49 protein-coding genes and 1 pseudogene (1 of these 50 only partly in view) are annotated in these 57,671 nt (G+C 57.0%); 34 read left to right on the top strand and 16 right to left on the bottom strand.

Annotated features, from left to right (window positions below):
- The 19 genes and pseudogenes from BK667_RS20040 to BK667_RS20120 form a co-directional block, all read left to right on the top strand.
- Positions 1-582 carry the end of a two-partner secretion domain-containing protein gene (locus BK667_RS20040; protein ID WP_123598662.1) on the top strand. 15,549 nt of this gene lie to the left of the window's left edge, so the window shows 582 of its 16,131 coding nt (coding positions 15,550-16,131); the start codon falls outside the window, past its left edge; its stop codon occupies positions 580-582.
- Between the two features lie 2 nt (positions 583-584).
- On the top strand, positions 585-992 hold the full coding sequence (locus BK667_RS20045; protein WP_123598663.1) for an Imm63 family immunity protein: 408 nt from the start codon (positions 585-587) through the stop codon (positions 990-992).
- Between the two features lie 11 nt (positions 993-1,003).
- Positions 1,004-1,372, top strand: a pseudogene (locus BK667_RS34010) (EndoU domain-containing protein); the annotation flags it as partial.
- A 5-nt stretch (positions 1,373-1,377) separates the two neighbouring features.
- A complete protein-coding gene (locus tag BK667_RS20055) occupies positions 1,378-1,632 on the top strand; it encodes a MafI family immunity protein (RefSeq protein WP_123598664.1) in 255 nt (84 codons plus the stop codon).
- Positions 1,633-1,813: 181 nt separating this feature from the next.
- Positions 1,814-1,960, top strand: coding sequence for a hypothetical protein (locus BK667_RS33305; RefSeq protein WP_185058253.1), 147 nt, complete (start codon positions 1,814-1,816; stop codon positions 1,958-1,960).
- Between the two features lie 10 nt (positions 1,961-1,970).
- Complete coding sequence (locus tag BK667_RS20060; protein ID WP_123598665.1) at positions 1,971-2,420, top strand: DUF2247 family protein; 450 nt, start codon at positions 1,971-1,973, stop codon at positions 2,418-2,420.
- A gap of 39 nt (positions 2,421-2,459) precedes the next feature.
- Positions 2,460-2,888, top strand: a complete 429-nt coding sequence (locus BK667_RS20065) for a CdiA family toxin C-terminal domain-containing protein (protein WP_123598666.1) — start codon at positions 2,460-2,462, stop codon at positions 2,886-2,888.
- 8 nt (positions 2,889-2,896) lie between these two features.
- Positions 2,897-3,259 carry a ribonuclease toxin immunity protein CdiI gene (cdiI, locus tag BK667_RS20070; protein ID WP_072435133.1) on the top strand — a complete coding sequence of 121 codons (363 nt, stop codon included), beginning with the start codon at positions 2,897-2,899 and terminating at the stop codon, positions 3,257-3,259.
- A 287-nt stretch (positions 3,260-3,546) separates the two neighbouring features.
- A complete protein-coding gene (locus BK667_RS33090; RefSeq protein ID WP_148060147.1) occupies positions 3,547-4,008 on the top strand; it encodes a hypothetical protein in 462 nt (153 codons plus the stop codon).
- A gap of 129 nt (positions 4,009-4,137) precedes the next feature.
- Positions 4,138-4,392: a hemagglutinin repeat-containing protein gene (locus BK667_RS20080; RefSeq protein WP_259698134.1), complete on the top strand. Its 255-nt coding sequence runs from the start codon at positions 4,138-4,140 to the stop codon at positions 4,390-4,392.
- Positions 4,393-4,412: 20 nt separating this feature from the next.
- Positions 4,413-5,039, top strand: coding sequence for a hypothetical protein (locus tag BK667_RS20085; protein WP_148060148.1), 627 nt, complete (start codon positions 4,413-4,415; stop codon positions 5,037-5,039).
- Between the two features lie 85 nt (positions 5,040-5,124).
- Positions 5,125-5,994, top strand: a complete 870-nt coding sequence (locus BK667_RS20090) for a deaminase domain-containing protein (protein WP_123598670.1) — start codon at positions 5,125-5,127, stop codon at positions 5,992-5,994.
- A 1-nt stretch (position 5,995) separates the two neighbouring features.
- Complete coding sequence (locus BK667_RS20095; protein WP_221179172.1) at positions 5,996-6,346, top strand: hypothetical protein; 351 nt, start codon at positions 5,996-5,998, stop codon at positions 6,344-6,346.
- 187 nt (positions 6,347-6,533) lie between these two features.
- Positions 6,534-7,010 carry a pentapeptide repeat-containing protein gene (locus BK667_RS20100; RefSeq protein ID WP_259698132.1) on the top strand — a complete coding sequence of 159 codons (477 nt, stop codon included), beginning with the start codon at positions 6,534-6,536 and terminating at the stop codon, positions 7,008-7,010.
- A 202-nt stretch (positions 7,011-7,212) separates the two neighbouring features.
- Positions 7,213-7,644 (top strand): hypothetical protein, encoded by a 432-nt coding sequence (locus BK667_RS20105; RefSeq protein WP_123598671.1) that lies wholly within the window; start codon positions 7,213-7,215, stop codon positions 7,642-7,644.
- Between the two features lie 290 nt (positions 7,645-7,934).
- Positions 7,935-8,183, top strand: a complete 249-nt coding sequence (locus BK667_RS20110; protein ID WP_123598672.1) for a hypothetical protein — start codon at positions 7,935-7,937, stop codon at positions 8,181-8,183.
- A 228-nt stretch (positions 8,184-8,411) separates the two neighbouring features.
- Positions 8,412-9,008 carry a hypothetical protein gene (locus BK667_RS20115; protein WP_259698133.1) on the top strand — a complete coding sequence of 199 codons (597 nt, stop codon included), beginning with the start codon at positions 8,412-8,414 and terminating at the stop codon, positions 9,006-9,008.
- Positions 9,009-9,154: 146 nt separating this feature from the next.
- Positions 9,155-9,265: a DUF6883 domain-containing protein gene (locus BK667_RS34015; RefSeq protein ID WP_375539180.1), complete on the top strand. Its 111-nt coding sequence runs from the start codon at positions 9,155-9,157 to the stop codon at positions 9,263-9,265.
- Positions 9,266-9,275: 10 nt separating this feature from the next.
- Positions 9,276-9,473, top strand: coding sequence for a DUF4926 domain-containing protein (locus BK667_RS20120; protein WP_123598673.1), 198 nt, complete (start codon positions 9,276-9,278; stop codon positions 9,471-9,473).
- Positions 9,474-9,600: 127 nt separating this feature from the next.
- On the opposite strand, the gene BK667_RS20125 is transcribed toward BK667_RS20120, so the two are convergent.
- A complete protein-coding gene (locus BK667_RS20125; protein ID WP_123406379.1) occupies positions 9,601-9,873 on the bottom strand; it encodes a hypothetical protein in 273 nt (90 codons plus the stop codon).
- 493 nt (positions 9,874-10,366) lie between these two features.
- Between BK667_RS20125 and BK667_RS20130 the strand changes: the two genes are divergently transcribed.
- On the top strand, positions 10,367-11,275 hold the full coding sequence (locus tag BK667_RS20130) for a LysR family transcriptional regulator (protein ID WP_123598674.1): 909 nt from the start codon (positions 10,367-10,369) through the stop codon (positions 11,273-11,275).
- A gap of 105 nt (positions 11,276-11,380) precedes the next feature.
- Here the strand turns inward: BK667_RS20130 and BK667_RS20135 are convergent, their stop codons facing one another.
- Positions 11,381-12,115, bottom strand: coding sequence for a DUF899 domain-containing protein (locus BK667_RS20135; protein WP_123515393.1), 735 nt, complete (start codon positions 12,113-12,115; stop codon positions 11,381-11,383).
- 175 nt (positions 12,116-12,290) lie between these two features.
- Here BK667_RS20135 and BK667_RS20140 point away from each other — a divergent pair, with 175 nt between their 5' ends.
- A complete protein-coding gene (locus BK667_RS20140) occupies positions 12,291-12,680 on the top strand; it encodes a transcriptional regulator (protein WP_123598675.1) in 390 nt (129 codons plus the stop codon).
- Between the two features lie 140 nt (positions 12,681-12,820).
- Here BK667_RS20140 and BK667_RS20150 read toward each other — a convergent pair whose 3' ends face one another.
- The 3 genes from BK667_RS20150 to BK667_RS20160 form a co-directional block, all read right to left on the bottom strand.
- Complete coding sequence (locus BK667_RS20150; protein WP_123598676.1) at positions 12,821-13,690, bottom strand: DUF6279 family lipoprotein; 870 nt, start codon at positions 13,688-13,690, stop codon at positions 12,821-12,823.
- 79 nt (positions 13,691-13,769) lie between these two features.
- On the bottom strand, positions 13,770-14,489 hold the full coding sequence (locus tag BK667_RS20155) for a TorF family putative porin (protein ID WP_123515373.1): 720 nt from the start codon (positions 14,487-14,489) through the stop codon (positions 13,770-13,772).
- A 208-nt stretch (positions 14,490-14,697) separates the two neighbouring features.
- Positions 14,698-14,886 (bottom strand): PFL_1563 family small protein, encoded by a 189-nt coding sequence (locus tag BK667_RS20160; protein ID WP_017337097.1) that lies wholly within the window; start codon positions 14,884-14,886, stop codon positions 14,698-14,700.
- 351 nt (positions 14,887-15,237) lie between these two features.
- On the opposite strand from BK667_RS20160, the gene BK667_RS20165 reads away from it, so the two are divergent.
- From BK667_RS20165 to BK667_RS20180, 4 genes are all read left to right on the top strand, one after another.
- The gene (locus BK667_RS20165) at positions 15,238-16,074 is read left to right on the top strand and encodes a CvfB family protein (protein WP_123406390.1); all 837 of its coding nucleotides are present in this window, start codon (positions 15,238-15,240) and stop codon (positions 16,072-16,074) included.
- Positions 16,075-16,120: 46 nt separating this feature from the next.
- Complete coding sequence (locus BK667_RS20170; RefSeq protein WP_123598677.1) at positions 16,121-16,513, top strand: DUF2177 family protein; 393 nt, start codon at positions 16,121-16,123, stop codon at positions 16,511-16,513.
- Positions 16,514-16,867: 354 nt separating this feature from the next.
- Positions 16,868-18,310, top strand: a complete 1,443-nt coding sequence (locus tag BK667_RS20175; protein ID WP_123598678.1) for an NCS1 family nucleobase:cation symporter-1 — start codon at positions 16,868-16,870, stop codon at positions 18,308-18,310.
- Between the two features lie 170 nt (positions 18,311-18,480).
- Entirely contained in the window at positions 18,481-19,413 is a 933-nt protein-coding gene (locus tag BK667_RS20180) for a DMT family transporter (RefSeq protein ID WP_123598679.1), read from the top strand.
- Here the strand turns inward: BK667_RS20180 and BK667_RS20185 are convergent.
- Positions 19,358-20,539, bottom strand: a complete 1,182-nt coding sequence (locus tag BK667_RS20185) for an MFS transporter (protein WP_123598680.1) — start codon at positions 20,537-20,539, stop codon at positions 19,358-19,360. The two genes, BK667_RS20180 and BK667_RS20185, sit on opposite strands and share 56 nt — an antisense overlap.
- 103 nt (positions 20,540-20,642) lie before the next feature.
- Here BK667_RS20185 and ptrR point away from each other — a divergent pair, with 103 nt between their 5' ends.
- Together ptrR and BK667_RS33620 are read left to right on the top strand one after the other, a co-directional pair.
- The gene (ptrR, locus tag BK667_RS20190; protein WP_123515366.1) at positions 20,643-21,536 is read left to right on the top strand and encodes a putrescine utilization regulator PtrR; all 894 of its coding nucleotides are present in this window, start codon (positions 20,643-20,645) and stop codon (positions 21,534-21,536) included.
- A gap of 138 nt (positions 21,537-21,674) precedes the next feature.
- Positions 21,675-21,803: a PA1414 family protein gene (locus BK667_RS33620; protein WP_003184145.1), complete on the top strand. Its 129-nt coding sequence runs from the start codon at positions 21,675-21,677 to the stop codon at positions 21,801-21,803.
- A 209-nt stretch (positions 21,804-22,012) separates the two neighbouring features.
- On the opposite strand, the gene BK667_RS20195 is transcribed toward BK667_RS33620, so the two are convergent.
- The 6 genes from BK667_RS20195 to speB form a co-directional block, all read right to left on the bottom strand.
- The gene (locus BK667_RS20195) at positions 22,013-22,264 is read right to left on the bottom strand and encodes a phosphopantetheine-containing protein (protein WP_054049151.1); all 252 of its coding nucleotides are present in this window, start codon (positions 22,262-22,264) and stop codon (positions 22,013-22,015) included.
- Positions 22,265-22,318: 54 nt separating this feature from the next.
- Positions 22,319-23,044 (bottom strand): MBL fold metallo-hydrolase, encoded by a 726-nt coding sequence (locus tag BK667_RS20200; RefSeq protein ID WP_123515364.1) that lies wholly within the window; start codon positions 23,042-23,044, stop codon positions 22,319-22,321.
- 85 nt (positions 23,045-23,129) lie between these two features.
- A complete protein-coding gene (locus tag BK667_RS20205; protein ID WP_123515362.1) occupies positions 23,130-24,509 on the bottom strand; it encodes a sodium:solute symporter family protein in 1,380 nt (459 codons plus the stop codon).
- A gap of 152 nt (positions 24,510-24,661) precedes the next feature.
- The gene (locus BK667_RS20210) at positions 24,662-26,179 is read right to left on the bottom strand and encodes a purine-cytosine permease family protein (RefSeq protein ID WP_123598681.1); all 1,518 of its coding nucleotides are present in this window, start codon (positions 26,177-26,179) and stop codon (positions 24,662-24,664) included.
- A 54-nt stretch (positions 26,180-26,233) separates the two neighbouring features.
- Entirely contained in the window at positions 26,234-26,641 is a 408-nt protein-coding gene (locus BK667_RS20215; protein WP_123598682.1) for a YybH family protein, read from the bottom strand.
- Between the two features lie 9 nt (positions 26,642-26,650).
- On the bottom strand, positions 26,651-27,601 hold the full coding sequence (gene speB / locus BK667_RS20220; protein WP_123515356.1) for an agmatinase: 951 nt from the start codon (positions 27,599-27,601) through the stop codon (positions 26,651-26,653).
- Positions 27,602-27,910: 309 nt separating this feature from the next.
- Here speB and BK667_RS20225 point away from each other — a divergent pair, with 309 nt between their 5' ends.
- Both BK667_RS20225 and BK667_RS20230 read left to right on the top strand, forming a co-directional pair.
- Positions 27,911-28,807, top strand: a complete 897-nt coding sequence (locus BK667_RS20225) for a LysR family transcriptional regulator (RefSeq protein ID WP_123598683.1) — start codon at positions 27,911-27,913, stop codon at positions 28,805-28,807.
- A 13-nt stretch (positions 28,808-28,820) separates the two neighbouring features.
- Positions 28,821-29,417, top strand: a complete 597-nt coding sequence (locus BK667_RS20230) for a tRNA-uridine aminocarboxypropyltransferase (protein WP_123598684.1) — start codon at positions 28,821-28,823, stop codon at positions 29,415-29,417.
- A 114-nt stretch (positions 29,418-29,531) separates the two neighbouring features.
- Here the strand turns inward: BK667_RS20230 and BK667_RS20235 are convergent, their stop codons facing one another.
- The 3 genes from BK667_RS20235 to BK667_RS20245 all read right to left on the bottom strand — a co-directional run bounded on the left by BK667_RS20235 (position 29,532) and on the right by BK667_RS20245 (position 34,582).
- Positions 29,532-30,899, bottom strand: a complete 1,368-nt coding sequence (locus tag BK667_RS20235; RefSeq protein WP_123515350.1) for an HlyD family type I secretion periplasmic adaptor subunit — start codon at positions 30,897-30,899, stop codon at positions 29,532-29,534.
- A 9-nt stretch (positions 30,900-30,908) separates the two neighbouring features.
- On the bottom strand, positions 30,909-33,068 hold the full coding sequence (locus BK667_RS20240) for a type I secretion system permease/ATPase (RefSeq protein WP_123598685.1): 2,160 nt from the start codon (positions 33,066-33,068) through the stop codon (positions 30,909-30,911).
- A gap of 155 nt (positions 33,069-33,223) precedes the next feature.
- Positions 33,224-34,582, bottom strand: a complete 1,359-nt coding sequence (locus BK667_RS20245) for a TolC family outer membrane protein (RefSeq protein ID WP_123509062.1) — start codon at positions 34,580-34,582, stop codon at positions 33,224-33,226.
- A 593-nt stretch (positions 34,583-35,175) separates the two neighbouring features.
- Between BK667_RS20245 and BK667_RS20250 the strand changes: the two genes are divergently transcribed.
- The 4 genes from BK667_RS20250 (at position 35,176) to BK667_RS20270 (ending at position 51,742) form a co-directional block, all read left to right on the top strand.
- A complete protein-coding gene (locus BK667_RS20250) occupies positions 35,176-44,517 on the top strand; it encodes a retention module-containing protein (RefSeq protein WP_123598686.1) in 9,342 nt (3,113 codons plus the stop codon).
- Between the two features lie 471 nt (positions 44,518-44,988).
- Entirely contained in the window at positions 44,989-46,926 is a 1,938-nt protein-coding gene (locus BK667_RS20260) for a hypothetical protein (RefSeq protein ID WP_123598687.1), read from the top strand.
- A 124-nt stretch (positions 46,927-47,050) separates the two neighbouring features.
- On the top strand, positions 47,051-49,009 hold the full coding sequence (locus tag BK667_RS20265) for a hypothetical protein (RefSeq protein WP_148060149.1): 1,959 nt from the start codon (positions 47,051-47,053) through the stop codon (positions 49,007-49,009).
- Between the two features lie 198 nt (positions 49,010-49,207).
- Complete coding sequence (locus BK667_RS20270) at positions 49,208-51,742, top strand: autotransporter outer membrane beta-barrel domain-containing protein (RefSeq protein WP_123598689.1); 2,535 nt, start codon at positions 49,208-49,210, stop codon at positions 51,740-51,742.
- 87 nt (positions 51,743-51,829) lie between these two features.
- Here the strand turns inward: BK667_RS20270 and BK667_RS20275 are convergent, their stop codons facing one another.
- Positions 51,830-55,609: an immunoglobulin-like domain-containing protein gene (locus tag BK667_RS20275; RefSeq protein ID WP_123598690.1), complete on the bottom strand. Its 3,780-nt coding sequence runs from the start codon at positions 55,607-55,609 to the stop codon at positions 51,830-51,832.
- A gap of 1,670 nt (positions 55,610-57,279) precedes the next feature.
- On the opposite strand from BK667_RS20275, the gene BK667_RS20290 reads away from it, so the two are divergent.
- Positions 57,280-57,648 (top strand): DUF6124 family protein, encoded by a 369-nt coding sequence (locus tag BK667_RS20290; RefSeq protein ID WP_123598692.1) that lies wholly within the window; start codon positions 57,280-57,282, stop codon positions 57,646-57,648.
- Positions 57,649-57,671 lie beyond the last annotated feature (23 nt).

Here is a 57,671-nt window from a genome sequence, read left to right on the forward strand (position 1 = left end):
GACACCCTGCACACGATGCAAGGTAACGGTGCTGACGTTGTCAGGGCTAACGAAGCGGCAGCGACGGCGGCGGGTATTGGGATTGGTTTGGCGATCGACGGAGGGTTGTCCTCGGTTGCTGGGAAAGGTATCGAAGACGTTGCCGGGGGTGCAAAAGGCAGCACTGCGAAGAGTCCAGGCTCAATTGGTGCTATAGCCGATAATGAAGCTGGAGGATTTTCTTACTACGATCAGTTTAAGAAAACCGACGGAGGGTGGGAATGGCCGAAAAACTTGGGATTCGCTGAAGATCCTGTTAAAAATACGTTACCAGTTGGCACCAAGCTGGACCGCTATGGTGGGCCCGATGGTTCATTTCTGTCACCCAAAGGCACTCCATTTGATCAAAGGGCATTAGCGCCCGGCTCAAAGGCTGGGGGGTACTACGAATATGAAGTACTTAAACCTTTGCCTGTAATTCAGGGAAAAATTGCCCCTGCATTCAATGAGCCAGGTGGCGGAACGCAAATTCTGCCAGCTCTTTCCGAGAGAGTTAACGTGCAATGGCTTATTGATAATCACTTTATAAAAGAGGTGCGGTAAAAATGGTTGCCTCTATTCATGAAATACAATCTATGGTTGACGAGCTTGGAAAAATAGTTGATGCACCAAAATCGTCGTTGATCGTCCTGTCTGCCCCCGCAGATGATGGGGCGCCTTATGTCGAACTTCACGACAATAGCTTTAGCTATGTGTCTTCTGAGCGAGGTTATGAAATATATAATAAATCGACCGGTTCCTTAGATGAATTACTTTATTGGATTATGAGCAGGGTCGTGCGGCAGATGGCTGTTAAGTATGAACTTGATAATAGAGCGGGTAATTGTGATACAAGAAGAGTTTATTTTTCTAGATTCGTACAACTGCTTGGTGAGATAAAGCCTGAGTGGGCGGAGCTAGCAAGGCAGGATGTTGATGAAATACTAAAGTCGTCTCCATACTTAGATAGTTAAATGGTGCAAAAGGTCTTGGAAAGGACTACGTTGACATTCTTTCTCCTGAAGCAAAGCAACATATTTTGTACGGCGATAAGCCAGGCAGCGGTGGGCATATGTGGCCAGGGCAGGAAGGGAAGACAGTCTTTCCTGAAAGTTGGTCAGGAGATAGGATTGTTGATGCGATTGGTGATATCACGACATCTCCGAGCACTAAGTGGTACGCGCAAACAGGGACCGGTGGGGCTTATACAGCTAAAGGAGATGCTGCTAAATGGGTTGCTTATGAAACTCGTGATGGTGTGCGAATGCGAGTTGTATACCAGCCGGCTACAGGAAAGGTTATTACTGCCTTTCCTGATGATGCTCCGATTCCACCCTACAAGCCAATTAAGTAGAATTTATGTTCGCAGACCGTATTATTAAGTTTGGAAGAAAGTTTGAAGGTCGATTAGAATCTGATCTTCTCCAAGGAGCCTTGGATTATGTTGCGTATAATGAAGAGAGCCTAGCCTTTGAGATTTTGTGCGATCATATTTGCGAATATGATATTTCTATCACGGACGAAGAATATAATGAGGCTGTTCAGCTGATTCTGGATATTGGACTTGATTTAGATGAAGGTCCATTTAAGCATTTGCTGGGATTGAAGAAATAAAAAATAGAAATTAGTTGGTGCAAAAGCAATTGATAACTCAGTCATAGGGAGTCCTAGAGTCGGGAGCGCAAATAAACTTCCTGATGGTCAGCATGGGTTTAATGACATAATTGATAACTATGCTGGTGATGCAGCAAAATTTGAGATACCAACCAAAGGTCCTGGTGGCGAGGTGGTTAGAGTGTCCGAGTTAAGACAAATTGAAGGCAGTAATAACGGAGTTGGTGGGGTTTTTGAATGGATTGTTGATGAAGGCAACGTGACTCATCGACGCTTTATCCCAAGTGGCCAAGTAACTGGTCTGCCCAACCAGATTCCGAAAAAATAAGGGGAAGGTGATGTCTCCATTTGGTGTATTGATTGGTTTGGGTTTGGCTTGTTGGTCAACCATTTTTTTGGGATTTAGGAAGAGCTGGATAAGGCGAGAAGATATTTTTGAATATGCCATTAATCAGCTTTTAGACGGTTGCGAAAGCGAACGCGTGGCTATCATTGCTGGAGGCGAATATTTAAGCGATGAAGAGCTTCTTGAGGTCATCTCAAAACAAATGGAGATGACGAATTGTGTTGCCGATATGGATAAGTGGCGTTTAGCGTTTCTACTTTGTCTAGACGCATCGAATGACAGTGACGAAAACAAAATAAACAGGCTTCAGGAGATCTATGCAGACTTCGATTATCCGGAAGATATGGCTTCATGCAGTATTTACTCTCAAGATGGTATTGACCCGCTTGTAGCCATGAACCAAATTGTGAAAAGACTAAAAGAGAGGTTTTTACTCCGGTAATTTGATGGTACAAAAGGGGCTGCAAGCTTCCCGGAAGGCATGAGCTTTAATCCGAACATCAAAAACCATCTGAGTAGTTTCGATGGATTGACCCAGAAAAGTGGGGTTAGCGGAACCCATAATCTTGATGCATTCTCTCAGGCCGCATCTTCAAATGGCATAAAGATATTGGATGAGACACCGACTTCTGTTAAGGGGATTACAAATATTGAATATCAGATACCGGCTTATGATCGAGCTGGAAATGTGATCGGCTATAAAGCGAAAGAGTTTAATAAGACTGTTTATGATCCGAAGGTCTTCTCTGATCAAAAGATCCTTGATCTTGGACAGCAGGCTGCGGCGAGTGGATACAGGGGTGCTTTGTCGAAGGGGGTGACTCAATATGATGCTACTGCCGGGGGCGTTAGCTTTAGGGTCTACCTTGACAAGGCTACAGGGGCAGTTACTAACTTTCACCCCCAGTGAGGATTGATATGAAAGAGCTATTTGGACAGCCATATACTGATTCAGACCCTTACTGGATAGTGAAGGGGTATTTTGATCGGATGTATCACGATGGTAATTTTATAAAATCTCTTGAGCTATTGGTGAAAAGGTGGGGCTTCAGTACGGATGGTGCGTACTGCAATTTTCCTGATTTAAATAGTTTTTTTGAGGAGGAACATTTTGAAGGTGTTGAGTTCGCTTATGGTTATCCGCCAAAAAATGAAGATACAGTCGTTGTAAGTGAAGAGATTTGCTCTAAATACATACGGCTAGCATGTGATAAGTATGTAAGTCTTCATCCGGAAGATACTGTAAAAGTGAGAGAGATTTTGGATCAGCTTTCTTTCTGATTTATTCTGAATAAATAGGCCCAGTACTGCCGAGACTATCGTTGATAGGATCATAACCCGTGTCGGGAATTTTTTGCCGACCCAGTCGGTAATCTGATCCTACGGGTGCATAAGCGTCACCACGAGTGACGTTGCGCGTGTAAGAAAAGGGGACGGATTTATTTGTTTTAAGAAAAGGGGACGGATTTATTTGTTTGGCTTAGGTCAGTCGGAAAATAAATCTGTCCCCTTGACCGTGAAACCCAATGGTGTGAGCATCTCTGATAAGTTAAATGGGATTTAATGGTTTGAAGATCGAAAATCCAGAGGGTGAATTATTGAATGTTCTCCATGATATCAGTCCTTTGGAATGGAGAAAGTACCAGCAACGCTATCCAACAGTTAGGGTGGGAAATAGTCTCGAACGTGAGGACCGTTCGGGATATCCTCCATATGTTGCGTTTAGATTTAAGAATGAGAATGATGAGGTCGTTAATAAATTAAGGCTGGTCTTGGAAAGTTATCTTGGGGCAATCGTGTGGAGACTCGTCCCGCACAAGCGCGAAGGGCTTCCTGGAATAAATTGGATGATAGGGCCTGCAAGAATGTGGGAAATTAGTGAGGCGGCGGAGAAGGAGAATATGACTAAAGGTCAGTATTTTTCCAAATATGAGCCATGGATTGGTCCTGTTGCATATGATGACCTGGCTGTTCTTGTTGAACATGTTCGCGACGCTTTTTCTGCACCTACTGTATTAATAAAAAATTAAGTTTGGAGGGAGAAGGCGGAAAAGGGGACAGATTTATTTATTTGGAAAAGCGGCGCTGATACCACGATCAATGCCGGGCGAGACATCAACCTCGTTTCCGCCGAACAGGTCATCAACGGCGAGCGCGGACTGCACCACAACGAAACCGTCACACAGTACGGCTCAACCGTCGATGCGGGCCAGAGTCTGACCGTCAACGCCGGTCGTGACATCACCGCAATCGCCAGTCAGATCGACGCCAAGCGCGATGTGAGCATGAGTGCGATTGGTGATTTGACGTTGGCTTCGGCAGCGGATGAACAGCATGCCTATAGTCGGAAAATAAATCTGTCCCCTTTTTTGCTATGGCTCAGGAAACTCACAGAATCGTGGTCCGCACTTTAATGATGAGTCTGGAAATCACTATGACTATTGATATTCAAGTTTTGAGCGTCGCTGATATATCAACTTCTAACAATGTACTTGACGTAGGTCAAGTGGACAGGGGGACGCTCTCGGCAGCAAGTTTTTTGGTTGTTGGAAAGTTAAAAGTTTCTTTGGTTGATACGTTGGGGTTTTTATTTGATCTGGTGAGTCTGAAAACTCAAAGATATGAAATTTGGTTGTTCTTAGGTAACTCTGCATGGCAGCCAGATACGCGAATAGTTCGTTATCACAAGTTGTGGGGCGCATTGAGGTTAAGAGGAGTCGAAATCCTAGGTGGCAGTGACTCACAAGAACTTGCTGTTGAGGGTGGTGGCGGAGTGAAGTTTTTCGGCGCTGTGCGTCTATCAAAATCATCTATTGTAAGTGCTATAAATGCTATTTCTGATGAGCGCTGCTCATATATCGTGGCATTGCCTGATGAGGCTGAAGTTAAAACTATTCTTGAGGTTGGTTGGTCCGGCGACATAGCTAAGGATGTTGATTTTCTTTATTATATTTGTGAAAAAAATAGTTTGATATTTAAAGCTGTTGGGGCGTTTGACGATTTTGAGCGGGGTTTTGTTTCTGTTGCTACGCCAAGTGTTATGAGACAGTTTTTGAGCTGAAAAACAAATGTACTTGAAAAGTTAGAAGGAGAAGAAAAGCAACGAAGAAAAGGAAGAAAAGCGGAAGGAAAGAGGACATATTTATTTGTTTGTCTTAGGACAGTCGAAAAATAAATCTGTCCCCTTTTTTTCCAATGTCAGTGATGAGGTTCGTGATCGTCTCTCGGGTAGGGTATTGGATGCTCAGGGTGGTTTCCGCTCGCCTGTTCTTGTAGAAGGGGAGGCGTTCAACCCGCGCTTTCTGCCTTGTGGCGACGCTTCGTGTGTTGCCAGTGGAGCCGGCATTGACCTGACGGACCCAGAAACTCAGCGCTGGATCAGCGCAGGGAATGCGAAGGCGGCAAAAGACGCCTTGGCAATCGGGTCGCTCGCGCCTTTGCCAATGGCGTGGGTTGGCAAAGTTTTGGGATCTGTTTTTGGGAAAGGGGTTGCGAGGGAGGTGATAGCCGAGGGAGGCTCGGGTATTGGTGCAAAAGGCTTGGTGCCGGCTGACACACAAACAGTATTGATTCAGCAGGTTGCAGACTTGCGTGCCACGCTGACAGGCAGTGCAAAAACAAGTGGTAATGTGGGCGTTGCTCAGATAGATATTTCGGGTATTCAGCCGACAATGGCAGCGTCCAGCCGTATCGGCACACCAAATGCCGAGCAGCAAGTGATGGGATTTGTTGGCGAGGTCTCTGAGACGTTTCCAAGCTCGGTTGTACCGACTGCGAGTAATCCCCCGCAGATGCTCAACAGGGCGATAGATTCGGAGGCGAAAATTTTGAACAATATCGCAGCGCAACTGGGAGAGAATACTTCGGTGAAGGGGAGTATTAATTTACTGACGGAGCGGGCGCCCTGTGCAAGTTGTTCAAATGTTATTGAACTGTTCAGGGCCAAGTACCCCAACATTACTGTCAATGTGTTCGACAATGGCGGCGTAATTCGTCCGACCAAAAAAGGACTTTAAGATGCTGCACGAAGAGCGTTTGACTTATGAGACCCTGAAAGCGTGGGCTTTGGACTGCTATTATGAGGGGTGTCGAGATCATGCTGTGATGAAGGGGTGGCCTCATGAACAGGTCATGGCGTATGTCGACTATCAATTTGAACATTCTTTTGAGCGCCCGGTAGAGGAGTTTATGTGGCGAGTAATCCTTCTGATTCTATCGGGTGGCTGGCATCAAGATTGGTATTCGAGCGCGCGTCAACTGATCACTGAACACATCATAAAAGATGGTATTGACAATATTTTAGCCGGTGTGCCTGCAGCCGAGGCGGAGTTGTTTCTGCATGATCTTAGAGTCTTAAAGCTTATCTGACGGTGTAAAAGGAACTGGGGCTGTTGTAGATGACAAAGTGGAAAAGGGGACAGATTTATTTGTTTGACTTAGGCCAGTCGAAAAATAAATCTGTCCCCTTTGTTCTTTCTGAGAAATCATCAAATTGGGGTCGGACTCGATCTATATCAGATGTAAAAATTGATCCAGTAGGTTGGGGGAACAAATAATGATTATTAACTTTGAAACCGGTGAAATATTGGAGTTGCCTGGAGATGATCTCATTAGCTCAAATCTTAGAGATTTACAACTTCATCGTGCAATTTTTGATGGTCTCAATGTCTCTGGGGCTGACTTCACTGGCTCTCATCTGAGAAATGCCTCTTTTAATTATTCGCTATCAAATAGGGTTGTGATGCGTGGCGTTGCACTTATGAATGCAACCTTCATTGGTGCGGAGTTAAAAGAGGCAGATCTTTCAGATGTTGTGGCGATTGGTGCCGATTTTTCTGAGGCTGATCTTTCAATGTCCGACTTGCAAGGGGCGGATATTGGTAGCGCCTGTTTCGAAAAGACTAATTTGTGTGGTGTCAATCTTGCTGTTAAAAGAATAGATGAGGCAGTTTTTTTTAATGCCACATATGACGATAAAACAATTTGGCCTGAAGGATTTAATCCTGAAAGTCATGGCGCAATTAAAGTTTAGTGGGAATGAATGTGGAAAAAAGGGGGCTGGAAAAAAGAGGAGAAAAGAAGGAGAAAAGGGGACAGATTTATTTGTTTGGCTAAGATGAGTCGAAAAATAAACCTGTCCCTTTTTTTAGCGAGTATTGCCAGATGGGAAGTACGAGTTTGATACATTGATTCCAGAAAAGTCTTCTAAATTTTAATGTGGAGGGCGAAAAACTGTGTTGATCAACGAGGTATTGCGCGATGTCAGATTTCGCTCATTTTTTATAAGCGGGAATTTGGTTTGTGAGTGTTTGGTATTGTTTTTTAAATTATCGGACTCTGGATGGGTCTCACTAACAATTAGCGAGGGTGTAGCAGGGTTTTTAAAGTTAGATTCAGAACCAGAATTGCAGGAGTTATCTGAGATAAATGATGACTTTGCGTACCCGATTAAGTCGTTAAGTGGGTTGGATAAGTATCTAGGGTTGAAGGTTTTGTCTGTATATGAGTTCAGGATTAGTGATGTCGATGAAGGTTGCGTTGGAGTGTATTTGGATTTTGGAGGCTGCGGGCTGAGTGTGATTGAGTCTAATGAGTGTTTATCAGTTGAAGATGGTGTGGCTCAATTTTATTATGGTAATATTTCACTTGCTGAAGTGAGAGTTTAATTGGTGCAAAGGATTGAGAAAGCGTAAAAAGGGGGCGGTTTTATTTGTTTGGCTAAACTCAGTCGAAAAATAAATCTGTCCAATTTATTAAACTAGAGAAGTTTTATATGTTGTGTCCAAGGTGTGAGCAGGGAGATATTGTTAGGGAAAAAAGGGGACAGATTTATTTGTTTGTCTTACGTCAGTCAAAAAATAAATCTGTCTCCTTTGTTCATTTTTTCTCTGAATCAACAGGTGACAGCGGAATTGCAATCGAAAGTGGATGCAGACCTTGAGTTTACGGAGGGCTTATGGCTTCAATTCATATTGAGGAAATTCAAAAAATCTTGTCTGCGCAAGGCAATAAAGATGCCGTGCCAAATCAAGATAATGGGGAAGGCTACTTTCTAGAGATTAGATTTGATAGCTCAACTCGAAAAGCATCTGGGGTTGTTGACGATGAGTACAAGGACAAAGTAATAACTCTGGATTGCCCTTACGGTACGGTTGTTATTTTGTGCGATGGAGAAGGGCAGCTGAAATCAATTGAGTTAAGTTGACTGTACAGTAGTGGCATTCTCCCAACACCGGCCTCGCACCGGTGTTGTTTTATCGAAGAAAAGAGGACCGAAGAAAAGGGGACAGATTTATTTGTTGGTCTTAGGTCAGTCGCAAAATAAATCTGTCCTCTTTTCTACTCGGTTTTTCAGGGCAAATATTCCTTCGCACAGATAGGAGCGTTATTACGGAACTTGATAGCATAACACCGTGGTGCTGGAGAAAATCAAATGAGAGTTTCGATAGATTTTGACGTGCTTGTTACATTTGATTGTACTTATGGTCAGTCAAGTTATGAAAATGGGATTCTCCGTGTTTTTGTTGAGAAAGGGTTGGTGATTCCTTATTGTAAAGTTAAGAGTGGAAGAGATGGTGTCTCGCTAGTTAAATGTGGTAAGGGTGAAAGCCATCAGATAGAAGACATGTTTCCGGTGCACTACATTTATGATGCGGCGAGACAGACTGAATATGTTGAATGGGAACTCGTAGATGGTTTTTTGAGGGCGCGCAGCGTGGGAGGAGAATGGGTTGAATATAAAAGCAAATCTGAAAGTTCATATGCGATGAGTGAATTTGTTGGCGGCTGTTGGTTCGTTTTTGAGGGTGTGGCTTTTTCATATAGGATGGTCGGTATGTACGCACCAGATCGTCAAAGTTCTTCAGGTAAAAAGGAAGTACAGGAGTTTGGTTCTCGGTCTTGTATTGGTCCATCTTCTAGGGAGTACTTGCTGGAAGGTGTTCTCAATATTGCTCCGGGACCAGGTTGGATGTCTTGGGAAATTTATTCCGAGAATTTTTATATTGATATTCCTGATTGTCATGCTTGAGTGGTGCTCGTCTACTTTCGTAACGAGGCTACACAGAGAGGCGGAAAAGGGGACAGAAGAAAAGGCAGAAGAAAAAGAAGAAAAGGGGACAGATTTATTTTTTTGTCTTAGGTCAGTCGCAAAATAAATCTGTCCCCTTTTTTCCTATAGATATGCCAATAACCGGGCCTAATGGTAATACGGCAACTGTTCGCACTGGCTGGATATATGATCCAGGCTCGTCCACGCCTAGAATGACGACTCTTTATGTCAAGTAAGGAATGCCGGATGACTTATTCGCTTTTTGATGTTGTCGTATTGACTGAGGACATCCCGGGGGAAGGGCTGCGAGCTGGTATGCGGGGGACGATCATTGAAAATTATAGTCTGCCAGTTGAGGGCTATGAGGTAGAGTTTTGTGATGCCGAGGGGCGTACTGTTGCGCAGCTAGCATTGTCTTCCGATCAATTTCAGCTCGAAAAGTAACGGGAAAAAGGGAGCAGATTTATTTTGTTTGGATTAGGTCGGTCGGAAAATAAATCTGTCCTCTTTGTTTACGTGAAAACACAAATGCAGCAACAAAACGGGCGACCAACTGGTCGCCCGTTTTCATTCACCCCGCAACCTGCGCCCGCAACCGCCGACCAATCACGTCCATCAAATCACAGCCATCCCGCAACGGAATAACCAGTAGTTTGGAAAAGTCCGACAGCACCACCGTGTCGCAACCAATTTCGGCGCGATAGGCGATATTTTCCAACACCTGCGTGACCGTGCGAATGCGGTAATCCGCCATGGCTTGCAGGACGTCGAGTGGTGCTTCGGTGTCGATAAGCAGGGAGGCCGGGATCAAGTCAATTCCGGTGAGAGGCATGTATCGATTCATTTGAAGATCTCTGTTTGATTAGCCAATGCTGTCACTCAGTCGTCGCCAAACGAGAGGGTGGCAGCTGTACGCAGGTTGGCGAACCGGTACAGAGAAACCGGCAGATCCGAAGATCTCCCGCGCACAGCCGCCATAAAATAGCGGCTTTGCGGGTGCGTTGGCGCCTGCAATTAAGCTGATAGCCTTCGCATTCTCTGTAATCAGGTCGCCAAACCTGAATCGCCATATGGGCGACGGGCGGACTATAAGCTTCATCGATCGGGCCATGCAAGGCGCCAGATTCCGAGGTTAGCGTAGGAATTTTAGCGACATCGTCACCGAACGCACCATGACCTCCCAAGACAACAACGTCTCTGGCCAGCGCCACACCGACTACGCCAACAACGCCGCCCGCATCTAAGCCGCCAAGTCAGATCTCTGTATGAACATTGACGGACGCATTGCTTTGATAATGCGTTAGTATCGGTCCGACTTATTAAGGAACCCATACATAATGCGAGGCAGTGAATACGCCCAGCTTCGGGCCTTTGTCGCGGTGGTCGAGCATGGCAGTTTCGTGCGAGCGGCGGCTCATTTGGGGATGTCGGCGTCAGCGCTGAGCCAAACGATCCGCCAACTGGAAGAGCGGCTGGATGTGCGCTTGCTCAACCGCACCACCCGCAGTGTGTCGCCCAGCGATGCCGGCGCGCGGTTGTTGTTGCGGCTGCAACCGGCGCTCAACGAGGTGGACGCGGCGTTGGCCGGGGTCACGCAAACGCCGGGCTCGCCGCCGAGCGGGCGACTGCGCATCAATGCGCCACGGGTGGCGGCGATTCATTATTTGGCGCCGTTGATCGGGCCGTTCCTGAACACTTATCCCGGGGTGAGTCTCGATATCGTGACTGACGAGCGCTTGGTGGATATGGTCGCCAGTGGTTTTGATGTCGGGATTCGGCTCGGCGAAAGCCTTGATCAGGACATGGTTGCCGTGGAGTTGAGCGGGCATCTGGAGATGATGGTCGTGGCTTCACCGGCGTATATCGAGCAATTCGGCACGCCGCACACGCCGCATGATTTGAGCGAGCATCAATGCTTGTCCTATCGCTGGCCGACTGACGGCAGTCTCTATCGCTGGGAGTTTGAGTGCGCCGGTGAGCGGCTGGCGATTTCGGTCAACGGTCCGCTGGTGGTCACCGAGCCGGAAATGCTCACCCGCGTGGCGCTTGAAGGGGCGGGGATTGCGTACCTGTTCGAGCATCAGGTTCGGGAGCACATTACTTCGGGGCGGCTGGTTCATTTGTTGCCGGAGTGGACACCGGCCTTCCCTGGTTTTTACCTTTATTACCCGACTCAGCGGCAAATGGCCCCGGCGCTGCGGGCGTTTGTGGATTTTGTGAAGAAGCCGATGCCACCGGATTCTTGAGTACTCGTGGGAGCGAGCCTGCTCGCGAAGGCGGATTAACATTCAATATCCTTGTTGTCTGACGTACCGCTTTCGCGAGCAGGCTCACTCCCACAGGGGGGACGCTTATCCTCCGTGACAGCAACTGGACGACGCCTTGTCGTCGTATTTGTCGTGATGCTTCACCCACTCCATGATTTCCTCTTCGTTGCGGCCCTTGGGCGTCAGGTCGAGGTAGTTGTAGGCGCCGACCAGCAGGTCCAGGCCCCGTTCATAGCTGGAGTAGGTGTGGAAGATGTCGCCGGCTTCGTTGCGATAAAACACGCTGAGTCCGGGCATTTCTTCCTCGGTCCAGTCAGATTTTTCGTAGTTGTAGGTAGCCGTTCCGGCGGCGACGTCTTCGGCTCGGGCGGAGACGCCAAAGTCGTAGTTGAAATCGCAACCTTCTGACGACACCCAATCGAATTTCCAGCCCATGCGCCGCTTGAAGGCCTGGAATTCGGCGAACGGCGCGTGGGAAACCGCCACCACCGCCACGTCGTGGTGGGCCAGGTGCAGGTTGGCGCCGTCGATGTGGTCGGACAGGAACGAGCAACCGGTGCAGCCTGCGTCCCAGCCTTTGGCGAACATGAAGTGATAGATGATCAACTGGCTGTTGTCGCCGAACAGGTCGGCCAGTTTCAGTTCGCCATTCGGACCTTGGAAGCGGTAGTCCTTGTCGATCTTCACCCAGGGCAGGGCGCGGCGTTCGGCGCTGAGTTTGTCGCGTTCTTTGGTGAAGGCTTTTTCGTGGGCCAGGTGTTGCTTGCGGGCGGCGAGCCATTCTTCTCGCGATACGACGGGATGATTCTGAATGTTCATCGGGTTTTCTCCTGCGGGATGCTGGGAGTTGGCTTACACAGCCTAGTCGTTCGGCTTGTGGGAATTTCGACATACCACCGGTCAGCGCCGTTCAAAACCCCGGCTGAACGGCTATCCAACCTGCCGGTCACAACCTATGAAGGCCATCACACACTCTGGCTTGGAGGTTGAAAGGATGACGACTTATAACTGGGATTTGATTGAACGCTTGTTGCACGAAGTGCAGAACGGTGCCAGCAGCTTCACGCCACGGCCGTATGCCGAGCAATACGCGGCGGAGAAGGCATCCGAAGGCGAGCAGCCGGAAAATCTGGATCACCTGAAAGCGGTGGCCGGCGAATACGAAAAATTATTGCTGGCACGCGGCTACATCGAGCCCCGGCCCGAAGATCAGGGCGGCAGCGGCTCGAACTACATTTTGACGCTCCGGGGCTCGAGTTTATTGAGCATGATCGACAGCAGCATTCCGGGGAATGATCATCCGCGGCAGGTGCTGGATGAGCAGCAAGATGCCCTCGATGAAGTGACGTTTGATAAGGTGGCATCGAAGCCGCAGATTGCCTGAAGAACCCCACGAAACTAATGTGGGAGCGGGCTTGCTCGCGAAAGCGGCGTGTCAGTCGATATCAATGTTGACTGTCACACCGCCTTCGCGAGCAAGCCCGCTCCCACATGGTTTTTTTCACAGTGCGGTTTGTGTTGGGCTTAACCTTGTTTAACCGCTTTCAGACATTTCAGATCGTTGAAATCTTTTCTCACTCCTTCAATCTTCTTCAATAACCGCTGCCGTTGATCCGGCGTGCTCTCGGCCATCAAATCCACCAACAACCCTCGGGCTTGGGCCTCGGTGTTGGCGTAGGCCTGGCGGTAAGCCGGTGTCCATAAACTCTCGCGATTGACCAGAAGCATCTCGATTCTCTGTGGGAATTCTGGACTCTGGCGCTGCGCAACGGCTGCACTGAACTGTTTCTGCCAATGCACGCGGTTGGCGATCCATTGTTGATTTTGATCGCCCAGGGCCTTCGACCACGCCGTCACTCGTTGCTGCTGGGAGGCGCTGAGCGGTCCCAGCCAGTCATTCAGGCGCTTGTCCATGCGCTCGCCACGGTCCTTGATTTGCTGATCGAGGGAAGGCTTGAGGTATTCCTCCTGGCGTTTGCGCTGGTCCTTGGCGAAGGCGTCGTTCATCTCCGCCACTTGCTGGTCATCCAATCCTTGCAACAGCTCAATGGCTGAAGGGGTGATTTCCTTGGCGGTCTGGGCGATGGCTTGCTTGGCTTCCAGGGTGCGGGCCTTGAGTGCGTCGTCGGTGACCTGATTGGTCTCGACCATTACCTGCAACCGGTCAAGCCAGTCAAGGTAACCCGGCAACTGGGTGGTGCAGTGCCAGCTCAGGTGTTCCTTGAGGCGCTCGTTGAACCAGCCTTTTTGCTCGCCGTTCATGTCCAGGTAGTCGCTGAGCGTCCAGGGAATGATCACGTCGAGATTGCGGTAGGCCAAGCCCATGCGGCTACAAGCGCCGAGGGCCAACATAATAGTGATGAGGAGGGCAACGCGTTTAAACCAGCGCGACATGGGCGAGTCCTTGCGAAGGCCTGGCTTCTTTGAAGGTGTCTCTATGTGAACGCAAGATAAGCCCGGCAGTTCAAGCCGATCAATAGAAGGCGCGTTCGGCCTTGAGAGTCACCAGCCCGTCGCACTGGCTGTTGTGCCCGGAGTAGGCGGAGCAATCGCTGCCGCTGAGGTTGGAGTCGCTGTAGATCAGGTCCAGGTCAACGCCCATGAAGGCTCGGGACAGTTGCAGCGACCAATCGGTGAAACTGCCGACCATGCCACCGTCGACGGAAACCGGGGCGTTGAGCTGGTGGGTGGTGTATTTCATGCTGATCCCGATGCCGAACGGCTGATTGCCGCCGAGGTCGGCGAATACGGTGCTGTTCTGTTTGTCCGGGTCGTTGCTGAACGCGGCGCCGAAACGACTGCCCAAAAAGGTCAAGCCACCGAACAGTTCCTGGCTGTCGAGGGTGTCCACTTTCGGATAGCTGTAATGGATCATGCCGACTTCGTAGCCGAGGGTTTTATCGAAGGGTTGTTTAAAGCCCATGTAGGAATCGACTTCGAGGTTGCTGCCAGGGCTCAGTCCTACGCTCGGTGACCATTGGCCAACGTAGAAACCGCTGTCGTGGCTCAAGTCGAGACCACCGTGGAATGAGCCGATGCTGGCGGGCTTGACCAGCCCTTGGGCCATGCTGCGGCTGGGGGTGGTGCCGAGTTTGAGATCGAAGTCGCCCAATTCGCGCTGGAAGATTTGCGCGTCGGCACTCGAGCACCACAAGAGGAGGGCGCTGAGTAATAGATAGGAGGGTTTGAGCATGCGTCACTCCATGACCGCGAGGAAGCAGGAACCGATAATCTGCTGAAACGCTTAATCTAGACGTGTGCAAGCATACCGGCGAATGCGCGGCATTGAGGGCCGTTCGTCGATTTCTGGAATATTGATGGGTTTTGCGGGGTGTGCCGGGGAGGTTCCAGTCCAAGCGCTTCGAAGTTCAAAGCGCTTACGGACCAGTTAAAGCAGGGTATTACTTTTTGCCGAGCGTGATTTGCTTCGACGGGCCGAATGTCTGGCCGCTGACGCCTTTGGCAATTTGCTGGATCTCGCCACCGGACTTGAGGAACGCAGCAATCTGGTTGTTGATCGATTCGCTGGTTTCAACGGCTGGAGCTGGCTTTGCTTTGCTGTTGGATGCTTTTACACGCATGGCGGCCATTAACCTGTAGAAAATTAACTTGGCCAGGCATCGTACAGGAAATGCTTGACAATTGCTTGGTAAATATCCCCCTGAAATAACCGAGGCCATGACTCGATTATTCACAAGTTATTGTTCGAATTATCCGGCTAAGCTGCTGTTTTAAATAAGAAGACAGGCCGTGGCAAAGCGTCTTCGGCTCGGCGGATGCTGACCTGGGGCGTAGGATCTGTCTGACGAGCGGCCGCGAGACTGTAGACAAGCCCAGGAAAAATAAGGCTTCCAGAGGATTTTCTCGCGCCACCGGGCTGGCCGGCGAACGCGGCCCGCAAAACCGGGTAGAATGCCGCCCACGCAATGAGGGTATTGGAAATGGCTTTAGTCGGGCGCTACAACAGTTTGCAAGTGGTTAAACACACTAACTTCGGTTTATATCTGGACGGTGGCGCGGATGGCGAAATCCTTCTGCCGAATCGTTATATCCCTAAAGATATTCCCAGCGAAGATGAAGATTGGCTCAACGTTTTTGTTTATCTGGACAGCGATGACAAACTCATCGCAACTACCGAAACGCCGAAAGTTCAGGTCGGTGAATTCGCCAGTTTGAAAGTCGTTGAAGTCAACAGCATCGGCGTGTTCCTGGATTGGGGTCTGCCGAAGGATCTGTTGCTGCCGTACTCCGAAGAAAAACGCCAGATGACCGCCGGCGAGTATGTGGTGGTGCACGTCTACCTCGACAAGCACACCCGCCGCATCACCGCCACGGCGCGTCTGGACCGTTACCTGGACAAAACCCCGTCCAACTACACCCCGGGCCAGGAAGTTGATCTGCTGGTGGCCGAAGCGACTGATATGGGCTTCAAGGCAATCATCAACAACAAGCACTGGGGCTTGATCCACAAGAACGAAATCTTCAAGTTCATGCGCGCCGGTAAAGAAGAGAAGGGTTTTATCAAAGAAGTCCGCACCGACGGCAAGATCAGCCTGAGCCTGCAACCGGTGGGCGAAGAAGCAGCCACCAGTCTGAACTCGAAGATCCTCGCCAAGTTGCGTGACAACAATGGCACCCTGCCGATCAGTGACAAGAGTGATCCCACCTTGATCAGCAGCATGTTTGGTGTCAGCAAAGGCAACTTCAAGAAGGCTATCGGCGCGTTGTACAAGAACGGCCAGATCGTCATTCATGCCGATCGCATTGAACTAAGCTGACCTCGCGCCAGCCCCATGTAAATCGATGACATGGGGTTGGGGTGTGATGAAAAAAGCCTTGTTAGCCTACGCCGGCACCTTGCTGGCGTTTCTCGTGCTCGACGGCCTCTGGCTCGGCGTGCTGATGGCGCCGACCTACCGCGCGCTACTTGGACCACTGATGCTCGACCAACCGCTGCTGGCCCCGGCAGCGGCGTTCTATCTCCTTTATGTCCTCGGTTGTGTGGTGTTTGTGGTGTTGCCGGCGCAGAGCTGGCAACGGGCCGCGCGGCTGGGCGCGTTGTTGGGGTTGGTGGCTTATGGCACGTATGACTTGAGCAACTGGGCGACGCTGAAAGGGTGGTCCGCGCAGTTGGCGGTGATGGACATGGTGTGGGGCGCTTTTGCGACAGGTGTGGCTTGCGCTGTTGGGCATTGGGTTACGCGTAAGGTGCGGTGATTTGAGTTGTCTGTGATGACGCTTTCGCGAGCAAGCCCGCTCCCACAGTGGTTTTGTATTTGGCCCAAGACCTTCATCTCACACAGATCCCTTGTGGGAGCGAGCCTGCTCGCGAATTGACTGCGAAGCAGTCACCCAAGTCAGTTGTATACAGAAAGCCCTGCACTGTTTATAGGCGTCACTGCCCTGTTCATGGGCAATAGCTCTTTCCTTTCGTAGCCTAATTCCTGCTAGAACCCCTGATCTGTCACACCTTTCACCCGCATGGCACGCATTCTGCGTAGCAACTCGTATACAAACGATGCCGGCTCCCGTACGCAGTGTGAGGGGCCGGTACTGACGAGGAGCCCCGCGATGACCGAGCAAGTGCCCAACGGCTACAGCCCCCGCCTGTATAACCAGGACCTGGGGCCGCTGCCGCAGAAATGGAATTGGTACAACATCTTCGCTTTCTGGATGAGCGACGTGCACAGCGTCGGTGGTTATGTGTTCGCCGCCAGTCTATTCGCCCTCGGGCTGGCCAGTTGGCAGGTGTTGATCGCCTTGCTCGTCGGGATCTGCATCGTGCAGTTGATCGCCAACCTGGTCGCCAAACCGAGCCAGCAAGCGGCGGTGCCGTACCCGGTGATCTGCCGATTGGCGTTCGGGGTGTTCGGGGCGAATATTCCTGCGGTCATTCGCGGCCTTATCGCGGTGGCCTGGTACGGAATTCAGACGTACTTGGCGTCGAGTGCGCTGATCATCGTGGTGCTGCGGTTTTTTCCTACGATGGCGGCCTACGCCGAACCGCACTTTGCCGGTTTGTCCTACCTGGGCTGGTTCGGTTTCCTCAGCCTGTGGTTCGTTCAGGCGCTGGTGTTCTGGACGGGCATGGAGTCGATCCGCCGCTTTATCGATTGGGCCGGTCCCGTGGTCTACGGCGTGATGTTCATGCTCGCGGGCTGGATCGTCTGGCAGGCCGGCTGGAGCAACATCAGCTTCACCCTCGCGGAAAAATCCCTGTCCGGTTGGGAAGCTTTCGGACAAGTGATCGTCGCGACGGCGCTAGTGGTGTCGTACTTTTCCGGGCCGACCTTGAATTTCGGCGATTTCAGTCGCTACTGCCGCAGCATGGCGGACGTGCGCCGGGGCAATTTCTGGGGCCTGCCGGTAAATTTTCTGGCGTTCTCGCTGGTGACCGTGGTGATCGTCTCCGGCACCTTGCCGGTGTTCGGTGAAATGCTCCACGACCCGATTGCCACCGTGGCCCGCATCGACAACAGCGTGGCGGTACTGCTCGGTGCCTTCGCCTTTGTCACCGCGACCATCGGCATCAACATCGTCGCCAACTTCGTGTCCCCGGCGTTCGACTTCGCCAACGTAGCCCCCAGCAAAATCAGCTGGCGTGCCGGCGGTATGATCGCGGCGGTGGCGTCGATCTTCATCACCCCGTGGAACCTGTTCAACAACCCCGAAGTGATTCATTACACCCTCGACGTACTCGCGGCGTTTATCGGTCCGTTGTTCGGGATTTTGCTGGTGGATTACTACCTGATCAAAAAGCAGCAGATCGATGTGGATGCGCTGTTCAATGACGGGCCGAGCGGGAAGTATTACTACAGCGGCGGGGTCAACTGGACGGCGGTCAAGGCGTTGATTCCTGCAACGCTGATGGGCGTGGCGATCACCTTCACCCCGGTGCTGCAACCGATGGCCAACTTTGCCTGGTTCACGGGTTGCTTCCTCGGTGGCGCGATTTACTTAGTTTTGGCCTGGCGTGAGCAAACCCATCAATCGGCAGTCGCCGCCACCGTCTGATAACGCAATCCCACAGGGGATTTATCTTTAACCGGTGTATCGCTGACAGGCGGCATTTTCTGGCCATCTGGTTAATAATCGGCAGCATAATTTTTCGCCCCGGCCTTGAGCCGGGGTTTTGCTTTTTACTGTCGAGTTCCTGCCATGGATTGTGTTATCGAGGTGCTCCGGTGAGTGCCACCCGGCGTAGCGCCGATGGGTTTGCCCTGCAAGTGATGCTCGGGCTGTGCCTGATCTGGGGTGTTCAGCAAGTCATGATCAAGTGGGCGGCGCCGGACATTGCGCCGGTCATGCAAGCCGCCGGGCGGTCGGGGATTTCTGCGTTGCTCGTAGGACTTCTCATCTGTTGGAAGGGCGGTTGGGATCAGGTCAGTCATACGTGGCGCGGTGGACTACTGGCCGGCGCGCTGTTTGGCCTGGAGTTCTTCTTCATTTCCGAAGGCCTGCAACTGACCACGGCGGCGCACATGTCAGTGTTTCTCTACACCGCGCCGATTTTCACCGCGTTGGGCGTGCATTGGCTGTTGCCGAGCGAGCGTTTAAGACCGGTGCAATGGCTGGGGATTTTTCTCGCATTTGTCGGCATCGCCATTGCGTTTGCCGGCGGTGTGTCCTGGGACAATCTCGACCATCGCATGTTGATGGGCGATGCGTTGGGCGTACTGGCCGGCGCCTCGTGGGGCGCGACCACAGTGGTGGTGCGCGCCTCGCGCTTGTCGGAAGCACCGGTGACCCTGACATTGTTCTATCAGTTGATCGTCGGTTTTGTCGGCCTGTTGCTGATCGCGATCCTCAGCGGTCAGGTCACCCACGTCAGCCTGACCTCCGTGGCGGTGGCCAGCGTGCTGTTCCAGGGCTTGGTGGTGTCGTTCTTCAGTTACCTGACCTGGTTCTGGTTGTTGCGCCGTTATCTGGCGGCAAACCTGGCGGTGTTTTCGTTCATGACGCCGCTGTTCGGCGTCACGTTCGGCGTGGTGTTACTGGGTGAAGAGCTGAGCCTCAACTTCGTCATTGGCGCGGTGCTGGTGCTGCTCGGTATCACGTTTGTCAGCGCTGAGCAGTGGGTGCGCCGTCGTTTGCGCAAAGCCCTCGGCCAGCCCTGAGCGGGCCCAGCAGTAAAGCGCCGGCGATCAATAAACCGCTGCCGGCGAATATCAGCGCGGGTTGCAGGCCACCACTGAAATGGCTGCTCGTTGCCGCCAGCAACGGCCCTGCAAGCTGACCCACGGCAAAGCATGCGGTCAGCAGCCCGGCGTTGCGCTGGGTGGCGTGGGGGGCCAGTTCCCGGGAGCGTTGCATCACCAATTGCATGCAAGCCAGGAACGGCGTGCCGCACAGGATCACGCCCAACGCCAGGCCCGGGCCGCTGCCCAGCAAGCAGGCGAAGACCCCGGCGGCTTGCAACCACAAGGTTGCGATCAGCCAATGGCGCGTGGCGTTCGGCGTGTGTCGACGCAAACTCACCAGCAACACCCCAAGCGCTGCTGCCAGGCCGAAGCATGGCCAAAACAGGTCTGCCATCCATTGCCCGTGGAATTGCGCGTTGGCCATTTGCGAAAGGAATGTGGCGGGGATGATGTAGCCCAAGCCATACAACCCGTAGATCACGCCTAAACGACCGATGCCCTGGTTACCTGAGGGGGCGGTGGTCGGCGCCAATGTCACTGCGGCGGCCGGTTGCGGCAGGAAGGGCAGGATTGCCAGCAGCATCACCAACGCGACGGCGGCATACACCAGCCACAAGGTCGCGGAAGTTTGCCCCAACAGGTGTGAGCCCAAGGCCAATAACCCTGTCAGAAAAATCCCCAAACCCGGTCCGGCAAATACCAATGCACCCAGTCGTGGGCGACCGGCGGCTGCCGCCAATGGTTGGCTCAACGCCGTGATCATCACCAGCACCCAGGCGCTGGCCACACCGGTGCCAAAACGCAGCAGCAGATGGGACCAAAAACCGTTGGCCCAGAACGACGCCAGAGTCAGCAGCACACACAGCCACAAACCACCGAGTAAACGCAGCCGAACGTGATGGTGGCGGCGGGCGAACATCGCGTCCACCGCACCGACGAAGTAGCCGAGGTAGTTGGCCGCCGCAATCAGACCAGCGGCAGTCAGGTCGATCTGGCCTTCGCTGAGCAAGTGCGGCAGTTGCGGCGTCAGGGCGAAACGCCCGATGCCCATGGCCATCATCAAGGCGATGAAGCTGGCGGTTAAGCGAATCAGAGGGGACATGGTCTGAATTCCAACAAAGGATCAATGACCGTCAGGCTAGGACTGATTGACTTTCTTTAAAAATGAATAATAGTGAGTAACTTGTTCTGATTTGGAGAAGGTTGTGGAATTCAGCCAGTTGCGGATTTTTCAGGCAGTCGCGCAGGAAGGTTCCATCACTCGCGCGGCTGAACGCCTGCATCGGGTGCCGTCGAACCTGTCGACCCGGCTCAAACAGCTGGAAGAGCAACTCGGCGTCGAACTTTTCCTGCGTGAGCGTCAGCGTTTGCAGTTATCACCTGCGGGAAAAGTCCTGCTGGACTACACCGCCAAGCTGTTTGCCCTACACGACGAAGCCAGCGCGGCGGTGCAGGGCGGGCAACCGGCCGGTGACTTCGTACTCGGCACCATGTACAGCACGGCCGCTATCCACCTTCCGGGGCTGCTGGCGCGTTATCACCGCACCTATCCGGCGGTGAATCTGCAAGTGCAGTCCGGCCCCAGTGGCGAATTGCTGGAAGGTTTACTCACCGGGCGCCTCGATGCGGCGCTGGTGGACGGTCCGCTGGAACTGGCGGGGCTCGATGGAGTGCCGCTGTGCGACGAACGGCTGGTGCTGATCAGCGAGGCCGGTCACCCGCCGATCCTCAGCGCGATGGATGTGCAAGGGCGCTCGGTGTTCACCTTTCGCCAGGGCTGTTCCTACCGGATGCGCCTGGAAGCCTGGTTTGCGCATTACCACGCGGCGATGGGCCGGGCGATAGAGATCGAGTCTTATCCGGGAATGTTGGCCTGCGTGATCGCCGGCTCGGGCGTGGCGCTGATGTCGGAGTCGATGCTCGCCAGCCTGCCGGGTCGCGAAAGCGTGGCGGTGCACCCGTTGGCAGAGCCATTCGCCAGCGCTACCACTTGGCTGATGTGGCGCAAAGGCATGCTTGGGGCGAACTTGAACGCCTGGCTTGAGCAGCAACAATCGGTCTATCCGACGGCGCCGAGTCAGGCGCTGGCGACGGCTTGAACTATTGGTCAGCTATTTGGATCAATTCAGTAACAGATCATTGCGATCTTGGGCGAGCATTGCTTGGCACTTCGGACTATTATCAGTGCGAAGTGGCTACAGAATTCCGCCACTCGGCACTACCCTGAAGGGGGCACCATGAAAGAGAAAATCCAAAACTGGCTGCACGACCTGGGTGTCGCACTCGGTTTGATCGAACCGCCTCTGCAACCTGTGCCTATTCGCACTGACGACGAACAGCGTCGACGCCAGCCGCGCCGCCGGTAAATTGCAGACAGTGCCTATGGCGAACGGGCTTGTTGTGGCGAGGGGGCTTGCCCCCGTTCGGCTGCGCAGCAGTCGTAAGTCGGATGACGCGGTCAATCTGACACAACCGGGGTGAATGGTTTCGGGGCCGCTTCGCAGCCCAACGGGGGCAAGCCCCTCGCCACAAAAGCCTCCCTGCCCTAAATATCGGGTGTGTTTGGCAACCCTTCTCAATGCCGCCCAATCCTCACCAAAAACCGGCTCAAATCCTCCGCCGTCCTGGCGTCCTTGAGCATCCGGTCTTCCTCCGCCGTAAACGCCGTCAACCCCAACTCATCTTCCAAGTGGAAGATCAATTCCTCTATATCTTCTTTATCCAAGCCCAACTGCGCCAGGCTGGCGTTGTCGTCGAAGTCATCCTGACGTTCCAGCAGGCGGCTGATAAAACGGTGCACGGCAGCACGAACGGCGGCTCTTTTCATGGTCGTTCTTCGAGGGCGTTATTGTTGTTTTCCCTTGGCTGAGTACAGCAGGCTTCAGCCGTGGGAGCGCTGCCACTCGTCAATCATCGTGCGCAAATGTTCCCCGGAGAAACTGCCGAAATGCCCGCCATGCACGGTGCGAATCGGCAACGCGTGCAAGCGTTGCAAGCTGTGGGCGTAGTCGTCGAGGTTGGAATGGTAGGCGTCTTCGATCAGCGGCCCGTCGTAGATGATGTCGCCGCTGAACAACGTCTCGGTCGCCGCTTCATAGAGACTGATGCCACCCGGCGAATGCCCCGGCGTGTGCAGGACTTGCAGCACGCGATCACCCAGGTCCAGCACATCACCTTCCTCAATAAGACCCGTCGCGGGCGCGGCTTTGACCCGGTATTCGGCGTAGCACAACGGACAATCGGGATGCGCCTCGAACATCTCGTCACCGACAAACGCCGTGCTCAAGGTGTTCTCGCCGTCCGGCGAAGCGAGGATCTGCGCTTCGGCCGGATGCACCAGCCGTTCGGGGAATTCGTGATGGCCGGCAATGTGGTCAAAATGGCAATGACTGGCCACGGCCACCAACGGTCGCTCGGTGATCCATGGCAGTTGCTCGCGCAGGCTCACCAGCCCCGAGCCACTGTCCAGCAGCAAGTCCTTGTCGCGACCCTGGATGTGCCAGAGGTTGCAGCGGTAGAAGGGGCGGATGTACGGCTCGTGAATCAGGCGAATGCCATCGGCCAAGGTTTTCACTTCGAACCACTGATCGCGAGAAACAATCTTCATTAACGGTTTTCTCCAGACGAAAAAAAACGGGTGTGGCAACCGACGCCACACCCGTCGAAGAAAGCATCAAGTCGTTATGTTCAGCTTAGGCGGCGCTAGCCAAAACGGCCGGGCGACGGGACAGCAGGCTGACCAGCACAAAGCTCACCAAACCCACGCCCAGGCTGTAGTAGATCGGCGTGTTGGAATCCAGACCGTCCTTGAACATGAACACCAGCGCCGTGGCGAAACCCATGCCCATGCTGGCGATAGCGCCGGCGGTGGTTGCGCGCTTCCAGAAAATCGCACCGATCAACGGGATCAGCATGCCGCCCACCAGCAGGTTGTAGGCCAGGGTCAGGGCGCTGATCACGTCGTTCACGACCAGTGCGATGCCGAGCACCACCAGGCCGGTCAGCAGGGTGAACAGACGGTTCATGCCCAGGCTCGACTGTTTGCCTCCGCGCAGTTTCGGCAGCAGGTCTTCGGTCAGCGTAGTGGCAGCGGCGAGCAGGCCGGCGCTGGCGGTGGACATCATGGCGGCCAGTGCCGCAGCGATCACCAGACCACGGATACCGTCCGGCAGGGACAGCTTAACGATGGCGGCGAAGGCGTTGTTGACGTTGTCCAGATCCGGGATCAGCACGTGAGCGGCCATGCCGATCAGGGCGCAGGCCAGGCCGTAGAGGATGCAGTAGAAGCCTGCGAATGTGCCGGCGACCTGAGCCACTTTGGCGGACTTGACGGTGAACACCCGTTGCCAGATGTCCTGACCGATCAGGATGCCGAAGAAGTAGATCATGAAGTAGGTGATGATCGTGTCCCAGCCGATGGTGGTGAAGCTGAAGGCGCTTGCTGGCAGTTTCAGCACCAACTGATCCCAACCGCCTACGCGGTACAGGCAGATCGGCAACAGGATGAACATCAGGCCCACGGTCTTGATCACGAACTGGACGATGTCGGTCAGGGTCAGCGACCACATGCCGCCGATCGCCGAGTAGATCACCACCACGCCACCGCCAAGCAGTACCGACACCCAGAACGGCAGGCCGAACAGCACTTGCAGTACGGTGCCAATGGCGAGGATCGAGACCACGCCGATCATCAGCGCGTACGCCAGCATGATCACCGCGCTCGCCGAGCGGGCCATCGGGTTGTAGCGTTTTTCCAGGACCTGGGTAACGGTGTAGATCTTCAGTTTCAGCAGCGGTTTGGCGAGGAACAGGTTCAGCGCCACGATCCCGCAACCCAGTGCGGCGCACAGCCAGAAACCGGAGATGCCATGGACGTAGCCCAGACGCACGGTGCCGACGGTGGACGCGCCGCCCAGCACGGTGGCGGCCATGGTGCCCATGTACAGGCTCGGGCCGAGGTTGCGACCGGCGACCAAAAAGTCTTCGTTGGTCTTGGCTTTGCGCATGCCGTAATAGCCGAGTATCAGCATCGCGGCGGCGTAGATGAGTACGACGAATAAATCCAATGCCATGATGGCGTGTCTCCGATTGTCTTTTTTATGGTGAAACGAAATCAAACCCGTAGGAGCAAGGCTTGCCCGCGATGAAAGCACCGCGGTCAATCAGGCCGACCGCGTCATCATTCATCGCGGGCAAGCCTTGCTCCTACAGGTAATGCGTTGAATCAGGCGGCTTGGCGCATCGCTGGTTTACCGAGCGAATCCGTGCCTTTGCTACGCGCATCCTGCGGCCCAAACACTTCCCGCGGTTCCGGGAACAAACTCAGCAGCGCCAGGTACACCAGCGAAGCCAGGCCCAACGTCACCGGCAGGCTGATGTCGATGCCGCCGGCCAGGTTGCCTAGCACACCGACGAACTGCCCCGGCAGGTTCACAAAGCACAAACCCACCAGTGCACTCGGGATCCAGGCACCCAGGCCACGCCAGTTCCAGCCGTGGGTGAACCAGTAGCGGCCACCTTTCTCGCCACGGGTGAACACTTGCAGGTCATCCGGGCAGTAGAAGCCGCGACGCACCACCAGGCCGATGATCATGATCACCATCCATGGCGTGGTGCAGGTGATGATCAGCACGGCGAAGGTCGACACGCTCTGCACCAGGTTCGCGGCGAAGCGCCCGATAAAGATGAAGGCAATCGACATCACGCCGATCAACAGCGTCGCCTTGACCCGCGACAGCACCCGAGGAAATACGCTGGACATGTCCAGCCCGGTGCCATACAGCGACGTGGTGCCGGTGGACATGCCGCCGATCACCGCAATCAGGCACACCGGCAGGAAGAACCAGCTCGGCGACACCGCCAGCAGGCCGCCGACGTAGTTGTTGGCCGCGATGTAGTCCGGTGCCTTGATCGCCACGATGGTCGCGGTGGCCAGGCCGAACAGGAACGGGATGAAGGTCGCGATCTGCGAGATCACCACCGCCGCCATGATCCGGCCTTTTGGCGTTTCGCGAGGGATGTAGCGCGACCAGTCACCGAGGAACGCGCCGAAGGAAATCGGGTTGCTCATCGCCACCAGCGCAGCGCCGATGAACGCCGCCCAGAAGCCCGGTTGACCCATGCTGACGGTGCCGGCGTAGTTCACGTCGAAAGGTCCGGCGAAGGCGAAGATGCCCAACAGGAACAGCAGGCTGGCGCTCCACACCGCGATCTTGTTGACCCACAACAGGAAGCGGAAGCCGTAGATGCACACGGTCAGTACCAGGATCGCGAACAGACCGTAAGCCAGGCCCAAAGTCAGGTCGGTTTCCGGCAGGCCGATCAGGCGTTTTGCCCCACCGATCAGCGCATCCCCCGAACTCCACACACTGAGCGAGAAGAAGGCGATGGCGGTCAGCAGGGACAGAAACGAACCGACGATCCGCCCGTGCACGCCGAAGTGCGCACCGGAAGACACGGCGTTGTTGGTGCCATTGATCGGGCCGAACAGGCCCATTGGCGCGAGGATCAGCGAACCGAGCAGCACCCCCAGCACAATCGCCCAGACACCGGCCTGGAACGACAGGCCAAACAGCACCGGGAAACTGCCGAGCACGGCGGTGGCAAAGGTGTTGGAACCGCCGAAGATCATCCGGAACAAGTCCGTCGGGCCTGCGGTACGTTCGCTGTCCGGGATCTGTTCGACCCCGTAGGTTTCAATTTGCGTAAGGCTTTGGTCTTTGTCTTTGTTGTTGTTATTCATGATCAGCTCCGATCATAAAGGCGCGCTCATCGTGTGTGAGCGTCACCTGTTTGGCTAAGGGGAGGGCAGCCCTTCCGGCATTGCGGACAAATGTTCGTGACAGGCCAGCCATAGGCCTTGTTGTTCTTTGCGAAAGACGATGGTCTCGCGCTCCTGGCTGAAGTGTTGCTCCCCTTGCATGCGCAGCTCGGTGGCCACGTCATGGATGAAAATCGCCACGTCACCCTGCAGGCTGACAAAGGCGTTGCTTGAGGCGCACGAAAGCACCTCGAAGCCATCCTCGGCACGCCAGGTGTCCCACAACGCCTGGTAGGCATCGCGTGACAGCAGAGGCTGTTCGACGGTGTAGAACACGAAGCTGGCATCGGCGCTGAAGGCGCCGAAGTAGGCTTCGCGATCGTTACGGGCAAAAGCACTCACCAGATCGGCGGCGGCTTTCAAAACCTGATCGCGTTCGTTCATGACCACTCCTCAGCGGTGGGCCACGCCAGGCAGTACGCAGAGCATTTCGTACAGCAGGTTGGCGGCCAGCAGCGAGGTATTACCGGTGGTGTCGTAAGCGGGCGAGACTTCTACCAGATCGCAACCGACCAGGTCGAGGCCTTGGCAGCCACGCACGATCTCAATCGCCTGAATGGTCGTCAGACCACCGATTTCCGGGGTGCCGGTGCCAGGCGCCCAGGCCGGGTCGATGCCGTCGATGTCGAAACTCAGGTACACCGGACCGCCGCCGACTTTCTCGCGAACTTCGGCCATCAGTGGCGCCAGGGATTTGTGCCAGCACTCTTCGGCCTGGACCACACGGAAGCCTTGTTTGCGGCTCCAGTTGAAGTCTTCGGAGGTGTAGCCCTGGGCGCGCAGACCAATCTGCACGACGCGGTCCGGGTCCAGAAGACCTTCTTCGACGGCGCGACGGAAGGTGGTGCCGTGGGCGATTTTCTCGCCGAACATGTGATCGTTCACATCGGCGTGGGCGTCGATGTGCACCAGGCCGACCTTGCCGTGCTTTTTATGGATGGCACGCAGGATCGGCAGGGTGATGGTGTGGTCGCCGCCCAGGGTCAGGGGGATCACGTCGTGTTCGAGGATGCTGTGGTAGGACTCTTCGATGATCCGCACGGCGTCGAGCAGGTTGAACGTGTTGATCGCCACGTCGCCGATGTCGGCAACCGACAGCGAATCGAACGGTGCAGCGCCGGTGGCCATGTTGTACGGGCGGATCATTACCGATTCAGCGCGAATTTCGCGAGGTCCGAAACGGGTGCCGGGGCGCAGGGAGGTGCCGATGTCCAGCGGCACGCCAATGAAGGCAGCGTCCAGGCCGGCAGCGGTAGGCAAATGGGGGAGTCGCATCATGGTGGCGATGCCGCCGAAGCGCGGCATTTCATTGCCGCCCAGTGGTTGGTGAAGAATCTTGTCCACGGGTAAGGCCTCATCGTCGTTGTTTTATTTATGTCGGTGCGCCGTTCACGGGAGAGACGGGCACCGCTGTGGGCCGATAATGCGAAATGTAGTGGGCGGGAAGAATCGCTACGGGCAAATACTTAGTTCAGATTTTTCTAAACTAATGGCGAGGACGACGATAGACTTCTCCGCGTGATCGTTCCCACGCTCTGCGTGGGAATGCATCCACGGACGCTCCGCGTCCCGCTCTATTTTGCGTGTGACGCAGAGCGTCACGGGCTGCATTCCCACGCAGAGCGTGGGAACGATCGACCGGTGGAGAACCCCATGGCCAGCGCTTTACCCGACCTGAAACTATTGCGCATCTTCGTCAGCGTGGTCCGCCATCAGGGGTTCGCCAACGCCCAGCAAGAGCTCAACCTATCGACCTCGGCGATCAGCACTTACATGAGCCAGCTCGAAGCGGCGCTCGGCCTGGTGCTGTGCCATCGCGGTCGCGGCGGGTTCAGCCTGACCAGCAAGGGCGAGTTGTTCCACCAGGAAACCTTGCGGCTGTTGGGCGAACTCGAAGGCTTCGAGCAATACGCGGCGGCGCTGAAGGGCGAACTGCGCGGCACCCTGAACCTCGGGGTCATCGACTCGACCGTCAGCGACAAAGCCTTGCCCTTCGCCGAAGCCATCGGCGCCTACAGCCAGGAGCACCCGGCGGTGCATTTGCACTTGTCGGTGATGAGCCCTTACGAACTGCAACTCGGCGTGCAGGACAACCGCCTCGACCTGGCCATCGGCGCGTTCTCCACGCGCATGAGCGGTCTGGTCTACATGCCGCTGTACCGCGAACAGCACTGGTTGTATTGCAGCAGCCGCCACCCGTTGTTCACCGAACGGCGCATCCCTGAGCAAGTCATTACTCAGCAACGCATGGTCGGTCGCGGCTACTGGAGCCAGGCGGAATTGGCGCGTCACGGTTTCAAACACAGCGCCGCCACCGTAGAAAGTATGGAAGCGCAGCTGATTCTGGTGCTGTCCGGCGCCTACATCGGCTACCTGCCGGAACACTACGCCCAAGCCTGGGCCGACAAGGGCGATCTGCGGGTGCTGCTGCCAGCGACCTTCGGCTATCAAGCGCCGTTCTCGATGATCATGCGCCGGGGGCGCAGCCGCGAGCCGCTGATCCAGACCTTCCGCGACTTGCTCAAAGCACAGCTCAATCAGGCTGCTTAAAGGAAAAAGAAGCATGCCCAGAATCCAATGCCCCCGCTGCCTGCGCCCGCAAACCCATTGCCTGTGCCCGCTGATCCCAAGCCTCGACAGCCGCACCCGGGTGTTGCTGTTGCAGCATCCCAGCGAAGTGAACCATGCGCTGAATACTGCGCGGCTGGCCGCGTTGGGATTGAAGAATGCCGAGTTGATCGTGGGCGAGTTGTTTGAGGATTTGCCGGCGCTGTTGAACCCACCGGGTTATCAGGCGCGGCTGTTGTTTCCGGCCGACGAGGCGCAGCCGTTGCAGGCTTACGCCACGTCAGATGAGCCGCTGCTGCTGGTAGTGCCGGACGGTACCTGGCGCAAGGCACGCAAGATGCTGCACCTCAATCCGTTGCTGGCGGCGTTGCCCCGGGTGACATTGGTGGATGGCGGTGTGTCGCGGTATCGGCTGCGCAAGGCACCGGGGCCGGGGGCGTTGTCGACGGTGGAGGCGATCGTGCAGGCGTTGCAGGTGCTGGAAGCGCCGACGACGTTCGAACCGTTGTTGAAACCGTTCGAGGCGTTGATCGAGGGGCAGATTGCGGCGATGGGGGAGGAGGTTTTTCAGCGTAATCACGGCAGCAAATGATCGTTCCCACGCTCCGCGTGGGAATGCCGCCCGGGACGCTCCGCGTCCCTTCCCGGATGTGACGCAGAGCGTCACTGGATGCATTCCCACGCGGAGCGTGGGAACGATCACCGATCAGCGTTCGCGCATCGCCTCAGTCCGCGCCTTAAGCACCGGTTTCAACAGGTAATCCAGCACACTTTTCTCCCCGGTAATGATGTCCACCGTCGCCACCATCCCCGGAATGATCAGCAGCGGTTTCACATCCCCGCCCAAGTGGTTCTTATCGGTCCTGACCTGAATCAGGTAAAAGCTGTTGCCCTTGTCATCAGTAATCGTATCCGCCCCGATCAACTCCAGCTTCGCACTCAGCCCACCGTAGATCGTGTAGTCATAAGCGCTGAACTTGACCATGGCTTTCTGTCCCGGATGCAGGAACGCCACGTCCTGTGGCCGGACTTTGGCTTCGATCAGCAGGTTGTCTTCCAGCGGCACGATTTCCACCATGTCGCTGCCCGGCTGCACCACGCCGCCAATGGTGTTGACCTTCAGCACCTTGATGATCCCGTGCACCGGCGACACCACCGTGGTGCGGGTCACGCGGTCGTCGATGGCGATGCTCGATGCCGTGATTTTCGACAGGTCGGTGCGTTTCTCATTCAGCTCTTTGGCCGCGTCGGAACGGAAGGATTGTTCCGACTCGTCGATCTTGCTTTTAATTTCGTTGATCGCCGATTCCGCCCGAGGAATCGCCAGTGTTGTGGCATTCAGCGAGCCGCGAATTTCCACCGCGCTGCGTTTGAGCCGCAGGATTTCCACCGGCGACACCGCCCCGGTGCCCACCAACGGGGCCGACATATTCATCTCTTGTTGCAGCAACGCCAGGCTCGAACTGAATTGCCCCTGTTTCGAGCGGAATTCCGCTAGTTCCTGGGTTTTTTGCCGAAGTTGTTCGGTCAACGTGCGTTGTTCGCTGGCCAGTCGCCGTTGCCGTTGGTCGTACAGCGAACGTTCGTCCTCGGCCACTTGCGGCGCCTTGGCGATCACTTCATCCGAGAGCTTGAACGGCCGGCCCTCGGCCTCAGCGGACAAACGCTCGACCTTCGCGGTCAACGAATAACGATCCGCCTCGCTCTCACCCTTGTTCGATAAAAACCGCGTGTCGTCCAGGCGCAGCAGGGTGTCGCCCTTGTTCACCATTTGCCCTTCACGCACGAAAATCTCGGAAACGATGCCGCCCTCCAGGTTCTGGATCACCTGGACCTTGCTCGACGGAATCGCCTTGCCTTCGCCCATGGTGACTTCCTGCAACACCGCGAACTTGGCCCAGACCAGCGCCGAAATCAGCAACCCTGCTGCCAGCCACACGGTGATCCGCGACAGGCGCGGAGAATCTTGCAACGCGGCGCCGGCGGTTTCCGGCATGTACTCGCTTTCCGCGCTTTTGCTGAAGCTGCCGAAGTAGCCGCGATCCTTTGATACATCGGACGATGAACGAGCCATGGGCAACTCCTAGACGGCCGCAGAGCCGACACGGCCCTTGCGCAGTGCATCGATGACCGCTTCTTTCGGACCGTCGGCGACGATTCGCCCGTTATCCAGCACCACCAGCCGATCCACCAGGCTCAGCATCGAGGTGCGGTGGGTCACCAGCAGCAGGGTTTTGCCCTGGACCCAGCTATGGAGTTTTTGCCGCAGAACGTCTTCGCTGCTGTTGTCCATGGCGCTGGTGGGTTCGTCGAGCAGCATGATTGGCGGGTCGAGCAACAAGGCCCGGGCCAGCAGCACCGCTTGGCGCTGGCCGCCGGACAGCAGTTGTCCGCGTTCACCTACCGGCCGGTCGAAGCCTTGCGGATGTTGGCGCGCAAGGTCGGTGACGCCGGTCAGCTCGGCCACTTCGAGCATCCGTGAATCGCTGACGTAACGGGCGCCGAGGGTCAGGTTGTCGCGCAGGCTGCCGGCCAGCAGCGGCAGGTCGTGGGCTACATAACCGATCTGTTGGCGCAGGTCGGCGACGTCCAGTTGCCGCAGGTCCAGGCCATCGAGCAGCAGTTGGCCTTCTTCCGGTGCGTAGAAACCCATCACCAAACGAGCGAGAGTGCTTTTGCCCGAACCGCTGCGGCCGATGATGCCGATCCGTTCGCCGGGTTTGACGCTGAAACTGATGTTGGCCAACGCCGGAGCATTCTGGCCGTTGTAGTGGAAGGTCACGCCGCTGACGTCCATCGCGCCTTGCAGTTGTGTGCGTTCCAAGGGGCGTTGTTTCGGATCTCGCTCCTGTGGCAACGACATCAGCGCATCCGTGCTTTTCATGGTCAGTTGCGCTTGCTGGTAGCGGGTGATCAACCCGGCGATCTGCCCCAGCGGCGCAAGCACCCGGCTGCCGAGCATGTAGGTCGCCACCAGGGCGCCGACGCTGAGGTTGCCGGCGATGATGCTGTAGACCCCGGCGACGATGGTCGCCATGCCGGAGAATTGCTGGATGAACAGCGTGCCGTTGGTCGCCAGCGCCGAGAGGTTGCGCGCATGGCTGTCGAGGCGGGTGAGGGCGCCGTGGGTGCTTTCCCATTTGTGCTGGCGCTCGCTCTCGGCGCTGCACGCTTTAAGCGTTTCCAGGCCGCCGAGGGTTTCGATCAGCAGCGCCTGGCGTTCGGCGCCGAGGCTCAGGCTCTTCTGCACGGTGTCGCGCAGGCGCACCTGGATCACCATCGCGAAGATGATCGTGATCGGAAACGCCAGCAGCGGTATCACCACCAGCCAGCCGCCGAGCAGGCCGATCACCACCAGCATCAACACGGCGAACGGCAGGTCGATCAGGCTGGTCAGGGTCACGGCGGTGAGAAATTCCCGCAGGCCCTGGAAGTCATGGATGCTTTGGGCGAAGCCGCCGATGGTCGCCGGCCGGGCTTTCATCGCCATGCCGGTGATGCGTTCGAACAGGGTCGCGGACAGGATCACGTCGGTTTTCTTGCCGGCGGTGTCCAGCAGATGGGCGCGGACTACCCGCAGCACCAGCTCGAATCCGGTGCCGATCAGCAAGCCGATGGCCAGTACCCACAACGTCGAAACTGCCTGGTTCGGCACCACCCGGTCGTAGGTCTGCATCACGAACAGGGGCACCATCAGCCCCAGCAGGTTGATCAGGAAACTGGCGAGGATGGCATCGCTGTACAGCCATTTCGACAGCTTCAGCGTGTCGCGAAACCACGCTTCGACCCGCGGCACCAGGGGCGAGCGCAGGTCTTCGAGTTCATGGCGTGGCCGGGCGAATAACGCCTGGCCACTGTAATTGGCGGTCAGCTCTTCACGGCTGACCCATTGTTCACCGCCCTCGGCTTCGCTGGGCAGAATCAGCAACTGACCGTCATCGCCGAAGCGGCGCAGCACGGCGGTGCGGCCGTCGTTGAGGATCAGTAACACCGGCAGGTTGAGGGCGGAAATATCCGCCAGTTCGCGCCGCAGCAAACGCGCCTGCAAACTCGCCCGGGCAGCTGCGCGGGGCAGCAGGTCCAGGCTCATGCGTTGTTTGTTCAGGGGCAGGCCGGCACTCAGGCTGGCGCGACTGACCGCCGCGCCGTGGAGTTTGCAGAGGATCAACAGACCGTCCAGAAGCGGGTCATCGAAGCTCAGGCGCGGATCGACCCCAGTGTTGCCGGGTTCCATGCTGGTCAAATTGATCGCTCCTGTTGTTGGCGTATACGTCTACACATCTCCCCATGTAGGAGCTGCCGAAGGCTGCGATCTTTTGATCTTGATCTTAAAAACAAGATCAAAAGATCGCAGCCTTCGGCAGCTCCTACCGGGTTTCCGGGTTCCCGGATTACCGCTTACTTCAGTTCAGGCAAACGCGCTTCGTTTTTCACTTCCGATGAAGCGATCGCATCGGCGGGCAGCACCACCCGTTGTTTGCTCAGCAACTGACCCATGTTCGCCAGTACGCGGTACATCGAGTACTCCTCGGTGTAGCGCACTTCGGTGTAGCGGCGGTTGGCGTTGTAGAGTTCGTTTTCACTGTCGAGCAAGTCGAGCAGGGTCCGTTGGCCGAGGCCGAACTGATCCTGATAGGCCGCGCGTACGCGTTTGGTGGTTTCGGCGTATTCGCGAGCGGTCGGGGTTTGTTTCTTCGCGTTGACCATGGCGTTCCAGGCCAGGTGAATGTTCTCGTTGAGCTGGCGCAGGGCGTTGTTGCGGATGTCCATCGCCTGGTTGATCTGGTGCGCATCGGAGGCCAGGCGCGCCTTGTCGCTGCCGCCGCGGAACAGGTTGTAGTTCATGATCACGCCGACGCGCCATTCGTTGTCGTGGCCTTCATCGCCCTGCACGTTGTTGTTCGCGCCTACTGCGGCTTCGGCGTCGAAGCGTGGGTAGAACGGCGACTTGGCGACTTCGTACTGACTCTCGGCCGATTGCACATCCGCCTGGGCGGATTTCAGGTACGGGTTGTTCTCGACCATGCTCTGCTGGGCTTCCGGCAGGCTGGTCGGCAACTCACCACGAGTCGAGGGCGGCGCTTCGAGTTCATCGGGAATGCGCCCGACCACGCTGTAGAAGTTCGACTCGGCGTCGGCCAAATCGACTTCCGCCGTGTCCAGGTTGTTTTGCGCCAGTGCCCGGCGAGCGGTGGACTGATCGGAGTCGGCATTGCTGCCGACACCGCGCTGGGTGCGCAGGCCGATCTGATCGTTGACCCGCATGTGGGCTTGCAGGTTGTTGGTGGCCAGTGTCACCAGCTCACGGCGCTTGAGCACTTCGAGGTACACCTCGATGGTGCGCAGGGCCAGATCCTGGGCGGTGCCCTGGGCGTAATAGGCCCGGGAGTTGGACACGCCTTTGGTGCGCTCGACCTCGTTGGCGGTGTTGAACCCGTCGAACAGCATCTGCCGCAGGCGCAATTCCGATTGGGTGTAATTCAGGATTTCGGTGTGGTGATTACCGAAGGCCCGGGTGTTGGTGTTATCGCTGTAGCCGCGCCCGTAAGCGGCGTTCAAATCCACCGATGGATAGAAGCCCCCTTTGGCGACTTTCACTTGTTCATCCGCTGACAGGCGCGCGTCCACGCGCGATGCAAGTTCGGGGTGAGTCGCGATGGTGCTTTGGATCGCGTCGGTCAACGACATGGCCTGAGCCTGAGAAGTGCAGGCCATGGCCAGCAAAACCGCGCTGCAGAGGGGGGTTAAAAGGCGCATGGGTACTTCTCCCTGTTTCCTGATGGTGCTTACTTGTCGTCAAATACTTGACGCTATTTTTAGGTGAAACCGTTTCACTCTTGTAACAACAGAGCTAAGAACATTCTGGAGAGAACCTAAGAACTGTTTCTCATAAGGGTTATGCCAAAAAAAACTTATGCGCTCTGAAAAATCCAGCACATTGTTCATTCCGAAAGCCCTTGATTTATGAGCCTTAGGGAGCTTGCAGAGGGCTTGAGGAAAGTTCCATCCACTTAGCGACATAGGGCGAAGAAGTGCTGGAGGGGAGGGAAGTGGGACGGTTTTGAGGTGACATTTTTTTGTCACTCGAGTGATTCAGGACCGTTACGCAGCGCTCGCAGGGTGGTTGTTCCGCAGTAGGAACCCGATGCCATTGATTGCAGAGGGTTTTATGCCGAGCCGGAGCAAAGGCCCGCGAGTGGCACGCTTGGCGAGAACGTCGCCAGGGATGCGGTTTACTTCGGTAAAGCGCATTCCGGTAGACGATCCGCCAGGCAGCCCGCTTTTCACCATGAGCACGCTCTTCGCGCAACCAGGTGCCGACAGGTGTTGGCAGCGCAGGAGATTTGCACATGGCTACGCTCATTGGGATCGTCAGTAAGGTTATTGGTCAGGTGTTCGCGGTTGCGGCCGACGGTACCCGACGCGCGTTGGTCGAAGGCGACCGGTTGTTTGCCGGCGACCAACTGGTCACCGGGGCCGAAGGCGCGGTGGCGGTCCATCTGCAAAATGGCCAGGAGCTGACGCTTGGGCGTGGCAGCAGTCTGCAAATGACCTCGCAACTGCTCGCGCATCAGGCGCCCCATGTGGACACGCCTGAAGCGGTGACGCCAACTGAAGCTCAGCTGACCGACGTACAAAAACTCCAGCAAGCCATCGCGGCCGGCGCCGACCCGACCCAAACCGGTGAAGCCACTGCAGCGGGCCCGCAGGCGACGGGTGCCCCTGGTGGTGCCCTGGGTGGCGGTCACAATTTCGTGCTGCTGGAAGAAGTGGGCGGGCGGGTCGATCCGACCATCGGATTCCCGACTGCCGGTTTCGGCGGCATTCCGGAGATTCCTGAAGAACGGCACAACGCCGATGTTCAGCAAAACGACAACACCCCGGTGCCGGTCAATAACATCGTCACCCTTGGCGGCCTCGACTCTGCGGGCGGTGAACTGACCCTCAACGAAGCCAATCTGCCCGACGGCTCGGCGGCCAATCCAGCGGCCCTGACTCAGAACGGCACGTTCACCGTGACTGCGCCCGACGGCCTGCTGAGCCTCAACATCGGCGGCATCAACGTGATCAGCGGCGGGGCGGCCTCGGGCTTCCCGCAATCGATCACCACTCAACTCGGCAACACCCTGACCATCACCGGCTATAACCCGGCCACCGGCGTGGTGAATTACAGCTACACCCTCAACGGCAACGAAACCCATTCGGCCGGCGATGGCGCCAACAATCTCAGCGAGCAATTCACCGTGGTCGCGGGTGATACCAACGGCGACACGGCCACCGGCTCGCTGGATATCAACATCACCGACGACGTGCCCAAGGCTATCGATGACAACAACGGCACCGCGTCTGAAACCCTGCTGACGTTGACCGGCAACGTGCTGACCAACGATATACAAGGCGCGGATCGCGTAGCGACTGGCCCAACCAGCGGCCCGATCACCCCCGGCACCTTCGTGGGGACTTACGGCACCCTGGTGCTCAACGCCAACGGCACCTACACCTACACGCTCAATACCAACGATGCGGATTTCAAAGCGCTGCACGGCGGCGGCAATGGCACGGAAACCTTCGCCTACACCCTCACCGACGCTGATGGCGACTCCAGCACGGCCAACCTGGTGCTGCAAATCCACAACAACGACGATCCAGTGACGATTGGCGGGCTGAACGCTGAAGGTGGCGAGCTCACCGTTTTCGAGAAAAACCTGAGTTTGGGCAGTGCGCCGGATGCCACCGCGTTGACCCAGAACGGCACGTTCACCATCACCGCGCTGGACGGCGTGCAGACGTTGAGTGTCGGCGGGATCACCGTCGTCAGCGGCGGCGTGGCCGCTGGTTTCCCGCAATCGATTTCTACCGGTTTGGGCAACACCCTGACCATCACCGGGTTTGACAGCGCCACCGGCGTGGTCAGTTACAGCTACACCTTGAACGGCAACGATGCGCATCCAACGGCGGGCGGCGCGAATAATCTGCCTGAGCAATTTGCGGTGACCGTAGTCGATGACAACGGCACCACGGCCAACGGTTCGCTGGACGTCAATGTGATCGACGACGTGCCGAAAGCGATAGACGACAGCAATGCGAGCACGGCGTCGGAAACGCTGCTGACGCTGAATGGCAATGTGCTGACCAACGATGTGCAAGGCGCGGATCGTGTGGCAACCGGTCCTGTGACGCCCGGCACCTTCGCCGGTACTTACGGCACCTTGGTGTTGAATGCCAACGGGACCTATACGTACACCCTGAACACCAGCGACGCCGATTTCAAAGCGCTGCACGGTGGTGGCAACGGCACCGAGAATTTCACCTACACCATCACCGATTCGGATGGGGATGCGAGCACTGCGACGTTAGTGCTGCAAATCCACAACAACGATGACCCGGTGACGATTGGTGGGTTGAACGCTGAAGGTGGCGAACTCACGGTTTTCGAGAAAAACCTGAGCCTGGGCAGTGCGCCGGATGCCACGGCGTTGACTCAAAGCGGCACGTTCACCATCACCGCGCTGGATGGCGTGCAGACGTTGAGTGTCGGCGGGATCACCGTCGTCAGCGGCGGCGTGGCCGCTGGTTTCCCGCAATCGATTTCTACCGGTTTGGGCAACACCCTGACCATCACCGGGTTTGACAGCGCCACCGGCGTGGTCAGTTACAGCTACACGTTGAACGGCAACGATGCGCATCCGACTGCGGGCGGTGCAAACAATCTGCCTGAGCAATTTGCAGTGACGGTGGTCGATGACAACGGCACTACGGCCAATGGTTCCCTGGACGTCAATGTGATCGACGACGTGCCGAAAGCGGTGGACGACAGCAATGCGAGCACAGCTTCTGAAACCCTGCTGACACTCAACGGCAACGTACTGACCAACGACGTGCAAGGCGCGGATCGCGTGGCGACCGGACCTGTGACGCCCGGCACCTTCGCCGGCACTTACGGCACCTTGGTGCTCAACGCCAACGGCACCTACACCTACACGCTCAATACCACTGACGCGGACTTCAAAGCCCTGCACGGCGGCGGCAACGGCACCGAGAATTTCACCTACACCATCACCGATTCCGACGGCGATGCGAGCACTGCAACGTTGGTGCTGCAAATCCATAACAACGACGACCCGGTCGTCATCAACGGTCTGAACGTTGAGGGTGGCGAACTCACCGTCTACGAGAAAAACCTCAGCCTCGGCAGCGCGCCCGACAGCACTCAACTGACCCAGAACGGCACCTTCACCATCACCGCCCTCGATGGCGTGCAAACCCTAACGGTCGGCGGCATCACCGTCGTCAGCGGCGGTGTGGCGGCAGGTTTCCCACAATCCATCCCGACCGGTTTGGGCAATACCCTGACCATCACCGGTTTCGATGCCACCACTGGCGTGGTCAGCTACAGCTACACCTTGAACGGCAACGATGCGCATCCGACGGCGGGCGGTGCAAACAATCTGCCTGAGCAATTTGCGGTGACCGTAGTCGATGACAACGGCACCACGGCCAACGGCTCCCTAGACGTCAACGTTATCGACGATCTGCCAAAAGCGGTGGATGACAGCAATGCGAGCACAGCTTCTGAAACCCTGCTGACACTGAACGGCAACGTGCTGACCAATGACGTGCAAGGCGCGGATCGTGTGGCGACCGGACCTGTGACGCCCGGCACCTTCGCCGGCACTTACGGCACCTTGGTGCTCAACGCCAACGGCACCTACACCTACACACTCAATACCACTGACGCGGACTTCAAAGCCCTGCACGGCGGCGGCAACGGCACCGAGAATTTCACCTACACCATCACCGATTCCGATGGCGACACCAGCACCGCCAACCTTGTGCTGCAAATCCACAACAACGACGACCCGGTCATCATCAACGGCCTGAACGTCGAAGGCGGCGAGCTCACTGTCTACGAGAAAAACCTTAGCCTCGGCAGCGCGCCCGACAGCACTCAACTGACCCAAAGCGGCACCTTCACCATCACCGCCCTCGATGGCGTGCAAACCCTCACTGTCGGCGGCATCACCGTCGTCACCGGCGGTGTGGCGGCAGGTTTCCCACAATCCATCCCGACCGGTTTGGGCAATACCCTGACCATCACCGGTTTCGATGCCACCACCGGGGTCGTCAGCTACAGCTACACCCTCAATGGCAACGACGCGCACCCAACCGCCAATGGCGCGAACAATCTGCCTGAGCAGTTCGCCGTCACTGTGGTCGATGACAACGGCACCACCGCCAACGGATCCCTGGACGTCAACGTCATCGACGATCTGCCGAAAGCCGTGAACGACAGCAACGCCGGCACCGCTTCGGAAAGCCTGTTGACCCTCAACGGCAACGTACTGACCAACGACGTGCAAGGCGCGGATCGCGTGGCGACCGGACCTGTAACCCCCGGCACCTTCACCGGCACTTACGGCACCTTGGTCCTCAACGCCAACGGCACCTACACCTACACCCTGAACACCAGTGACGCAGACTTCAAAAACCTGCACGGCAATGGCAACGGCACTGAAAACTTCACCTACACCCTCACCGATTCCGACGGCGATACCAGCACGGCGACCCTGGTGCTGCAAATCCACAACAACGACGACCCGGTGACCCTCAACGGCCTCGATGTCGTGGGCGGCGAGTTGACGGTTTACGAAAAGAACCTCAGCGACGGCACCAGCCCCAATACGCCAGCGCTGACCCAGAGCGGCACCTTTACGGTTACCGCGCTGGACGGCTTGCAAACCCTCGATGTGGGCGGCATTCATGTGGTGGTCGGTGGTGTGGCTGCCGGCTTCCCGCAATCGATCGTGACACCGCTCGGCAGTACGCTGACTGTCACGGGTTACGACGCGACCACGGGCGTTGTCAGCTACAGCTACACCCTGGTGAACACTGAAACCCACCCAACCGCCAACGGTGCCAACAGCATCACCGAAAACTTCAACGTGGTGGCCACGGACACCGATGGCAGCACGGCCACCAATCAAATCAACGTCAACATCGTCGACGACTTGCCAACGGCCCACGCCGATAGCGCGTCGGTGGCCGAGGGCGGGACGGTGTCGGGCAACGTGCTGGATAACGACATCGGCGGTGCTGATGGCCCGGCGCTCACCGGTGCAGTGGTCGGCGTACGCGCCGGCAGCGACACCTCGACCTCGGCCATCGGTGGCCTGGGCTCGAACATCAATGGCACCTACGGTTACCTGACGCTGGATACCAACGGCAACGCGGTCTATCACAGCAATCCCAACGCAGTGAACGCCCCGGGCGCCACCGATACCTTCGTCTACACCGTGCGCGATGCCGATGGCGATGAAAGCACCACGACTATCACCATCGACGTCTCGAACAGCTGCATCAAAGCGGTCAGCGATACCGACGTGACCGTCTACGAAAAAGCCCTGGACCTGACGAAAGATGGCCAGGACCTGGCGGCCGGCACCGTCGTCGGCAGCGATCCGACCAGCACCGGCGAAACCGCCAGTGGCACCCTGGTCGGCTCGGTCACCGGGGCCATCGGCGCGATCACTTACACCCTGGTGGGCAGCGCCAATGGCGCCTTTGGCCAGATCGTGCTCAACCCCAACGGCACGTACACCTACACCCTGACATCGCCTGCGAGCACCACGCCCCATGCCGATGACGGCGCCAACACGCTGACTGAAAGCTTCACCTACCAGGCCACCGATTCCCTGGGCAACATCAGCACCAGCACCATCGTCGTGCAGATCGTCGATGACGTGCCAAAAGCGGTCAACGACAGCAACGTTGGCGCGGCTTCAGAGACTGCGTTGACGCTCAATGGCAACGTCCTGACCAACGACATTCAGGGCGCGGACCTTGTTGCCACCGGACCGAACACCGGCCCTGTGACCCCCGGTACATTCACCGGGACTTACGGCACGCTGGTCCTGAATGCCAACGGCACCTACACCTACACCCTCAACCCCAACGATGCCGACTTCAAAAATCTGCACGGCGGCGGCAACGGCACGGAAACCTTTGCCTACACGATTACCGATTCGGACGGCGACACCAGCACCGCCAACCTGGTGCTGCAAATCCACAACAACGACGACCCGGTCGTCCTCAACGGCCTCAACGTCAACGGCGGCGAGCTGACGGTCTACGAGAAAAACCTCAGCGACGGCAGCACCCCCAACACGCCGGCCCTGACCCAAAGCGGCACCTTCACCGTCACCGCACTGGATGGTTTGCAAACCCTCGACGTCGGCGGCATTCATGTGGTTGCTGGCGGCGTAGCGGCAGGCTTCCCGCAATCGGTGACCACCGCGCTCGGCAGTACGTTCACCGTCACCGGTTACAACGCGAGCACCGGCGTGGTCAGCTACAGCTACACCCTGGTGGATAACGAAACCCATCCGACCGCCAACGGCGCCAACAGCATCACCGAGAACATCAATGTGGTGGCCACGGACGCCGACGGCAGCACCGCGTCGGGGCAGATCAACGTCAACATCGTCGATGACTTGCCAACCGCTGCGCCAAACACTGGCACCGTGGCCGAAGGCGCGACCGTCAACATCAGCGTGCTCGGCAACGACGTGCTCGGTGCCGATGGCGCGGCGGCGGGCGGGGCGGTGGTCGGTGTGCGCGCCGGCAGCAACACCGCCACCTCGGCGGTCGGCGGGCTGGGCACCAACATCAACGGCACCTACGGCTACCTGACCCTGGATGCGGCGGGCAACGCCGTGTACCACAGCAATCCGAACTCGGTGGGCGTGGCGGGGGCGACCGATACGTTTGTCTACACGGTGCGCGATTCCGACGGCGACGAAAGCACCACCACCATCACGATTAACGTCAACGACAGCGGCCTCAAAGCGGTGGTCGATCAGGACGTGACGGTCTTCGAAAAAGCCCTCGACCTGAGCAAGGATGGCCTCGATCTGGCACCCGGCACGGTTACCGGCAGCGACCCGACCAACACCGGCGAAACCGCTACCGGCACGCTGGTCGGTTCGGTCACCGGCGGCACCGGTCCGTTGACTTACAGCGTGGTCGGCAGCGCCACCGGGACCTACGGGCAAATCCTGATCAACCCGGACGGCAGCTACACCTACACCCTGACCTCGGCGCCGAAAACTTCGCCGAATGCCAACGACGGGCCGAACACCCTGAGCGAAAGTTTTACCTACAAAGCCACCGATGCCCTGGGCAACAGCACCACCAGCACCATCGTGGTGAACATCGTCGATGACGTGCCAAAAGCGGTGGCGTCGGACCGTTCGGTAACCGCGGTGGAAATCGATTCCAACCTGCTGCTGGTGATCGACGTCTCCGGCAGTATGGCCGATGCCTCCGGTGTGCCCGGCCTGTCTCGGATAGAGTTGGCGAAGCAGGCGATCAGCGCCTTGCTCGATAAGTACGATGACCTTGGCGATGTGAAAGTGCAGATCGTCACCTTCAGCAGCAGCGCCACCGACAAGACCTCGGTCTGGGTCGATGTGGCCACCGCCAAGTCGATCATCGCCTCGCTCACCGCAGGCGGTGGCACCAACTACGACGCGGCGGTCGCAGCAGCGAAACTGGCGTTCGGCACACCGGGGCAACTGACCGGGGCGCAGAACGTCGGGTACTTCTTCTCCGACGGCAAGCCTACCTCCGGCCAGGAAACCGGTACGGCGGATGAGGCCGCCTGGAAGGCTTTCCTCGACGCCAATGGCATCAAAAACTATGCGATCGGCCTGGGCAGTGGCGTCAGCAATGCCAACCTCAACCCGTTGGCGTATGACGGCAGCACCCACACCGACACCAACGCGGTGGTGGTCACCGACCTCAATCAACTCAACTCGGTGCTCTCGGGTACCGTGCAGGGCGCACCGGTTACCGGCACGCTGCTGGAGGGCGGCTCGTTCGGCGCTGATGGCGGTTTCATCAAAACCATCGTGGTCGATGGCACCACCTACACCTACGACCCGAAAGGCAACAGCAACCAGGGCGCGCTGACGTTCAGTGGCACCAACCACGGCACGTTCAACACGGTGAACAACAGCATCAGCATCGCCACCAACAACAGTGGCACGCTGGTAGTGAACCTCGACACCGGCGAATACACCTACACCTCGCAAAAAACCACGGCGGTGGTGATCACCGAAAACATCGGCTTCACCGTCAGCGACAACGACGGAGACCTGGCCAGCTCGACGCTGACGGTCAAAGTCATTCCGAATGCGCCACCGGTGGCGGTCGATGACCACATCATCACCAACGTGCTGTCGAGCACCATCGTGGTGCCGGGCGAGCTGCTGCTGGCCAACGACACCGACGTCAACGGCGATCCGATGACGGCGACACCGACCACGTTCAACACCGGTTGGGCGGCCAAGGGCGCGGACTTCGTCGGCACTGGCGCCATCAGCTTTGCCGGCACCGGCAACACTGCCGCCAACCAGGCACTGGCCGATGTGCGTAACTCCTTTGCGGCGAACTCGGCGGCCATGACGGCGGTGCTGGTCATCAGCGGTTACCTGGGCGCGGTCACCACGTCCAACGCCAACGATGAAGACCTCATCACCGTCAAACTGAAACAGGGCGAAACCCTCAACCTTGACCACAACCTGGCGGCCGGTCACGTGACCATGGAGTACTCGCTCAATGGCGGCGCGTTCGTGAGCATCGCCGATGGCGGGACCATCACCGCGTCGGCGGATGGCACCTACCAGATCCACGTCACCAACATCACCAACACCAGTGGCAGCAACCCCACGGGGTCCGAGAACTATCAGCTGACCATGACCGTCAACTACGCCGGGGCCCACGACGTCACGCCGGATTACCACGGCACCTACACCGCCAACGACAGCCATGGCGGCAGCGACACGGCAAACGTGACCATCAGCTACCAGGATGGCCACACCCTCACCGGCACCTCGGGCGATGACGTGTTGGTGGCCGGCACCGGCAACAACATCCTCAACGCGGGCGACGGCAACGACGTGCTCACCGCCGGCAGCGGCAACAACGAGTTGCACGGCGGCGCCGGCAACGACTTGCTGTACAGCGGCCCCGGCAACGACCTGCTCGATGGCGGCACTGGCATCGACACCGTCAGCTACGCCCACGCCACGGCGGGCGTCACCGTCGACCTGAGCCTGCTCACCGCGCAAAACACCCTGGGCGCCGGCACCGACACCCTCACCGGTATCGAGAACCTGACCGGCTCCAACTTCAACGACACCTTGACGGGGGACAATAACAACAACGTGATCAACGGCGGCCTGGGCAACGACACACTCAATGGCGGTGGCGGCGACGACATCCTCATCGGCGGCCTGGGCAACAACACCCTCACCGGCGGCGCGGGGGCGGACACCTTCCAGTGGTTGGCTGGCAACAGCGGCCACGATGTGGTCACTGACTTCACCCCCGGCACCGACAAACTGGACCTGTCACAACTGCTGCAAGGCGAAAACGGCACCACCGCGTCGCTGGATGACTACCTGCACTTCACCGTCACCGGCAGCGGTGCGAGCCTGGTCACCAGCATCGACGTCAGCGCCATGGCCGGCGCCACGCCGACCCAGACCATCGACCTGGCCGGCGTCAACCTCGCCAGCCACTACGGCGTCACACCGGGCGCGGGTGGTGTGGTCGCGGGCGGGCACGACACGGCAACCATCATCACCGGCATGCTCAACGACCATTCGTTGAAGGTGGATACCGTCTGATGCAATAGGGCTGAAACGACAAAACCCGCCATCCCTTTGAAAGGGGATGACGGGTTTTTTGTTGTCCGGGATTCGGAGTTGCGCTGCCTGACACCACCCCCCTGTGGGAGCGGGCTTGCTCGCGAAGAGGCCCTGTCAGACGAGTGAGATATCGGCTGACACACCGCCATCGCGAGCAAGTCGGCTCCCACAGTTGATCTGTGTCGCTTGCGAATTTTGTGTACGACATCAGTCCCCTGTGGGAGCGAGCCTGCTCGCGAAGAACGATAACGCGGTGTACCTGAAAAACCCCTGCATCTTTCGTGTGAAGGCTTGCCCGATCACCAAAATTCAACTCATCTAGATCTGGCACTTGTATCCGGGGTCTCCGACGAGCGGTAGCAAAACCTGTAATTTCTGACAGTAGCCAGTCGCGCTGACGGGGCATTAAATAAATCCAGCCCATCGTCCTTTCTGGTAGGGATTGCTCTCATGTCTACACCCACTGAACCCACCGATGATTCCGAATCCGACAACCTGCCCACCGCTATCGACGCGCCAAAGGTGCCCGCGGTTTTGGATCAGGATGATCCGGCAGGATTGCTGCCCATCAGCGCCTTGGGACGTGACCTGACCGTAACGTTTATGGAATGGGAGTTCACCACAGCGCCCAATCGCACGGATGTAGTTGAGTTAGGCTTCAGTCTTTTGGGAACGTCTTTCAGAAAGGTCAATGAACGCCGCTATCCAACCCCCATCACCGTCGATTTTCCACAAGAGGTGACCGTTCCCAAAGACTTGCTTTCCGCTGGGGTCTACGAGGTGTCGGTCAACATCAAGCTCAGCGGTGTAGGAAGCGGAATAGAGTCACCCAGAAAAAAAATCACCATCGACCTTACCCAGCCCAATTTTGGTAATCAGCCGGAGGCCGTGAGGTTCCCCGACGAACTCAACGGCACCATCACCGAAGGCTATTTGAGCACTCACGGGCAAGTGATTGTCGAGGTGGTTTTTTATACGGATGTCGACGCCGGTGACCGAGCTGTTTACTACTGGACCGACCAAGCGATTCCGCCTGACAGCGAAAAACCGATTAAGGAGCAGGCGTTCAGTCAGCAAGACATCGACAACGGGTTTTTGCACATCACGGTGTATGCCGATGAAATCCGGCCCTGGGGCAGCGGCACTCGCTACCTGTATTTCTATCTGAGGGATCGGGCCGGGAATCGAGGGCCCCGATCGAAACTGGCGTCCATCAATGTCGATCTCACGCCGATGCCGGGGGCGCTGCCGCCTCCCAGAGTGCCGTTGTCAGCGCGCGGTTTGATCGACCGCCAACATGCACGGGACGGGGTTTACGTTGAAATTGATGCCTATGATTTGCCGAACAAGGATCAGTCGGTCGTCGTCACTTGGGGAAGCGCCACACTGGCTGACTTCCCGGTCGACCCAAACGGCTTCCCCTTGAGGATACCGGTGCCGTGGTCAGCGTTGCATGGTCAGGGTGACGGGCCATTGCGCGCGCAGGTCAACTATCGGATCCGTCATCCCGGTCTGGGGCCGCCTTCGCCGACGATTTCGGTGCCAGTTAATTTGACGGTAGCCGGTCAGGATCACCCTGCGGCCCCCGCACTGGTCAATGATCGATTGGCGAAACTGGAAGTTCGCGGGCAAATCTCCGATACCCCCAATAAATTGCTCGGTACCGACAAGGGCTTGCCGGCGAAGGCGACTTTGACGCTCTTCGACGATCCGCTGCCTCTGGAAGAGATCGAGGTGTTCTGGGGACCGATCATCCTGGCGGTGGACCGTTACGAGGTGCAATTCGGCGATACGGGAGGCAAGTCGCTGGAATTTGAGATTCCGTGGAGCGCCATCGAGCAAGACAAGTTCAATCCGAAGTTGCCGGTGTATTACACCACCAGCAATGGAGTGAACCTGCAGAAGTCGCAGGTGACGGAAGTTGAGGTGTCCATTGCCCTGGCCGGCCTTGAGGAGCCGACGTTCCCCCACGCCGGGAAGTTTGTGACGCTCCATTGCTGTTCGGTGCCGAGAATATGGGAAGGGGTGACCATCCACATCCCGGCTCAAACCGCCTTCTCCAAGGACGATGAAGTGACTTTGCATTGGCAAGGGTGCAGGAACGAGAACGGGACTGACCCGATAGACGGGACGTATGCACCGTTTTCCAGGACGCTCAGCGATGACGATGTGCGCGATGGGTTTGATGTAGTCGTTACCGATTATGAGAAGTTGATTGCGCCGATGGTGAACAACGCTTCAGCGCTTGTTTATTACGAACTGTTTAAACAAAACGGGGCAGAAGGGAAGTCGCCTTTTAACTTTGTGGTTATCAATAGAACGATGCCCAGTGGGGAAATATGTTCGCCCGACAATGACCTGTGTGAGGAAAACTGGTCGGAAGACTGACAAGGGGCTGCGGCTTGAATTCCTGATGAGTTGGCCTGTAGGGACTCGAGGGGCAGGGTTGTTCAATCGTTGAGAAGTTGATGGTTTGGTACTCATTGATTTTTTCTTGTTTGGAGGTTTCAAAATGACTATTTATAAAAAACTTGATAATAATCCGGGGCGCGCCGCGTTAAGGGCGGCGCTGCGCTCCATATCGGTAACCGCTCCACCACCACCCGAGTTTCAAGGGCTATTACCTGACGTAGAAGGAGATGAACCGAATAAACTGCCTATGGAACTCAGCAATGTTGAAAACGAGGTGTTGATAACAGGCATGGAGGAGTTGGTTCCCCCGATTCCGGAAGGGAGACCTATAAGTTTTCAAATTTTGTGGGATGGCATCGCTGTTGGTGCTCCCGTGACGCGTGTTATGCCAATAACATTTCCGATTAGTTTGAGATTGCCCGCTGGTCAGACATTTACACAAGGGATATATAATCTGAGTTATCGAAGGATGTATGCCGGTACTCCTACCGATTACACTCCCCCCATTAAAATTATTGTCGACAAGGAAGCCCCAAACCGAGGATTACCCGGAGCGGCCGCTATTCTTCCCGCTGCGATAATTGATGATCGTGTGACGGCCGAATATGTTCAGGCCAATGGCGGATTAAAGATTGTAATTCCCATTCCCACGGACATCCGGACGGGTGACAAGGTTGAGGTGTACTACGGAGCGAGCGATCCCGCAAAAAAAATTGCTGAGCATACAGTGCCGGTGCCGGCTGATCGCGAAACTGAAATCAGTGTCACGCTGACATTTGCCGAGTTTCTCCTTGCAGCTGAAGGCGCCAGGATCATTTATTACCGATGGTCGGATCGAGTCGGCAACATTGGCCTTCACTCCAATGCTCGGGACGTCAAAGCCATACATCATGCGGAACCGAGCAACTTAAAGGCGCCGAAAGTACCGGTTGCAGACCCTGTGATCGATATCAAAGATGCCTTTCCTCATGTGACGGTCCTGATTGACCAATATGACAATCACAAACCGACAGACGAGTATGTGGTTTCGTGGGGCACCCGGGAGCAGGCTCCCAAACGGGTGGGCGATATTTTCCCTGGCGTGGTTGAAGTGCCTATGGGCATTGTTGCAGCAGACGGGTTGGGACCTATTGATGACTTGCCTGTCACCTACAAAGTGTTGCGCTCAGGCCTGCCGTATCCCGAAACGACGGGCACGCTCGTCGACGTGGATTTACGCCAACCAGGTACACCACCGCCTGATCCGGAAACCGATCCGGAAGTGGGAAATCCCAATCTTAATGAGGTGAATGTGATTCCTGCCAATTCAGGAACTGAGAACATATTGCTTCCGGTGGATGCCAATGAGCCGGCCACGGCCAAGGTGCTCATTGATTCAAACCGTACAATCGGTGACATTTATACATTGTTCTGGAATAAGGTCGCTGTCTCGGGAACGGATGGAACATATACAGTTGATGGTTCTGAAGACGATGCAACCGAAATAGAATTTACCATTCCGTGGGCTGATATCGAGGCAGGGCGCAATGGTAAAGAGGTGCCGGTTCATTATGAGATCAGTAATCCGGCGGTGCAGAATCCTAATCCATCTACACGTCAGCGCGTGGATGTGTATGTTCTGCCGGTCATCTTGAACCCCCCTGTTATTAACCACGTTGAACGTGAAGAAATTGAGCCCGGTAAGTTTATCGACTTTTTGTCGTGTCCTACTTTAAAGCAGATTCCCAATGTGGGACGTGCGGCGATTGTGACTGTCGCCGGTGGCGCCCCTTTGGCTCAGGGCATGGTGCTGAACTTTGAATGGACGGGGCACTTTTACGATACTGGTGGTAATCCAGTTCCTGTAACGCCTCACAAATTCAGCAAGACACTTACAGTAAATGAGCATATTGATGGGGTGACTGTTTATTTGCCCCTCACCGAGCTGGAACGTATTAAAGATGGCAGTGGCAGTATTATGTACACGGTGAATATTGATAGGCGCGATGAACCCTCTGGCTCTCATGATGTGGAGGTGGTAGTGCGTGACTTGGATGGAGGGCCCTGCCCGCTTATATAAGTATCCGTAAAGACTAAAGGGGGGGCGCAAGTTCCCCCATTTTTTTTGATTGCAATGTGAAATTAATTCCTTGAATGAATTTAGCGGGCAAGGAAATTTTATTTAAGGAAAAGTCCTACAGAATAAGCCTTCTCCGATCGATAGCATGCCCCCCCTAGAGAGTTATTCATTTAATCAACAGGTTTGGGAGTCAGTACTATGCGAACCTTATTGTCCTACCTTCATCAGGAGCGGTGGTTCCACCGGTTGGCATTGGCGCCAGTGCTGGTGATCAGCCCCCCGGGCTTTGCCCTCACCAATGTGGGCGCTGGCCAGACGTTGAACATTACCGGTACTACCGCACCGGACAATTATCTGGTCCGCGACGGCGGGGTGTTGCTTGCCAACGACGCGCAGACGTTCGAGATCAATGTTGAAGCAGGGTCCACTTTTCAAGCCGTGGGCGGCACTTACGCCGGGCGCAGTAATAGTCTGGCAGGCATCACCGTTATCAATAGCCAAGCCACGCTGACCAACGTTGCAGTGAGCGGTAGCTTCACGGGTTTGATATTCAGTCGACAGAGTTCCAGTACCACGGGATCTACCGGACGCGTAACAGGCAGTGATATCAGCGGCGACTTTACTGGCGTCAGTGTCTCCGGCGCGAGCACTGTTGATCTCATCGACACCCGCGTCACGGGCAACCTGGCCGACAGCGTCGGGCTGCAGTTTTTCGGCGGGGAGGTGCGCGCCAGCCAAAATACGGTGATAAGTGGCGGTGAGATTGGCGTGCGGATGGATGAAGACGGCGCAAGATTGGGCATCAGTCGCCTGGTGCTGGACAGCTCCAGCGTCGAAGGGCGCACGGGGTCAGCCATCGTCGTCGATCAAGGCATCGAAGCAACGATTGAAGTCCTGAACAACTCAACTCTGCTCGCGGGCAACGGCATCCTGCTCGACGTACAAGGCGCCTCGACCGTCGGCATGAAAGTCGCTGACAGCGTCCTGCAAGGCAATATAAATATTGCCGGCAACAGCACCGCCAATCTCACCTTCGACCAGGCCCGCCTGACCGGCAACGTACTGGCAGACAGCGGCTCATCCGCCAGTGTTCTGCTGCAGAACCAGTCGGTACTCGAAGGCAATGTTCAGCTCACGGGTGCTTTGGGTGAACTAGCCCTGGACCAGAGCACCATGACCGGCAATGTACTGGCCGAAAGTGGTGCCACTGCCGACGTGCGCCTGCGCAACCACGCGCTGCTCGACGGTAACGTGCAACTCTCCGGCAACAGCACCGCCAGTCTCACCCTTGACCAAAGCCGCATGACCGGCGATGTGCTGGTAGAAAGCGGCAGTACCGCCAACGTCACTTTGAATGACCAGTCGCAATTGATCGGTCGGCTCAACGGGGTCAACGGCGTGACGATCAACAGCCAATCCACCTGGACCCTGACCGGCAACGACTCGATCGGCACCCTGGCCATGAGCGGCGGCACGGTGGATTTTGGCACCGGCACCACGCCGGGCACCTTCTACCAACTGAACGTCGGCACCCTCACGGGTAACGGCACGTTCGCGATGAAGGGCGATTTTGCCAACGGTGATCGCGATTTCCTCAATGTCAGCGGCGTGGCCACGGGCGATTTCGGGTTGGCCATCAGCGCCTCTGGCCTGGACGCGACGTCACCGCAGCAATTGCAGTTGGTGCACACCGGCGCCGGTGATGCTCGGTTCTCGCTGGTGAACGGCACGCCGGTGGATTTGGGGGCGTTCTCCTACGCATTGACGAGCGAAAGCAATGGCAGCGGCGGAACCGACTGGTTCCTCGACCCGACCACCAAAACCATCAGCCCCGGCGCGAGCACGGTATTGGCATTGTTCAATACCGCGCCCACCGTGTGGTACGGCGAGTTGTCGTCGCTGCGCAGCCGCATGGGCGAGTTGCGTTTCAACGGTGGCCAGTCCGGCGCCTGGGCGCGCAGCTATGGCAACAAATACAACGTCGCCGAGGCTTCGGGCGTGGGCTATCAGCAGACGCAACAAGGGTTTTCCCTCGGCGCTGATGCTCGCTTGGGCGAGAGCCAATGGCTGATGGGGGTGCTGGCGGGTTACAGCCAGTCCGATCTGGACCTGAATCGCGGCACGTCCGGCACGGTGAAGAGTTACTACGCCGGGCCATACGTCACCTGGCTGGACGCGGACACCGGTTACTACTTTGACGGCGTGCTCAAGTTCAACCGCTTTCGCAACGAAGCCAAAGTCAGCCTGAGTGACGGCAGCCGCAGCAAGGGTGACTACGACACCATGGGCGTCGGTGCATCGGCGGAGTTCGGCCGCCACATCAAACTGGCCGACGGTTACTTCGTCGAACCCTTCACGCAGCTGTCCGCCGTGGTCGTCCAGGGTCGCCATTACGACCTGGACAATGGCATGGAGGCCGACGGCGATCGCACCCGTTCGCTGCTCGGCAAACTCGGCACGACCGCCGGGCGCAACATTCCATTGAGCGGTGGCGGGGTGGCACAGCCTTATGTGCGGGCGGCGTGGGTGCATGAATTTGCCAAAAACAATGAAGTGCGGGTCAACGACAACGTGTTCAATAACGACCTGTCGGGTTCCCGTGGCGAGTTGGGCGCGGGGGTCGCGGTTTCATTGTCTGAGAAGTGGCAAGCGCATGCTGATTTCGACTATGCCAATGGCGAGCATATCGAACAGCCGTTTGGGGTGAATATCGGGGTGAGGTATTCGTGGTAAACGGATGATGGTGACGCAGTAAAAGAAAAACGCCTCGCGGATTGCGGGGCGTTTTTTTGTGGGCGGGATTTACTTCAAGGCCGAGTTTTACAGCGGTACCAGACACCATGCGAACAAGGGACTGGTAATAAACGTTCCGCCATAAACCACGTAGGCCGGGTGAAGGAAAATACCCCAGCGGGGTCCCGACATTGCGCACATCCAAATATTTTCAGTACGAGTCGGCCGCACATAAACCAGCGCGATATCCCGCAAGAATGAATAGTTATAGGTCGTCTGCCCCCTCAACGAATTCATCCAGGCCACCGATTCGTTGCTGCCCATCCTTGTCGTGCTTATCCGCAACTCAAAAACGTTCGTCACCGCCACCACATAACTGACCCTCGCCCCCGCATTATCGGAAACCGTAATCGTGGCCGAGCCATTGCGATTCCCGGTGACTTTCCCCGCGTTCGTTACACTGGCCACCGCCGGATTGGATGAGGCATAGCTGTAAGGTGGTGTGCCTCCCGTCGCCACACGCGTCGCGGTGTTGTTAACCGAATCAGCACCGGTTTTGGTCCATTGCGCAATCTTCACCGAGAAACCATTGAGGTTCATCTGCGTCGGCACAATGCTCAACGGATTCTTGACCTGGAACCTGCGCGGCGGTGTCGACACCGGTTCGCTGCCATACAAACCCATGGCTGTCAGGCTGTAACTTTTTACCGTCAAACCGCTTCGGGTCATTCGCCAGGTGCCGGTGCCATCCACGGGGAATTGACCCCACGAGGTGGCACTATCGAGCAGGCGGATACTTTGCCCCGGGCTGGCCTGGCCGACGATATTCACGACGGTGTCGAATGTAATGCCGTCCTGGCCCACCGAGGCACCCTTGGAGTCGGTGATGGAACTGATCGACGGTTCGACGGCGTTTGCGACCACGAACGTGCGAGCCGGGTTGGACACCTCGCCGCTGCCATACAACGCCAACGCCGTGAGTCTGTAGGGTTTGGCGCTCAGGTTGGCGACTGGCAGGGTCCAGGTGCCGCTGGCATTGGCCGTCGGTTCGCCAAGGGTGGCGGTGAAATCGAGCAGGCGAACCTTCTGATTGGCGTTGGCCGTGCCCTTGACCGTGACGGTTCGGTCGTAGGTGATCGCACCTTCGAGGACCGGACCTTTGGAGTCGGTGATGCTGTCGATGTTGGGGCTGACCGGTGCTTCCACCCGGAAGGTGCGCGGCGTGGAAACTTGTCCGTCGCCGTACAGGGCCAGGGCGGTGAGGCTGTAGGCTTTGACGCTCAACCCGTTGAGCGGATGTCGCCAGGTACCTGCGGCATCCGTGGCGGGTTCGCCCAGTGAGGTACTGCCGTCGCGGATGCGCACGCGTTGATTGGGGCTGGCCGTTCCCTCCAGATTGACGCTGGTAAAAAAGGTCACGCCATCGGGCGCCACCGAGCCTCGGGTATCGGTCACGCTGCTGATCACCGGCTCCTGGGCTTGGGCCTGGGTAAAGTTGCGTGGCGGGCTCGACACCGGTTCGCTGCCGTAGAGCCCGCTTACGGTCAGGCTGAAGGCTTTGACGGTGGGCGAGGTGTGGGTGTAAGTCCAATCGCCGCTGGCATCGACGATGGGTTCGGCGAGGGTTGTCGCACCGTCGAGAATCCTGACAGTTTGATTCGGGCTGGCCACACCCTTGAGGGTAAAGACTTTGTCGAAAGAAATGCCATCGGGGAGGATTTCGCCTTTGGAATCCGTCAGCGAAAGAATGCGCGGTGTGACGGTCTCCACGGCGCTCAAGCCGTGCGGTGCGGATTCCGGCCGGCTGCCATACAAGGCTTTGGCCGTCAGGCGGTAGGTTTTTTGCTGCAGCGCCAAGGTTTGATTCCAGTCGCCTTCGGCGCTGACATCGAGCACCGCCAGCGGCGTGGCGCCGTCGAACGTCTGCACCTGTCGTCCCGGGTGCGCCTTACCCGCGAGCCGCACGCTGCTGTCGAAGGTGATGCCGTCGAGAGGAATCGGGCCCTTGGAGTCCGTCACTGAAACGATTTCCGGCTCGATGGCCCGGCCCACCTGCAAGGGCAGTGTTTCAGAAAACAGATAACGGATGGGCGTGCCGCGTTTGATGCTGTAACGCACGGCGACCAGCTCGCTAATGTTGGGCGTGATGAAGCGTGCATCGACCCGGAAATGGATCGGTTTGCCACGGTTAAGGGTGGTGACAGGCACCGAGTCCTGGGTGGTGCCGCTGGCGGTCGGGCCTTTCCAGTAATACGTCACTTCATCGCCGACCTGGGTTTGATCATTGTCCACACGTACGGTGGCGCTATGGGGCACAGCGATCGGGTCTAGGAAACCGTCCGGAGCTTCCACCACGGTGGGCGCGGGGTACTCGCCGGGAATCGCCGCGATCCTGAGCAACTGATGCCGCGACTCATAAATGCCGGCGGCTTGCACGTTGTCATTCATGACCCGGTAAAACAGGTCGAGGCTGCCGTCCTTGAGGGCCGTGATGTGGTGGGTTTCGATGGACAGAGTGACGCGTTTTTCAACGGCATCGTTACTGCTGACGGTGTGCTGATATTCGAACGGGTAGGGTTGGCCGTTGGCGCGACTGCCCAACCCGATCAGATTGATCAAGTCGCCATTGGCCATATCGGCGTAACCGACGTCCACGGTGGCCATCTCGGCGTCGGGGTCCAGGGTGTCGCCCTGGGCTTCGCGCACGGTCGGTGCCGGCAGTTCGATGACATCGCCCACCACACTGGCAAAGGCTCGTTTGGACGACAGCGGCGGGCTACCGTTGTATTTGATCAGTGTGTAGGCCGCTTCGACCGAACCGCCGGCTAGCGCTCGAAACAGCGCATTGGGCGCGGGCACCTCTGCGATCAGCGGCGGTTCACTGAGGATTTGCACCGATTCGGTGTGGCTCAAGCGTTCGCCGGAGGCTGTCAGGCCCACGCACGTCATTTCGAGGGTGTCGTCCTGCTCGAACTCGGCGCCCTCCACGAGAATCTGCACGTAGACGTCGTCGTAGCCCAAGGCTTCCAGGTCGATCACCCCGCCGGATGCTTGCTGGATGATTGGCGCTCGCAACCGCCAGGCGCCGGCGTCCACCGCAACCGGGGTACGTTGTGACCATCGCTCCGCGAAGTTCCACACTTCGTCGACGATGTCGTATTGCACCAGCAAGGCATCGCTGTCGCCGGCGGCGAGAATCGCTGCTTGATCGGCGGTCACGACAATGGGGTCGGCCCCCGAGGCCTGCTCCCGGGTGATCTGGTGCGGTGCGAGCAATACGCTGCCCCATTTCACCTGGACGGTGTCGCGCAGGGCAATGTTCGGGTAGACGGGAACGGTCACGGGCACGCCTCGGGCCGCCCACTCGGCATGTACGCCGTTGCGGATGACATCCTCGGGCAGCTGCACAATATTCAACTCTGAATGACCGTCGGGGAGATGCGGATTCTTGTCACGACCGCCGGGCCGGTCCAGTTTGACCCGCAACCGGATGGATATCGACGGCGCGTCGGGCACGGGTTGCCCATTGCGGGTCAGGATGTAATAGCACTCGCCCCAGTCCGGAGTAATCGGCTCGGTGGGCAAGTAAAAGAACAACGGTTGATTGACTTCGTCGGGATACACCTCGCGGGTGAAGATCTTCGCGCCTTCCCAGTAGATGTCGTGTCGATCACCCGCCTGCATGCCGAGGTAAGCCGAGATGACACACAACACACCATTGGGATGCTGGGTGACCACGGCAATATTGATCCCGCCGTCGCCGTCGACTACGGGGTAGGTCATGCTGGAAATCTGCAAGGGCCGCAGGGCCAGTGGCGAGGTTTCGGTTGTTTGAGGCGCAAAGAGGAACAAGCTGTAAGCGGTCATGCCACTGGCTCCTTGTCGATCACGACAGTCAGGCTTCACACGAAGGTGGTTGGCTCTATTGGGCGACTGATTGACGGGCGCGGGCTACTGTCAGATCTGACAGTAGCGACGAGTGGTTGAGGCGGATTTTTTCGGCACGCACCAAAGCCCTGTGGGAGCGGGCTTGCTCGCGAAAGCGGTGGGTCAGCCAACATCCCTGTTGACTGTCAGTGCGCTTTCGCGAGCAAGCTCGCTCCCACATTTTGTTCGGTGTTGTTCGCAGGATTTGTGGTCGGCGCAGTTCCCCTGTGGGAGCGGGCTTGCTCGCGAAAGCGGTGGGTCAGCCCACATCCCTGTTGACTGTCAGTGCGCTTTCGCGAGCAAGCTCGCTCCCACAATTTGTTCGGTGTTGTTCACAGGATTTGTGGTCGGCGCGGTTCCCCCGTGGGAGCGAGCCTGCTCGCGAAGGCGGTGGCACAGGCAAAGAATTTGCTGCCTGACACACCGCTTTCGCGAGCAAGCCCGCTCCCACAATTTGTTCGGTGTTGTTCGCAGGATTTGTGGTCGGCGCAGTTCCCCTGTGGGAGCGGGCTTGCTCGCGAAGGCGGTGGCACAGGCAAAGAATTTGCTGCCTGACACACCGCGTTCGCGAGCAAGCTCGCTCCCACATTTTGTTCGGTGTTGTTCACAGGATTTGTGGCCGGCGCAGCGCCCCTGTAGGAGCAGAGCTTGCTCGCGATGGCGGTGGATCTGCCAACATCCATGTTGACTGTCAGTGTGCTTTCGCGAGCAGGCTCGCTCCCACATTTTGTTCAGTGTTGTTCACAGAGTTTGTGGTCGGCGCGGTTCCCCCGTGGGAGCGAGCCTGCTCGCGAAGGCGGTGGCACAGGCAAAGAATTTGCTGCCTGACACACCGCTTTCGCGAGCAAGCTCGCTCCCACATTTTGTTCGGTGTTGTTCACAGGATTTGTGGCCGGCGCGGTTCCCCTGTGGGAGCGGGCTTGCTCGCGAAAGCGGTGGGTCAGCCAATATCCCTGTTGACTGTCAGTGCGCTTTCGCGAGCAGGCTCGCTCCCACATTTTTGTTCAGTGTTGTTCGCAGGATTTGTGGTCGGCGCAGCGCCCCTGTAGGAGCAGAGCTTGCTCGCGAAGACGGTGGCACAGGCAAGAAATTTGCTGCCTGACACACCGCTTTCGCGAGCAGGCTCGCTCCCACAATTTGTTCGGTGTTGTTCGCAGGATTTGTGGTCGGCGCAGTTCCCCTGTGGGAGCGAGCCTGCTCGCGAAAGCAATCTGTCATCCAGCATTGATGTTGGCTGACCCACCGCTTAAACATGTTTAACGGCGACTGTTTAAAGACACTCAGTGTTACGTCATAAGCGGCTACAAGACCTTGCGTCGTTACCTACGCGTACGCCAGAATCCGCCGGCTTGTGCGCTTTGACCCCGGCCTCTATCGTTTCCCTGCCACTGCTTATCAGTGGTCGGGTTTAGTAGCCCGGTGGTTATCGGTAAGGTGCATAAGCGCCATTCAGTCAGGTCATTCCATGCCTGCACTTGATGGTGGTTGTGCGTAGGGCGCCCTCGGGCGCGCCGGGCTTGCTGATTCCACCGGTCTACTAACCTGCGTACAGCCGCCACCCTTCTTTTAGTAGAGAAGTGTCAAGCGGCTCCAATTTGGAGCAGCAAACCATGTTCAAAGTAACGCCGAACCCCCCGCAAACGGGTCCAGTACCCTACGACGCCTCTCTTGATCTTGACCCCAAGAAAGCGAAAGAGGCCGCCGACCGCGCGGTCAACTTTTACCTCAACCCCGAGGCGACGAAAACGCAGATACCGCCTCGAAGGCCCGGCACCTTTTACACCATCGACGCAGCGGTGGATGACGAAACGTTGCTGGTCGACGCCAGCGAATTGTTGGCGTCCGCCAACGCGATGATCAATGATCTCGCCGACCTGGACGAAGGCCCGCGACGCTATTCGTTGGTGGTGCTGCAACGGATCATTATGTTGGGTCAAACAGCGGTCAATCGGGTATTGGATAACCACAAGCCTGGGTAACCGCCAGGCACTGTAGGAGCGAA

This window comes from Pseudomonas frederiksbergensis (assembly GCF_003732705.1).
In the GTDB taxonomy this organism is placed as follows: Bacteria; Pseudomonadota; Gammaproteobacteria; order Pseudomonadales; family Pseudomonadaceae; genus Aquipseudomonas; species Aquipseudomonas frederiksbergensis_F.

Bases quoted from the DNA above. Each gene is read 5' to 3' on its own strand.
- BK667_RS20045 (WP_123598663.1), top strand. From the start codon at position 585: ATGGTTGCCTCTATTCATGAAATACAATCTATGGTTGACGAGCTTGGA.
- BK667_RS20055 (WP_123598664.1), top strand. From the start codon at position 1,378: ATGTTCGCAGACCGTATTATTAAGTTTGGAAGAAAGTTTGAAGGTCGA.
- BK667_RS20060 (WP_123598665.1), top strand. From the start codon at position 1,971: ATGTCTCCATTTGGTGTATTGATTGGTTTGGGTTTGGCTTGTTGGTCA.
- BK667_RS20065 (WP_123598666.1), top strand. From the start codon at position 2,460: ATGAGCTTTAATCCGAACATCAAAAACCATCTGAGTAGTTTCGATGGA.
- cdiI (WP_072435133.1), top strand. From the start codon at position 2,897: ATGAAAGAGCTATTTGGACAGCCATATACTGATTCAGACCCTTACTGG.
- BK667_RS20085 (WP_148060148.1), top strand. From the start codon at position 4,413: ATGACTATTGATATTCAAGTTTTGAGCGTCGCTGATATATCAACTTCT.
- BK667_RS20095 (WP_221179172.1), top strand. From the start codon at position 5,996: ATGCTGCACGAAGAGCGTTTGACTTATGAGACCCTGAAAGCGTGGGCT.
- BK667_RS20100 (WP_259698132.1), top strand. From the start codon at position 6,534: ATGATTATTAACTTTGAAACCGGTGAAATATTGGAGTTGCCTGGAGAT.
- BK667_RS20110 (WP_123598672.1), top strand. From the start codon at position 7,935: ATGGCTTCAATTCATATTGAGGAAATTCAAAAAATCTTGTCTGCGCAA.
- BK667_RS20115 (WP_259698133.1), top strand. From the start codon at position 8,412: ATGAGAGTTTCGATAGATTTTGACGTGCTTGTTACATTTGATTGTACT.
- BK667_RS20120 (WP_123598673.1), top strand. From the start codon at position 9,276: ATGACTTATTCGCTTTTTGATGTTGTCGTATTGACTGAGGACATCCCG.
- BK667_RS20125 (WP_123406379.1), bottom strand. From the start codon at position 9,873: ATGAATCGATACATGCCTCTCACCGGAATTGACTTGATCCCGGCCTCC.
- BK667_RS20130 (WP_123598674.1), top strand. From the start codon at position 10,367: ATGCGAGGCAGTGAATACGCCCAGCTTCGGGCCTTTGTCGCGGTGGTC.
- BK667_RS20135 (WP_123515393.1), bottom strand. From the start codon at position 12,115: ATGAACATTCAGAATCATCCCGTCGTATCGCGAGAAGAATGGCTCGCC.
- BK667_RS20140 (WP_123598675.1), top strand. From the start codon at position 12,291: ATGACGACTTATAACTGGGATTTGATTGAACGCTTGTTGCACGAAGTG.
- BK667_RS20150 (WP_123598676.1), bottom strand. From the start codon at position 13,690: ATGTCGCGCTGGTTTAAACGCGTTGCCCTCCTCATCACTATTATGTTG.
- BK667_RS20155 (WP_123515373.1), bottom strand. From the start codon at position 14,489: ATGCTCAAACCCTCCTATCTATTACTCAGCGCCCTCCTCTTGTGGTGC.
- BK667_RS20160 (WP_017337097.1), bottom strand. From the start codon at position 14,886: ATGGCCGCCATGCGTGTAAAAGCATCCAACAGCAAAGCAAAGCCAGCT.
- BK667_RS20165 (WP_123406390.1), top strand. From the start codon at position 15,238: ATGGCTTTAGTCGGGCGCTACAACAGTTTGCAAGTGGTTAAACACACT.
- BK667_RS20170 (WP_123598677.1), top strand. From the start codon at position 16,121: ATGAAAAAAGCCTTGTTAGCCTACGCCGGCACCTTGCTGGCGTTTCTC.
- BK667_RS20175 (WP_123598678.1), top strand. From the start codon at position 16,868: ATGACCGAGCAAGTGCCCAACGGCTACAGCCCCCGCCTGTATAACCAG.
- BK667_RS20185 (WP_123598680.1), bottom strand. From the start codon at position 20,539: ATGTCCCCTCTGATTCGCTTAACCGCCAGCTTCATCGCCTTGATGATG.
- BK667_RS33620 (WP_003184145.1), top strand. From the start codon at position 21,675: ATGAAAGAGAAAATCCAAAACTGGCTGCACGACCTGGGTGTCGCACTC.
- BK667_RS20195 (WP_054049151.1), bottom strand. From the start codon at position 22,264: ATGAAAAGAGCCGCCGTTCGTGCTGCCGTGCACCGTTTTATCAGCCGC.
- BK667_RS20200 (WP_123515364.1), bottom strand. From the start codon at position 23,044: ATGAAGATTGTTTCTCGCGATCAGTGGTTCGAAGTGAAAACCTTGGCC.
- BK667_RS20205 (WP_123515362.1), bottom strand. From the start codon at position 24,509: ATGGCATTGGATTTATTCGTCGTACTCATCTACGCCGCCGCGATGCTG.
- BK667_RS20210 (WP_123598681.1), bottom strand. From the start codon at position 26,179: ATGAATAACAACAACAAAGACAAAGACCAAAGCCTTACGCAAATTGAA.
- BK667_RS20215 (WP_123598682.1), bottom strand. From the start codon at position 26,641: ATGAACGAACGCGATCAGGTTTTGAAAGCCGCCGCCGATCTGGTGAGT.
- BK667_RS20225 (WP_123598683.1), top strand. From the start codon at position 27,911: ATGGCCAGCGCTTTACCCGACCTGAAACTATTGCGCATCTTCGTCAGC.
- BK667_RS20230 (WP_123598684.1), top strand. From the start codon at position 28,821: ATGCCCAGAATCCAATGCCCCCGCTGCCTGCGCCCGCAAACCCATTGC.
- BK667_RS20235 (WP_123515350.1), bottom strand. From the start codon at position 30,899: ATGGCTCGTTCATCGTCCGATGTATCAAAGGATCGCGGCTACTTCGGC.
- BK667_RS20245 (WP_123509062.1), bottom strand. From the start codon at position 34,582: ATGCGCCTTTTAACCCCCCTCTGCAGCGCGGTTTTGCTGGCCATGGCC.
- BK667_RS20250 (WP_123598686.1), top strand. From the start codon at position 35,176: ATGGCTACGCTCATTGGGATCGTCAGTAAGGTTATTGGTCAGGTGTTC.
- BK667_RS20260 (WP_123598687.1), top strand. From the start codon at position 44,989: ATGTCTACACCCACTGAACCCACCGATGATTCCGAATCCGACAACCTG.
- BK667_RS20265 (WP_148060149.1), top strand. From the start codon at position 47,051: ATGACTATTTATAAAAAACTTGATAATAATCCGGGGCGCGCCGCGTTA.
- BK667_RS20270 (WP_123598689.1), top strand. From the start codon at position 49,208: ATGCGAACCTTATTGTCCTACCTTCATCAGGAGCGGTGGTTCCACCGG.
- BK667_RS20275 (WP_123598690.1), bottom strand. From the start codon at position 55,609: ATGACCGCTTACAGCTTGTTCCTCTTTGCGCCTCAAACAACCGAAACC.
- BK667_RS20290 (WP_123598692.1), top strand. From the start codon at position 57,280: ATGTTCAAAGTAACGCCGAACCCCCCGCAAACGGGTCCAGTACCCTAC.